Origin of the sequence: Trujillonella endophytica, from assembly GCF_900110555.1 — a bacterium.
Taxonomy (GTDB): domain Bacteria; phylum Actinomycetota; class Actinomycetes; order Mycobacteriales; family Geodermatophilaceae; genus Trujillonella; species Trujillonella endophytica.
Genome location: NZ_FOEE01000001.1, coordinates 54670 through 110924, shown reverse-complemented (window position 1 = coordinate 110924; position 56255 = coordinate 54670). Strand labels below are relative to the sequence as shown.

At 75.2% G+C, this 56255-nt stretch carries 58 protein-coding genes (2 of these 58 only partly in view); 28 read left to right on the top strand and 30 right to left on the bottom strand.

Annotated features, from left to right (window positions below; translation table 11 throughout):
* Positions 1–76, bottom strand: the start of a protein-coding gene (gene hemE, locus BMY88_RS00565; protein ID WP_091939062.1) for a uroporphyrinogen decarboxylase. It extends 1016 nt beyond the left edge of the window; only the first 76 of its 1092 coding nucleotides appear in the window; it begins with the start codon at positions 74–76; the stop codon falls past the left edge of the window.
* Positions 77–148: 72 nt separating this feature from the next.
* Between hemE and BMY88_RS00560 the strand changes: the two genes are divergently transcribed.
* The gene (locus BMY88_RS00560) at positions 149–787 is read left to right on the top strand and encodes a DUF3000 domain-containing protein (protein WP_091939060.1); all 639 of its coding nucleotides are present in this window, start codon (positions 149–151) and stop codon (positions 785–787) included.
* 1 nt (position 788) lies between these two features.
* On the top strand, positions 789–2126 hold the full coding sequence (locus tag BMY88_RS00555) for a ribonuclease D (RefSeq protein WP_428978302.1): 1338 nt from the start codon (positions 789–791) through the stop codon (positions 2124–2126).
* Between the two features lie 40 nt (positions 2127–2166).
* Here BMY88_RS00555 and BMY88_RS00550 read toward each other — a convergent pair whose 3' ends face one another.
* Positions 2167–2538, bottom strand: a complete 372-nt coding sequence (locus tag BMY88_RS00550; protein ID WP_091939056.1) for a cupin domain-containing protein — start codon at positions 2536–2538, stop codon at positions 2167–2169.
* A gap of 72 nt (positions 2539–2610) precedes the next feature.
* Here BMY88_RS00550 and BMY88_RS00545 point away from each other — a divergent pair, with 72 nt between their 5' ends.
* The 3 genes from BMY88_RS00545 (at position 2611) to BMY88_RS00535 (ending at position 6440) form a co-directional block, all read left to right on the top strand.
* Entirely contained in the window at positions 2611–3054 is a 444-nt protein-coding gene (locus tag BMY88_RS00545) for a MarR family winged helix-turn-helix transcriptional regulator (protein WP_211435404.1), read from the top strand.
* A 99-nt stretch (positions 3055–3153) separates the two neighbouring features.
* Positions 3154–4359: a thiolase family protein gene (locus tag BMY88_RS00540; protein WP_091939051.1), complete on the top strand. Its 1206-nt coding sequence runs from the start codon at positions 3154–3156 to the stop codon at positions 4357–4359.
* Positions 4356–6440 (top strand): 3-hydroxyacyl-CoA dehydrogenase NAD-binding domain-containing protein, encoded by a 2085-nt coding sequence (locus BMY88_RS00535; protein ID WP_091939049.1) that lies wholly within the window; start codon positions 4356–4358, stop codon positions 6438–6440. The genes BMY88_RS00540 and BMY88_RS00535 overlap by 4 nt, the downstream gene beginning before the upstream one ends.
* Positions 6441–6601: 161 nt before the next feature.
* On the opposite strand, the gene dxs is transcribed toward BMY88_RS00535, so the two are convergent.
* The 8 genes from dxs to BMY88_RS00495 all read right to left on the bottom strand — a co-directional run bounded on the left by dxs (position 6602) and on the right by BMY88_RS00495 (position 14798).
* On the bottom strand, positions 6602–8521 hold the full coding sequence (gene dxs, locus BMY88_RS00530) for a 1-deoxy-D-xylulose-5-phosphate synthase (protein ID WP_091939047.1): 1920 nt from the start codon (positions 8519–8521) through the stop codon (positions 6602–6604).
* A gap of 149 nt (positions 8522–8670) precedes the next feature.
* Complete coding sequence (locus BMY88_RS00525; protein ID WP_091939046.1) at positions 8671–9036, bottom strand: hypothetical protein; 366 nt, start codon at positions 9034–9036, stop codon at positions 8671–8673.
* 47 nt (positions 9037–9083) lie between these two features.
* Positions 9084–9314 (bottom strand): DUF4177 domain-containing protein, encoded by a 231-nt coding sequence (locus BMY88_RS00520; protein WP_091939044.1) that lies wholly within the window; start codon positions 9312–9314, stop codon positions 9084–9086.
* Between the two features lie 75 nt (positions 9315–9389).
* A complete protein-coding gene (locus BMY88_RS00515) occupies positions 9390–9710 on the bottom strand; it encodes a hypothetical protein (RefSeq protein ID WP_091939042.1) in 321 nt (106 codons plus the stop codon).
* 98 nt (positions 9711–9808) lie between these two features.
* Positions 9809–10753, bottom strand: coding sequence for a metallophosphoesterase family protein (locus BMY88_RS00510; protein WP_091939040.1), 945 nt, complete (start codon positions 10751–10753; stop codon positions 9809–9811).
* On the bottom strand, positions 10753–11349 hold the full coding sequence (locus BMY88_RS00505) for a hypothetical protein (RefSeq protein WP_091939037.1): 597 nt from the start codon (positions 11347–11349) through the stop codon (positions 10753–10755). The genes BMY88_RS00510 and BMY88_RS00505 overlap by 1 nt, the downstream gene beginning before the upstream one ends.
* 109 nt (positions 11350–11458) lie before the next feature.
* Positions 11459–12769 carry a class I SAM-dependent RNA methyltransferase gene (locus BMY88_RS00500; RefSeq protein ID WP_091939035.1) on the bottom strand — a complete coding sequence of 437 codons (1311 nt, stop codon included), beginning with the start codon at positions 12767–12769 and terminating at the stop codon, positions 11459–11461.
* Complete coding sequence (locus BMY88_RS00495; protein WP_091939899.1) at positions 12762–14798, bottom strand: APC family permease; 2037 nt, start codon at positions 14796–14798, stop codon at positions 12762–12764. The genes BMY88_RS00500 and BMY88_RS00495 overlap by 8 nt, the downstream gene beginning before the upstream one ends.
* 174 nt (positions 14799–14972) lie before the next feature.
* Between BMY88_RS00495 and BMY88_RS00490 the strand changes: the two genes are divergently transcribed.
* Together BMY88_RS00490 and BMY88_RS00485 are read left to right on the top strand one after the other, a co-directional pair.
* Positions 14973–15641, top strand: coding sequence for a potassium channel family protein (locus tag BMY88_RS00490; protein WP_091939034.1), 669 nt, complete (start codon positions 14973–14975; stop codon positions 15639–15641).
* Positions 15641–16303 carry a potassium channel family protein gene (locus tag BMY88_RS00485; RefSeq protein WP_091939032.1) on the top strand — a complete coding sequence of 221 codons (663 nt, stop codon included), beginning with the start codon at positions 15641–15643 and terminating at the stop codon, positions 16301–16303. Before BMY88_RS00490 ends, BMY88_RS00485 begins: the two co-directional genes overlap by 1 nt.
* 13 nt (positions 16304–16316) lie before the next feature.
* Here the strand turns inward: BMY88_RS00485 and BMY88_RS00480 are convergent, their stop codons facing one another.
* From BMY88_RS00480 to BMY88_RS00450, 7 genes are read right to left on the bottom strand one after another with little or no spacing between them, the layout of a single operon-like run.
* Positions 16317–17168 carry a DUF3159 domain-containing protein gene (locus BMY88_RS00480; protein WP_244524381.1) on the bottom strand — a complete coding sequence of 284 codons (852 nt, stop codon included), beginning with the start codon at positions 17166–17168 and terminating at the stop codon, positions 16317–16319.
* Positions 17165–17542, bottom strand: a complete 378-nt coding sequence (locus tag BMY88_RS00475) for an OB-fold nucleic acid binding domain-containing protein (RefSeq protein ID WP_091939030.1) — start codon at positions 17540–17542, stop codon at positions 17165–17167. Before BMY88_RS00475 ends, BMY88_RS00480 begins: the two co-directional genes overlap by 4 nt.
* Positions 17539–18324 (bottom strand): alpha/beta hydrolase family protein, encoded by a 786-nt coding sequence (locus tag BMY88_RS00470; RefSeq protein ID WP_091939028.1) that lies wholly within the window; start codon positions 18322–18324, stop codon positions 17539–17541. The genes BMY88_RS00475 and BMY88_RS00470 overlap by 4 nt, the downstream gene beginning before the upstream one ends.
* Complete coding sequence (locus BMY88_RS00465; RefSeq protein WP_091939026.1) at positions 18321–19046, bottom strand: DUF3710 domain-containing protein; 726 nt, start codon at positions 19044–19046, stop codon at positions 18321–18323. Before BMY88_RS00465 ends, BMY88_RS00470 begins: the two co-directional genes overlap by 4 nt.
* Position 19047: 1 nt before the next feature.
* Entirely contained in the window at positions 19048–19527 is a 480-nt protein-coding gene (dut, locus tag BMY88_RS00460) for a dUTP diphosphatase (RefSeq protein WP_244524380.1), read from the bottom strand.
* A gap of 19 nt (positions 19528–19546) precedes the next feature.
* Positions 19547–20446 carry a hypothetical protein gene (locus BMY88_RS00455; RefSeq protein WP_091939023.1) on the bottom strand — a complete coding sequence of 300 codons (900 nt, stop codon included), beginning with the start codon at positions 20444–20446 and terminating at the stop codon, positions 19547–19549.
* A 33-nt stretch (positions 20447–20479) separates the two neighbouring features.
* Positions 20480–20779, bottom strand: coding sequence for a DUF4193 domain-containing protein (locus BMY88_RS00450; RefSeq protein WP_091939021.1), 300 nt, complete (start codon positions 20777–20779; stop codon positions 20480–20482).
* Positions 20780–21055: 276 nt separating this feature from the next.
* On the opposite strand from BMY88_RS00450, the gene BMY88_RS00445 reads away from it, so the two are divergent.
* Both BMY88_RS00445 and BMY88_RS00440 read left to right on the top strand, forming a co-directional pair.
* On the top strand, positions 21056–22099 hold the full coding sequence (locus tag BMY88_RS00445; protein ID WP_091939019.1) for a phosphotransferase family protein: 1044 nt from the start codon (positions 21056–21058) through the stop codon (positions 22097–22099).
* A gap of 47 nt (positions 22100–22146) precedes the next feature.
* A complete protein-coding gene (locus tag BMY88_RS00440; RefSeq protein ID WP_091939018.1) occupies positions 22147–22698 on the top strand; it encodes a LytR C-terminal domain-containing protein in 552 nt (183 codons plus the stop codon).
* Between the two features lie 17 nt (positions 22699–22715).
* Here the strand turns inward: BMY88_RS00440 and BMY88_RS00435 are convergent, their stop codons facing one another.
* Positions 22716–23528, bottom strand: coding sequence for an inositol monophosphatase family protein (locus BMY88_RS00435; RefSeq protein ID WP_091939015.1), 813 nt, complete (start codon positions 23526–23528; stop codon positions 22716–22718).
* Between the two features lie 36 nt (positions 23529–23564).
* Between BMY88_RS00435 and ppgK the strand changes: the two genes are divergently transcribed.
* The 5 genes from ppgK (at position 23565) to BMY88_RS00410 (ending at position 30401) form a co-directional block, all read left to right on the top strand.
* Positions 23565–24308 (top strand): polyphosphate--glucose phosphotransferase, encoded by a 744-nt coding sequence (gene ppgK / locus BMY88_RS00430; RefSeq protein WP_091939013.1) that lies wholly within the window; start codon positions 23565–23567, stop codon positions 24306–24308.
* 283 nt (positions 24309–24591) lie between these two features.
* Complete coding sequence (locus BMY88_RS00425) at positions 24592–25905, top strand: RNA polymerase sigma factor (protein ID WP_091939011.1); 1314 nt, start codon at positions 24592–24594, stop codon at positions 25903–25905.
* 439 nt (positions 25906–26344) lie between these two features.
* Positions 26345–26554 carry a DUF7455 domain-containing protein gene (locus BMY88_RS00420; protein ID WP_211435403.1) on the top strand — a complete coding sequence of 70 codons (210 nt, stop codon included), beginning with the start codon at positions 26345–26347 and terminating at the stop codon, positions 26552–26554.
* Between the two features lie 563 nt (positions 26555–27117).
* The gene (locus BMY88_RS00415; protein ID WP_244524379.1) at positions 27118–29250 is read left to right on the top strand and encodes a VanW family protein; all 2133 of its coding nucleotides are present in this window, start codon (positions 27118–27120) and stop codon (positions 29248–29250) included.
* Positions 29251–29339: 89 nt separating this feature from the next.
* Positions 29340–30401 carry a YhjD/YihY/BrkB family envelope integrity protein gene (locus BMY88_RS00410; RefSeq protein WP_091939891.1) on the top strand — a complete coding sequence of 354 codons (1062 nt, stop codon included), beginning with the start codon at positions 29340–29342 and terminating at the stop codon, positions 30399–30401.
* 36 nt (positions 30402–30437) lie between these two features.
* On the opposite strand, the gene BMY88_RS00405 is transcribed toward BMY88_RS00410, so the two are convergent.
* Positions 30438–30665 carry a DUF3039 domain-containing protein gene (locus BMY88_RS00405; RefSeq protein WP_091939008.1) on the bottom strand — a complete coding sequence of 76 codons (228 nt, stop codon included), beginning with the start codon at positions 30663–30665 and terminating at the stop codon, positions 30438–30440.
* A 67-nt stretch (positions 30666–30732) separates the two neighbouring features.
* Here BMY88_RS00405 and BMY88_RS00400 point away from each other — a divergent pair, with 67 nt between their 5' ends.
* The 6 genes from BMY88_RS00400 to BMY88_RS00375 all read left to right on the top strand — a co-directional run bounded on the left by BMY88_RS00400 (position 30733) and on the right by BMY88_RS00375 (position 36732).
* A complete protein-coding gene (locus tag BMY88_RS00400; protein WP_091939006.1) occupies positions 30733–31662 on the top strand; it encodes a pseudouridine-5'-phosphate glycosidase in 930 nt (309 codons plus the stop codon).
* Positions 31663–31667: 5 nt separating this feature from the next.
* Positions 31668–32543, top strand: a complete 876-nt coding sequence (locus BMY88_RS00395) for a carbohydrate kinase family protein (protein WP_091939004.1) — start codon at positions 31668–31670, stop codon at positions 32541–32543.
* Between the two features lie 167 nt (positions 32544–32710).
* Positions 32711–33736 (top strand): iron-siderophore ABC transporter substrate-binding protein, encoded by a 1026-nt coding sequence (locus BMY88_RS00390; RefSeq protein WP_091939002.1) that lies wholly within the window; start codon positions 32711–32713, stop codon positions 33734–33736.
* Complete coding sequence (locus BMY88_RS00385; protein ID WP_091939001.1) at positions 33733–34776, top strand: FecCD family ABC transporter permease; 1044 nt, start codon at positions 33733–33735, stop codon at positions 34774–34776. Before BMY88_RS00390 ends, BMY88_RS00385 begins: the two co-directional genes overlap by 4 nt.
* The gene (locus BMY88_RS00380; RefSeq protein ID WP_091938999.1) at positions 34773–35825 is read left to right on the top strand and encodes a FecCD family ABC transporter permease; all 1053 of its coding nucleotides are present in this window, start codon (positions 34773–34775) and stop codon (positions 35823–35825) included. Before BMY88_RS00385 ends, BMY88_RS00380 begins: the two co-directional genes overlap by 4 nt.
* A gap of 79 nt (positions 35826–35904) precedes the next feature.
* On the top strand, positions 35905–36732 hold the full coding sequence (locus tag BMY88_RS00375) for an ABC transporter ATP-binding protein (RefSeq protein ID WP_091938997.1): 828 nt from the start codon (positions 35905–35907) through the stop codon (positions 36730–36732).
* A 17-nt stretch (positions 36733–36749) separates the two neighbouring features.
* Here the strand turns inward: BMY88_RS00375 and BMY88_RS00370 are convergent, their stop codons facing one another.
* Positions 36750–37109, bottom strand: coding sequence for a DUF3099 domain-containing protein (locus BMY88_RS00370; RefSeq protein WP_091938995.1), 360 nt, complete (start codon positions 37107–37109; stop codon positions 36750–36752).
* 357 nt (positions 37110–37466) lie between these two features.
* A complete protein-coding gene (locus BMY88_RS00365) occupies positions 37467–39488 on the bottom strand; it encodes an AfsR/SARP family transcriptional regulator (protein WP_170860895.1) in 2022 nt (673 codons plus the stop codon).
* 140 nt (positions 39489–39628) lie between these two features.
* Between BMY88_RS00365 and BMY88_RS00360 the strand changes: the two genes are divergently transcribed.
* A complete protein-coding gene (locus BMY88_RS00360; RefSeq protein ID WP_091938992.1) occupies positions 39629–40435 on the top strand; it encodes an alpha/beta fold hydrolase in 807 nt (268 codons plus the stop codon).
* Between the two features lie 253 nt (positions 40436–40688).
* Here BMY88_RS00360 and BMY88_RS00355 read toward each other — a convergent pair whose 3' ends face one another.
* From BMY88_RS00355 to BMY88_RS23620, 3 genes are all read right to left on the bottom strand, one after another.
* Positions 40689–41276 (bottom strand): HhH-GPD-type base excision DNA repair protein, encoded by a 588-nt coding sequence (locus tag BMY88_RS00355; protein ID WP_091938990.1) that lies wholly within the window; start codon positions 41274–41276, stop codon positions 40689–40691.
* A 67-nt stretch (positions 41277–41343) separates the two neighbouring features.
* Positions 41344–42156, bottom strand: coding sequence for a PAQR family membrane homeostasis protein TrhA (gene trhA / locus BMY88_RS00350; RefSeq protein ID WP_091938988.1), 813 nt, complete (start codon positions 42154–42156; stop codon positions 41344–41346).
* A 69-nt stretch (positions 42157–42225) separates the two neighbouring features.
* Positions 42226–42363, bottom strand: a complete 138-nt coding sequence (locus BMY88_RS23620) for a hypothetical protein (protein WP_170860894.1) — start codon at positions 42361–42363, stop codon at positions 42226–42228.
* A gap of 430 nt (positions 42364–42793) precedes the next feature.
* Here BMY88_RS23620 and BMY88_RS00345 point away from each other — a divergent pair, with 430 nt between their 5' ends.
* Both BMY88_RS00345 and BMY88_RS00340 read left to right on the top strand, forming a co-directional pair.
* On the top strand, positions 42794–43390 hold the full coding sequence (locus BMY88_RS00345; protein WP_091938986.1) for a cysteine dioxygenase: 597 nt from the start codon (positions 42794–42796) through the stop codon (positions 43388–43390).
* Positions 43387–43815 (top strand): rhodanese-like domain-containing protein, encoded by a 429-nt coding sequence (locus BMY88_RS00340; RefSeq protein ID WP_211435402.1) that lies wholly within the window; start codon positions 43387–43389, stop codon positions 43813–43815. Before BMY88_RS00345 ends, BMY88_RS00340 begins: the two co-directional genes overlap by 4 nt.
* Before the next feature lie 21 nt (positions 43816–43836).
* Here BMY88_RS00340 and BMY88_RS00335 read toward each other — a convergent pair whose 3' ends face one another.
* Positions 43837–44424 carry a sugar O-acetyltransferase gene (locus BMY88_RS00335; RefSeq protein ID WP_211435401.1) on the bottom strand — a complete coding sequence of 196 codons (588 nt, stop codon included), beginning with the start codon at positions 44422–44424 and terminating at the stop codon, positions 43837–43839.
* A gap of 105 nt (positions 44425–44529) precedes the next feature.
* Between BMY88_RS00335 and dtd the strand changes: the two genes are divergently transcribed.
* The gene (gene dtd / locus BMY88_RS00330; protein WP_428978300.1) at positions 44530–44919 is read left to right on the top strand and encodes a D-aminoacyl-tRNA deacylase; all 390 of its coding nucleotides are present in this window, start codon (positions 44530–44532) and stop codon (positions 44917–44919) included.
* A gap of 260 nt (positions 44920–45179) precedes the next feature.
* Positions 45180–46163, top strand: a complete 984-nt coding sequence (sigB, locus tag BMY88_RS00325; protein WP_091938981.1) for an RNA polymerase sigma factor SigB — start codon at positions 45180–45182, stop codon at positions 46161–46163.
* Positions 46164–46229: 66 nt separating this feature from the next.
* On the opposite strand, the gene BMY88_RS00320 is transcribed toward sigB, so the two are convergent.
* A complete protein-coding gene (locus BMY88_RS00320; RefSeq protein ID WP_091938980.1) occupies positions 46230–48932 on the bottom strand; it encodes a bifunctional acetate--CoA ligase family protein/GNAT family N-acetyltransferase in 2703 nt (900 codons plus the stop codon).
* A gap of 69 nt (positions 48933–49001) precedes the next feature.
* Complete coding sequence (locus BMY88_RS00315; RefSeq protein WP_091938978.1) at positions 49002–50183, bottom strand: acetoin utilization protein AcuC; 1182 nt, start codon at positions 50181–50183, stop codon at positions 49002–49004.
* 171 nt (positions 50184–50354) lie between these two features.
* Between BMY88_RS00315 and BMY88_RS00310 the strand changes: the two genes are divergently transcribed.
* Both BMY88_RS00310 and BMY88_RS00305 read left to right on the top strand, forming a co-directional pair.
* On the top strand, positions 50355–51089 hold the full coding sequence (locus tag BMY88_RS00310; RefSeq protein WP_170860893.1) for an iron-dependent transcriptional repressor DtxR: 735 nt from the start codon (positions 50355–50357) through the stop codon (positions 51087–51089).
* A 36-nt stretch (positions 51090–51125) separates the two neighbouring features.
* Positions 51126–53213 carry a S9 family peptidase gene (locus BMY88_RS00305; RefSeq protein WP_244524378.1) on the top strand — a complete coding sequence of 696 codons (2088 nt, stop codon included), beginning with the start codon at positions 51126–51128 and terminating at the stop codon, positions 53211–53213.
* A gap of 81 nt (positions 53214–53294) precedes the next feature.
* Here the strand turns inward: BMY88_RS00305 and BMY88_RS00300 are convergent, their stop codons facing one another.
* The 3 genes from BMY88_RS00300 to BMY88_RS00290 all read right to left on the bottom strand — a co-directional run bounded on the left by BMY88_RS00300 (position 53295) and on the right by BMY88_RS00290 (position 55566).
* Positions 53295–53975 (bottom strand): hypothetical protein, encoded by a 681-nt coding sequence (locus BMY88_RS00300; RefSeq protein WP_091938974.1) that lies wholly within the window; start codon positions 53973–53975, stop codon positions 53295–53297.
* A 123-nt stretch (positions 53976–54098) separates the two neighbouring features.
* Positions 54099–55139 carry a DUF4192 domain-containing protein gene (locus tag BMY88_RS00295; RefSeq protein ID WP_091939887.1) on the bottom strand — a complete coding sequence of 347 codons (1041 nt, stop codon included), beginning with the start codon at positions 55137–55139 and terminating at the stop codon, positions 54099–54101.
* Positions 55140–55245: 106 nt separating this feature from the next.
* Positions 55246–55566 carry a Dabb family protein gene (locus BMY88_RS00290; protein ID WP_091938972.1) on the bottom strand — a complete coding sequence of 107 codons (321 nt, stop codon included), beginning with the start codon at positions 55564–55566 and terminating at the stop codon, positions 55246–55248.
* An 85-nt stretch (positions 55567–55651) separates the two neighbouring features.
* Between BMY88_RS00290 and BMY88_RS00285 the strand changes: the two genes are divergently transcribed.
* Positions 55652–56255: the start of a glycosyltransferase family 4 protein gene (locus BMY88_RS00285; RefSeq protein WP_091938971.1), read on the top strand. The gene runs 665 nt beyond the window's last position; 604 of the gene's 1269 nt are visible here — the first part of the coding sequence; it begins with the start codon at positions 55652–55654; the stop codon falls past the right edge of the window.

Sequence of the window (56255 nt, the reverse complement as noted above, 5' to 3'; positions counted from 1 at the left end):
CGCGCACCAGGTCGGAGTCGGCAGGGGTGGCGGCCGACGGGTCAGGAGCACCCGTGGGGCCGGGAGGAACGGTCACGGCCAGCGATCCTCCCAGACGTCGTGCGGCGCGTCGGCGACGCGGGGCCGGGCTCGGACCTACCCTGCGACCGTGGAGCCACGCAGCCTGGCCGCGCGTCCGGCGGACGGCGCGGGCACCGGGGACGAGCCGCCCGAGTCCTTCCGCGCCGCGGTCGCCGCCCTGACCGGTCTGCACGTGCGCCCGGAGATCCTCGTCGAGCGGATCCCGGCACCCCAGCGGCTCGCGCCGTGGGCACACGCGGTGAGCGCGCGCGTCGGCGATCCGGAGGCCGCCGACGACGAGGACCCGGAGGAGATCGCCAGCGGCCGGTTCATCGTGCTGCACGACCCGGCCGGGCACGAGGCCTGGGCCGGCACGACGCGGTGCGTCGGGTTCCTGTCGGCCGAGACCGACGAGCACATGGTCGACGACGCGATGTTCTCCGAGGTCGCGTGGAGCTGGCTCACCGACGCGCTGGCCGAGACCGGCGCCACCTGGCACGCCCTCGGCGGCACGGTCACCCGGACCGCCTCGACCCGGTTCGGCGACCTCGCCGGCCCCGAGCACAGCGTCGACGTGGAGATGCGCGCCTCGTGGACGGCCGAGGACACCGACCTGGACCGGCACCTGGCCGCCTGGCTCGAGGTCCTGGGCAACGCGGCCGGCCTCCCGCCGCCCGGCGTGCACCTGCTGGGTCCCACCGGACCGGCCGGGGGCAGGACTCTCTAACATCGGAGACCGGACAGACTGTCGACACGGGCGAGAAGGTGGATCAGCCCTGAGCACCGAGCCCCTGGACACCGAGCCCGCCCACGCCGCACCCCTGGAGACCGCACCCGGCCCGTCGCCCGAACCGGCGGAGGAGACCGGCCCCCCGGCCACCCCCCTGCTGGCCCCCCGGGACGGGCTGACCCCCGTCGTCGAGACCTCCACCGCGCTGGTCGAGTACGCCGCGGCGCTGCGCAGCGGGAGCGGCCCGGTCGCCGTCGACGCCGAGCGCGCCTCCGGCTACCGCTACGGGCAGCGCGCCTACCTGGTGCAGCTGCGCCGGGCCGGCGCCGGCACCGGGATGATCGACCCCGTCCCCCTGCCCGACCTGTCGGTGGTCCAGGAGGCGATCGGCGACGCCGAGTGGGTCCTGCACGCGGCCAACCAGGACCTGCCCTGCCTCGCCGAGATCGGCCTGGTCCCGAGCCGGCTCTTCGACACCGAGCTCGCCGCCCGCCTCGCCGGGCTCCCGCGGGTCGGCCTGGGCGCCGTCGTGGAGTCCCTGCTGGGGTTCTCGCTGCAGAAGGGCCACTCCGCCGCCGACTGGAGCACCCGCCCGCTGCCCGAGGAGTGGCTGGTCTACGCCGCGCTCGACGTCGAGGTACTCGTCGACCTGCGCGACGCGCTGGCCGCCCTCCTCGAGGAGCAGGGCAAGACCGAGTGGGCGCGGCAGGAGTTCGAGGCGATCCTCGCCGCCGGGCCGCCCGCGCCGAAGCAGGACCCCTGGCGCAAGACGTCGGGGGTGCACGGGCTGCGCAGCCGCCGCCAGCTCGGCATGCTGCGCGCGCTGTGGGAGGCCCGCGACGACCTCGCCCGCAAGCGGGACATCGCACCGGGCCGCGTGCTGCCGGACTCCGCGATGGTCTCCGCCGTGCAGGCCGACCCGCAGACCGAGGGCGCGCTGCTGGAGCTGCCGGTGTTCCGCGGCCGGGCCAACCGCCGGCTCGTCGGCACCTGGTTCGGCGCGCTGGCCCGCGGGCGGGCGCTGCCCGAGGCCGAGCTGCCCCCGCACAGCCGTCCCGGTGAGGGCCCGCCGCCGGTCAACCGCTGGGCCGACCGGGACCCGGCGGCGGCGACTCGGCTGCAGGTGGCCCGGGCCGGGCTGGCCGAGCTGTCGGCCAAGCACGACGTCCCCGTCGAGAACGTGCTCTCCCCCGACCTGGTCCGCCGGTTGATGTGGAGCCCGCCCGAGCCGCGCGACGTCGAGACCGTGTCCACCGCGCTCCGGGCCGGTGGCGCCCGCGAGTGGCAGGTGGAGCTCACCCGCGACCTGCTCACCGACGCCGCCACCCGCGCCTGACACACCCCGCCGGACACACCCCGCCCGTGGCGCCCTCTCCCTAGGCCGCCCAGGGCGGGGCGAGCCGGGTGCCGTCCGGGAGCACCGCCTCCAGGCCCGGCGACGTCGTCACCCAGGCGGTGCACCCCACCGGCCCGGCGTCGACCGCGAACTCCGACCCCGCCGGGACCACGAGCACGTCCCCCGGCCCGAGCGTGGCGGGCGACCCGTCCACCGTGGCGGTGAGCTCGCCCGTCAGCACCAGCAGCACCTCCTCCCGGGTCGGTCGGTGCGGCACGCCGCGCAGTCCGGCGGGGACCTCCAGCCGCCAGGCGCACAGCTGCCGGCTGCCGCGCGAGGGCGCGACGTAGGAGTGGAACCGGCTGCCGTGCGCCTCGAACAGCACGGCCCGATCGGCGCGGACGACGGACATCACTACCTCCAGGTGGTCAGGAATCCTGTCCAGATCGTCAGGTTTCCTGTCCGGATGTGTCAAGCTGCTCGCGTGCGCCCGACCGACTGGACCACCGCCGCAGCCGTCCTCCGCCTGGCCGCGGAGCTGATCGACACCGTCCAGGACGGGGTCGCCGCCCGCGGGTTCCCCGACGTCCGGCCGGCGCACGGCTTCGCCTTCGTCCGGATCGCCGCCGGCCACGCGACGACGTCGGACGTCGCCGCCCACCTCGGCGTCACGAAGCAGTCCGCCGCCGAACTGGTCACGGCCCTCGTGGACCGCGGCTACGTGACCCGGGAGCCCGACCCCCGCGACGCGCGCGCCCGGCTGCTCCGGCTGACCCCGCGGGGGCAGGCCTGCACCGTGGCGGCGGAGGAGGCGGCCGCCGACGCGGTGGCGGACTGGCGCGCGCGACTGGGCGCCGAGGCCTTCGCGGCACTGGAGGCCGCGCTCGCCTCCCTGGCCCTCCCGGGACCGCTCCGCCCGTCGTGGTGAGACGCCCCAGGGCGCGGCTGGCCCCGACGGTTACCGGCGGGTAACTTAGTCGGTGTCCATCCGGATATCGGGTGGATCCCGAACTGCTGCGGAGGTCCCATGTCCCGCTCCCTGCGCGAGGTCGTCTTCGTCGACGGCGTGCGCACCCCCTTCGGCAAGGCCGGCCCGAAGGGCATCTACGCCGAGACGCGCGCCGACGACCTCGTCGTCCGCGTCATCCGTGAGCTGCTCCGGCGCAACCCGGCCCTGCCGCCCGAGCGCATCGACGAGGTCGCCATCGCGGCGACCACCCAGACCGGCGACCAGGGGCTGACCCTCGGCCGCACGGCCGCCATCCTGGCCGGGCTGCCGAAGTCGGTGCCCGGCTACTCCATCGACCGCATGTGCGCCGGCGCGATGACCGCCGTGACCACCACCGCCAGCGGCATCGCCTTCGGCGCCTACGACGTGGCCATCGCCGGTGGCGTCGAGCACATGGGCCGCCACCCCATGGGCGAGGGCGTGGACCCCAACCCGCGGATCGTCAGCGAGAAGCTCGTCGACCCCTCCGCGCTGGTCATGGGCTCCACCGCGGAGAACCTGCACGACCGGTTCCCGCACCTGACCAAGGAGCGCGCCGACGCCTTCGCGCTGGCCAGCCAGCAGAAGTACGCCAAGGCCGTCGCCAACGGGCAGATCGGCCCGGAGCTCGTGCCGGTCGCCACCCGGTCGGCCGAGAGCGGCTGGGGGCTGGCCACGGTCGACGAGCCGCCCCGGCCCGGCACCACCCTGGAGCAGCTGGGCGGCCTGAAGACCCCGTTCCGGCCGCACGGCCACGTGACCGCTGGCAACGCCGCCGGTCTCAACGACGGGGCGACCGGCTGCCTGCTGGCCGCCGAGGACGTCGCCGAGGAGCTCGGCCTGCCCATCGGCATGCGCCTGGTCGGCTACGGCTTCGTCGGCGTCGAGCCCGAGGTCATGGGCATCGGCCCGGTGCCCTCCACCGAGCGGGCGCTGGCCCGCACCGGGCTGTCCATCGACGACATCGGGCTGTTCGAGCTGAACGAGGCCTTCGCCATCCAGGTGCTGGCCTTCCTCGACCACTTCGGCATCGCCGACGACGACGACCGGGTCAACCCGTGGGGCGGCGCCATCGCCGTCGGCCACCCGCTGGCCTCCTCCGGCGTCCGCCTGATGACCCAGCTGTCGCGGCAGTTCGCCGAGCGCCCCGACGTCCGCTACGGCCTGACCGCGATGTGCGTGGGGCTCGGCATGGGCGCCACCGTCATCTGGGAGAACCCGAACTGGGAAGGGGCCGACAAGTGACCGCGGTCTTCGAGAACGAGGTCGTCACCCGGGCCCTGGTCCGGTTCCTGACCTATCCGGGCCTGGCCGGGGAGATCGCGCTGATCACCCTGGACAACGGCCACGACCACACCCGGCCCTCGACCTTCGGCCCGGGTGGGCTGGCCTCCCTGGACGCCGCCCTCGACGAGGTCGCCGCCCGCACGCCGGCCCCGGCGGCCGTCGCCGTCACCGGCAAGCCGTTCATCTTCGCCGTGGGCGCGGACCTCTCCGGCGTCCCGTCGATCACCGACGAGGCGACGGCGCGGGACATCGCCGAGACCGGGCACCGGGTGTTCCGGCGGCTGAAGGACTCGGCGATCCCGACCTTCGCCTTCGTCAACGGCGTCGCGCTGGGCGGTGGCCTGGAGCTGGCGCTGCACTGCCACTACCGGACGATCAGCAGCGGTGCCGCCGTCGCCTTCCCGGAGGTCTTCCTCGGGCTGGTCCCCGGCTGGGGAGGAACGCAGCTGCTGCCCAACCTGATCGGCATCGACCCCGCCGTCACGGTCGTCGTCGAGAACGCGCTCGCGCAGAACAAGGTCACCTCCGGGCCGAAGGCCGCGACGCTGGGCATCGCCGACGCGCTGTTCGAGCCGGCCGACTTCCTGGAGCGCTCGCTGGAGTGGGCCGTGGGCGTGCTCTCCGGGTCCGTGACGGTCGACCGCCCGGAGATCGACCGGTCGGCCTGGGATGCCGCCATCGAGCGGGCCCGCGGGATCGTCGCCGGGCGCACCCGCAACGCCTCCCCCGGCGCCGTCCGATCGGTCGACCTGCTCGACCTGGCTCGCCACGGCGTCGACGGCGAGGCCTTCACCGCGGGCACCGCCGCCGAGGACGACGCGCTCACCGAGCTGCTGATGAGCGACCCGCTGCGGGCCTCGCTGTACTCGTTCGACCTGGTCAACAAGCGGGCCAAGCGGCCGGCCGGCGCGCCGGACAGGTCACTGGCCCGCAAGGTCACCAAGGTCGGCGTCGTCGGCGCCGGGCTCATGGCCAGCCAGCTGGCGATGCTTTTCGTCCGCCAGCTCACGGTGCCGGTCGTGCTCACCGACATCGACCAGGCCCGCGTCGACAAGGGCGTGGCCTACGTGCACGGCGAGCTGGACAAGCTGGCCCAGCGCGGCCGGCTGAGCCCCGACCGGCTCAACCAGCTCAAGGGCCTGGTGACCGGCTCGCTGTCCAAGGACGTCTTCGCCGACGCCGACCTCGTCATCGAGGCCGTCTTCGAGGAGATGTCGGTCAAGCAGCAGGTGTTCGCCGAGCTCGAGGCGATCGTGTCGCCGGAGTGCGTGCTGGCGACCAACACGTCGGCGCTGTCGATCACCGAGATGGCCTCGAAGCTGGAGCACCCGGAGCGGGTCGTCGGCCTGCACTTCTTCAACCCCGTCGCCGTCCTCCCCCTGCTCGAGGTCGTGCGTGCCGAGCGGACCGACGACGCCTCGCTGGCAACCGCCTTCGCCGTCGGCAAGGCTCTGAAGAAGAGCTGCGTGCTCGTGGCCGACGCCCCGGCGTTCGTGGTCAACCGGCTGCTCACCCGGTTCCTCGGCGACGTCATCGCGTCGGTGGAGCAGGGCACCCCGATCGCCGTGGCCGAGCGGGCGCTGGATCCACTGGGCCTGCCGATGACGCCGTTCGAGCTGCTCACGCTCGTCGGCCCGCCCGTGGCGCTGCACGTGGCCGAGCGGATGCACGAGGCCTTCCCCGACCGGTTCCGGGTCGCCGACGGGCTGCGCAGGATGGTCGAGCTGGGCAAGAGCAGCGTGTTCAGCGAGCCCGGCGTCGTCGACCCCGAGCTCGCGGGCATCGATGCCGGCGATTCCCCGCTCACCGAGGAGCAGGTGCGCGAGCGGGCGCTCGACGCGACGGCGCAGGAGATCCGGCTGATGCTGGACGAGGGCGTCGTGCAGGCGGTGCAGGACATCGACCTGGCCATGATCCTCGGCGCCGGCTGGCCGTTCTGGCTGGGCGGCATCTCCGCCTACCTGGACCGCGCCGGGGTGTCCGAGCGGGTCACCGGCTCGCGCTTCCTGCCGGAGGGCGTGGCCAGCCTCCCCGCCTGACGCACGGACCACGGCGGCCCGGACCCCTCAGCGTCGAGGGGGCCGGGCCGTCGTCGTGTCGCGGGCCCCACCCCGCCCAGAAGCGCGGAATTGCACCGTGCAGAAGTGCGGAATTGCCCGGGGGGTCAGGGGGTCCCTCTACCACTCTCCGGTGGGCTCGTTCACTGCTGGGCGCCGTCCAAGCGCTCGCCGACCCGGGAGTCGGCCCGGTCGGCGAGCACCGCCGCCCACTCGACGATCCGGCGGGCGATGTCCTGCTCGGTCAGCCCGACGTCGGCCAGCACCTGACCGCGGCTGCCGTGGTCGAAGAACGCCTGCGGCAGGCCGACGGTGCGCACCGGGACGTCGCACTGGAGGTCCTGAAGTGCCTGGGTGAGCGTCGTCCCGACCCCGCCGGCGCGGCCGCCGTCCTCGACCGTGACGACCAGCTTGAACCCCGAGGCCAGGGTGGTCAGGTCGGCGGCGACGGGCAGCACCCAGCGCGGGTCGACGACCGTGACGTCGATGCCGTGGTCGGCGGCGCGCTCGGCGACGGCCAGGCACATCGGCACCATCGACCCGACGGCGACCAGCAGCACGTCGCGCCGCTCCGCCCGCCGCAGCACGTCGACCGGGCCGCGCCGTTCGAGCGCCGGCAGGTCCGGGGGCAGCACGCCCTTGGGGAAGCGGACGACGGTCGGCCCGTCGGTCACCGCCACCGCCTCGCGCAGCGCCTCCCGCAGGGTCGCCTCGTCGCGCGGGGCCGCGAGCCGCAGCCCCGGCACGACCGAGAGGATCGACATGTCCCACATGCCGTTGTGCGAGGCCCCGTCGTCGCCGGTGACGCCGGCCCGGTCCAGGACGACGGTGACCGGCTGGCGGTGCAGCGCGACGTCCATCAGCAACTGGTCGAACGCCCGGTTGAGGAACGTCGAGTAGACCGCGACCACCGGGTGCAGCCCGGCCATCGCCAGGCCGGCGGCCGAGGTCATGGCGTGCTGCTCGGCGATGCCGACGTCGAAGGTCCGCTCGGGAAAGCGCTCGGCGAACGGCGCGAGCCCGGTCGGGTGCAGCATCGCCGCGGTGATGGCGACGACGTCGGGCCGCTCGCCGCCGATGCGCGCCAGCTCGTCGGCGAAGGCGTCGGTCCAGGCCAGGCCCGTCTTGCGGACGGCCGCGCCGCTGTCGGGATCGAAGATGCCGGTGGCGTGCCAGGCGTCGATCTGGTCGGTCTCGGCCGGCGCGTAGCCGTACCCCTTGGTCGTGACCGCGTGCACGATGACCGGCCCACCGAAGGAGCGCGCCCGCCGCAGCGCGGACTCCAGCACCTCCACGTCGTGGCCGTCGACCGGCCCGACGTACTTGAGGCCGAGGTCTTCGAACATGCCCTGCGGGGACAGGACGTCCTTGAGGCCCTTCTTGATGGCGTGCAGCGCGTCGTACAGAGCCGACCCGAGCACCGGCGCCCGGTGCAGCGCGTGCCGGACCTGCAGCAGCGCCTGCTCGTAGCCCGGGCGCAGCCGCAGGGTGGCCAGGGCGTCGGCGACGCCGCCGATGGTCGGCGAGTAGGAGCGGCCGTTGTCGTTGACGACGATGACCACCGACCGGTCCGGGGCGGCGGCGATGTTGTTCAGCGCCTCCCACGACATCCCGCCGGTCAGCGCGCCGTCGCCCACGACCGCGACCACCGGCCGGGCGTCGCCACGGATGGCGAAGGCCTTGGCCAGGCCGTCGGCGTAGGACAGCGCGGTGGAGGCGTGGCTGTTCTCCACCCAGTCGTGCTCGCTCTCGGCGCGGGACGGGTAGCCGGACAGCCCCCCGCGCTGGCGCAGCCGCTCGAAGTCCTCGACGCGGCCGGTGAGCATCTTGTGCACGTAGGACTGGTGGCCGGTGTCGAAGACGATCGGCTCGCGCGGGGAGTCGAAGACGCGGTGCAGGGCGATGGTCAGCTCGACGGCGCCCAGGTTGGGACCCAGGTGCCCGCCGGTCTTGGCCACGCTGGTCACCAGCGCGTCCCGGATCTCCGCCGCCAGCACCGGGATCTGGTCGGCGGGCAGGGCGCGCACGTCGGCGGGGCCGCGGAGGGAGCGCAGGAGCGACACGAGGCGGTCAGCGTCCTCTCGGTCGGCGGCAGGGGCAGGGCGTGGGACACGGGCAACGCGGACGCCGCCGCGTCAACTGTAAACGCGTACGCCCGGTACTTCCGGTCGAGCGGGACGGTCGGATGCGGGTCACACCTCGCCTCCCGGACTCACAGCCGCGGCACCCACCGCTCGCCGCGCAGGGCCGCCGAGACCACCGCCACCCCCCGGGCGGCGGCCGCCAGGCGCGCCCCCTCCCGTTCGTAGGCGGTCATGGCGGCCGCCATCGCGTCGGCCGGCAGGTGGTCGGCGAGCTCGACACGGACGGTCCGCCAGCCGCTCCGGGCGGCCTCCAGCCCGGCGGCGACGTGGTCGCGGGCGAAGCGGGCGAGCAGCACCGGGTACCGCCGCAGCACCTCGTGCGCGCGGTAGTCCGGGGGCACGAGGTCGAACAGCCACGCGACCGCCGTCCGCTCCCAGTCCGGAGCGCCCGGCGGGCGCACGGCCTCGGGCCAGCCCGGCGGCGTCGCGTCCACCGCACCAGTGTGCCCCGAATCGAACGGATGTTCGACGGGAGGGTGGCTCAGGTGGCCGACGGCCGCTTCAGCCAGAACTGCTCGAAGCCCCACGTGCCGGCACCGCTGGAGTGGTAGCTCACCAGCTCCCACCCGTCGGCGCCGAGCCGGTTGAGCACCGAGCTCGTGTCCCCCGCCTGCCGTTCGAGGGCTCCACCGGGGAGCTTGACGCTCACCCCTGCCCGCTGCGACTGAGCGTCGTTGGCCGTGATGACCGAGGCGTACTCCCAGGAGGTCACCCGACGACCGTAGCCGGAACGGTCACCGGCCCCGGCACGGACCTCGCCCGGCGCCGTGCTCCGCCGGGCCCTGTGCTACCAGCCGAGGTCCATGCAGACCGACAGCGCGTCGTCCAGGCGGGCGGAGAAGTACCGCACGTCCCGGCCGCGCTCCTCGCGCCGGGCGTCGCGGACCACGATCTCGACGTAGGAGCGCAGGTCGCCGGAGAGCGGGGCCACCCCCGCCTCCTCGCCGAACTCGGCGATGATCCGCGCGCGGGCCTCGGCGTCGTCGTCGCGGGCGGCGTAGCGGTTGTCGTAGAGGAAGTCGCACGCCACCTCGTCCGTCGCCGGGATCGAGGCGCAGCCGCTTCCCAGGGCGGCCACGGCCGCCAGTCCCGCGAGTGCTCGCTTCATGCCGCCCCTCGAGTGCCGTCGTCGCCAGCGGAAGCTACCGGGCGGGCGCCGGGAACCCCGGAACCGGTGTCCCCCCGCGCGGCGGCAGGACGCCCCGGTCAGCTGGTGACGAGCCGGTGCAGCCTCCCGACGTCAGGGGCGCCGGTCCAGACCTGCGCTGCATGGTCGCGCCAGCGGACGTCCACGGTTCGGCCGTCGTCCAGGACGGTCACGTAGAAGGTCACGGCCCGGCCCACGCCGACCTCGGGAGGCGCCCCGGTGGGCTGGGTGTACGTGGCCGCCGCGTCGATCCGGGCGATCCGCCGGCCACCGATCGTCATCAACCCGGTCGTGCCCCGATCCCACGGGGTGTGGGTGTGACCGTGCGCCCAGGCGACGACGTGCCGGTGACCGGCGAGGAGCTCCACCAGGTCCGGCGCATGGCGAGAACGCATCGTGGACTGGTTGTCCTGCCAGCCGGAGCCGAACACCGTCGGCTCCGATGCCAGCGGCGCGTGGTTGAGGACGAGAGTCGGCCGGGTGTCCGCGGCGAGGGTCCGGTCCAGCCAGGCGATGTCGGCGGCCGTCAGCGGGCGGACCGGCCAGCCGGGACACGGAGGTTCCCCCAACGGCGACGCGGTGTGCGGGGCGGACGGCCCGAGGACGACCGCGTTCACGTCGCCCAGATCGACCGTGTAAGACGGCGCCGGGTAGCCCCAGACAGCGGCCCACTGCCGCGGGGTGACCGCGTCATAGGGCACGTCGTGATTGCCCATCACCTTGTACACGGCCAGACGGTAGGAGCCGCACCAGGCATCGAACAGGGCGAACCGACGGCGCAGCACCGCGGGATCGCCGCCGGCGTCGCCGTCGGAGATGTCCCCCATCTGGAAGCGGGCCGCAGGCGCGTCGTGAATCAGGTGGTCCCGGACATCCCGGCCGATCGCGTCGTAGGTGGTCCGACCCGACAGCGGCCAGATGCGCTCCCAGTCGGTCTGCACGTCGCCGATGAGCTGCACGGTCGTCCCTCCGGCGGGAGCGGCCCACCGGGCGCGGTAGGGCATCAGGCCCGGGCGTAGCGGAGGGTCGCCAGCGACGGGCCGACGAGCGTCGGCGGTGTGCCGGTCCGGGTGGCGTTGAGGTAGAGCGCGCCGTCGGTGTCGAACACCCGCGCCTCGGCGTCCATCGTCCCGGCCGGGGCCCAGCGGCGGCGCTGCACGATCGGCTCGGCTCCGCCCGACAGGACCGTCCGGGTGGCGTACGTCGAGATCCGACGGGTCGGGCGCGAGTGCGAGGCGTTGAGCAGAGCGAACGTCCAGTAGTCGTCGTCCGACGCCGGGTACCGCTCCACCCCGAGGCCGAGGTCGAACACGAAGTCCACCGACAGCAGCCGCCACGGGAACGGCAGCACCAGCAACGGCGCGTTGACGTTCGACGTTCGGTTGGACAGGTCCCCCGCCGGGCCGGGCTGCACGGACCACAGCAGCGGCACCGACACCGCGGTCTCCTCCAGAGAAGGGACCTCGTCTCGGCGCGCGTAGACCTGCGGGTCAGGCACCGGGGCGGTCACCGGCGCGTCCTCGGCGGACGCGGCGGAGCCGGCCAGCGTCATCAGCAGCGGCGCCGTCGTCGCCGCCGTCAGCAGGGTCCGTCGCTTCATGGGGCACGAGACGGTAGACCACGGGGGCGCCGAGCGGAGCCCCACGGCGCGCCGCCCGCGCCGGGAGTCGCCTACGGCCCGGCCCCGGGTCCTTCCGGTCGCCCAGGAATCACGCGCCGGGGACGAGCAGCGCCACGCACTCGACGTGGGCCGTCATCGGGAAGGCGTCGAACGCGCGCAGGCCGGCGAGCCGCCAGCCCTCGGCGGCGAACGCGCCGACGTCGCGGGCGAGCGCGGCCGGGTCGCAGGCCACGTAGACGACCGCCCGCGCGCCCGAGCCGGCCAGGACGCGACTCACCGCCCCGCCCGCCCCGGCCCGCGGGGGATCCAGGACGACGACCGACGGGGCGCCGCCCAGGTCGTCCAGCAGCCCGGCCAGCCCCTCGGCGTCGACCTCGCCCTGCCACACCTCGGCCTGCGGGAGACCGGCCAGGTTGGCCTCCGCCGCGGCGCACGCCTCCCCGTCGGCCTCCACGCAGACCACGCGACCCTCCGGCCCGGCGGCGGGCGCCAGCGCGCCACCGAAGAGTCCGGCTCCGGCATAGAGGTCGAGGACGGTCTCCCCCGGCGCCACCGCGGCGAACGCCGCCACCGCCGACACCAGCGCGTCGGCGGCGGCCGGGTGGACCTGCCAGAAGCCGGTCCCCTCGACCTCCCAGTCGCGCCCCCCGGCCGTTCGGGCGGCGCGGGCCCCCGGCTCCTCGGGCAGGCCGCCGCCGGGCCGCAGGACGCGCGAGGACGTCGGGTGCCCCCGCCGGTCCAGGCGGGTGGTGGTGACCGCGCCGGTCGAGTCCACCGCGACGTCGACCGCGCCGGCGCCGGGCCAGCGGCGCTGCAGCACCGCGGCCGCCGCCGGCTCCGCGGTGATCGGGCAGTCGTCGAGGACGACGACGTCGTGCGAGCGGTGCCGGCGCAGCCCCGGCGTCCCCGCGCGGTCCACCGCGAACCGGGCGCGGGAGCGCCAGCGCAGCGAGCCGCCGGGCAGCTCCTCGACCACGAGGCCGGCGATCACCGGGTCGGCGGCCGACCCGGCCGACCGCCCCAGCTGCTCGCGGACGACGGCGGCCTTGAGCCGGTGCTGCTCGGCGAAGGAGACGTGCTGCCAGTCGCAGCCACCGCAGCGGCCGGGGCCGCTGTGGGGGCAGGGCCGCTCGACGCGGTGCTCGGAGCCCTCGACCACCTCGACGGCATCGGCCCGGCAGTACCCGGGGTGGCGGTCCTCGGTGACCTGCACGACGACCCGTTCCCCCGGCAGCGCGTGCCGGACGAAGACGACGCGGCCCTCGTGCCGGGCCACGCAGTGCCCGCCGTGGGCGACCGCCCCGACCTCGACCTCGAACCGGCGCCCTGCCCAGCCCAGACCGCGGTCCGCGCGAGCCGGCCGGGGCGCGCGGGGCGGCCGGGCCCGGCGATCAGCCATACGGCGTGTCCTCGGCGTCGTCGGTGATGCCCCGGCGGAGGTCACCCGGGGCCGGGCCGCCGCGGCGGTCGTCGAGGTCCCGGCCGACCGAGCTCTCCAGCTGCCACGGCACGGTGGTGATCATGACGCCGGGCTGGAACTGCAGTCGGGCGCGCAGCCGCAGGGCGCTCTGGTTGTGCAGCAGGTTCTCCCACCAGTGGCCGACCACGTACTGGGGCACGAACACGACGACCAGGTCGCGCGGGCTCTTCCGGCGGATCGCCTTGACGTAGTCGACGACGGGGCGGGTGATCTCCCGGTACGGCGACTCGAGGACCGTGAGCGGCACCGGGATGTCGTAGCGCTCCCAGTCGGCCTGCAGCCCCCGCAGCTCGGTGTCGTCGACGTCGACGGTGAGCGCGGTGAGCGCGTCGGGCCGGGTGGCGCGGGCGAAGGCCAGCGCCCGCAGCGTCGGCTTGTGCACCTTGGAGACCAGGACGATGGCGTTCACCCGGCTCGGCAGCGTCCGGGCGTCGGTGTCGGGCACCAGCTGCGCGGAGACGTGCGAGTAGTGCCGGTTGATCGCGCGCATGAGGAGGAACAGGACCGGCATCACCGCGATGACCAGCCAGGCGCCGTGGGTGAACTTCGTGACGACGATGATCACCAGGACGACGGTGGTGAGCGAGCCGCCGACGGTGTTGATCACCTGCGAGCGGCGCATCCGGCGGCGCGCGGCCGGGTCCCGCTCGAGGCCGAGCTCGCGCCGCCAGTGCCGCACCATCCCCCACTGGCCGATCGTGAAGCTGGTGAAGACCCCGATGATGTAGAGCTGGATGAGCCGGGTGACGTCGGCCTCGAACGCGATGATCATCAGGGCGGCGAAACCGGCGAGCAGCAGGATGCCGTTGCTGAAGACCAGCTTGTCGCCGCGGGTGTGCAGCTGGCGCGGCAGGAAGCGGTCCTGCGCCAGGACCGAGCCCAGCAGCGGGAAGCCGTTGAAGGCGGTGTTGGCCGCGAGGACCAGCACCAGCGCGGTCGCGGCCTGCACGAAGAAGAACCCGACCGACGTGTCGCCGCCGAACGTGACCGCGGCGAGCTGGGCGATGACGGTGCGCTGGGGCTCGGTCTCGCAGTCGGCGAAGCCCTCGAGGTCGCAGGCGTGCTCGACGTACTTCACGTCGGTCAGCAGGGCCAGCGCGGTCACGCCGACGAACATGGTGGCGGCGATGCCGCCCATCAGCGCGAGGGTGCTGGCCGCGTTCCTGCTCTTGGGCGGCCGGAAGGCGGGCACCCCGTTGGCGATCGCCTCCACCCCCGTCAGCGCGGTGCAACCCGACGCGAACGCGCGCAGCGCGAAGAACAGCAGCGCCAGCCCGCCGAGCTGCTCGTAGGCGGGCTCCGGCGTCACCGTGTACCCGGCGGTCTCCGCGGCCAGGGCGCCGTCGGTGGCGAACCAGCGGACGAGGCCGGTCACGATCATGACCGCGATGCCGCTGATGAACAGGTAGGTGGGGACGGCGAACGCCCGGCCCGACTCGCGCAGGCCGCGGAGATTCGCCGCGGCCAGGAGGGCGACGAGGCCGACGGCGATGGCCACGCGGTGCTCGTCGAGGCCCGGGAACGCCGAGATGATGTTGTCGGTGCCCGCCGACACCGACACCGCGACCGTCATGACGTAGTCCACGAGCAGGGCGCTGGCCACCGTGAGCCCGGCGAACTGCCCGTGGTTCTTCATGGCGACCTCGTAGTCGCCGCCGCCCGAGGGGTAGGCGTGGACCACCTGGCGGTAGCTGAGGACCACCGTGATGAGCAGCACCACGACGGCGGCGGCCAGCCAGGGCGCCAGGTAGAGGAACGCCGTGCCGGCCAGCGTCAGGACGATCAGGATCTCCTGGGTGGCGTAGGCCACGGAGGAGAGCGGGTCGCTGGCGAAGATCGGCAGCGCGTACCGCTTGGGCAGCAGCGACTCACCCAGCCGGTCGCTGCGGACCGGGCGGCCGAGGACGAGCCGTTTCGGGAGTTGTCCGAGGTCGGACAGCGATGGCACGGCGGCGATGGTACGGACGACCGGCCGCATCGCGCCGCGGCGCGGCGCGCACCCCGCCCGTGAGAGGGACCTCCCCCCGGCCCCCACCCCGCAGGCCCCGGCGGGTGTAGCTTCGCGCGCGGTGCGGGTGGGACGCACGCCTCCCAGATCCCACCCCCGGATGAGGAGCGACACGTGCACGTGGTCGTCATGGGCTGCGGCCGCGTCGGCTCGGCCATCGCGCGGCGGCTGGAGGAGGTCGGCCACAGCGTCGCGGTCATCGACCAGGACCCCGAGGCCTTCCGCCGGCTCGGTCCGGACTTCACCGGGCGCCAGGTCACCGGCCTGGGGTTCGACCGGCAGACGCTGCTGGACGCCGGCATCGACTCCGCCGGCGCCTTCGCCGCGGTCAGCAGCGGCGACAACTCGAACATCATCAGCGCCCGCGTGGCCCGCGAGACGTTCGGCGTCCAGCACGTCGTCGCCCGCATCTACGACTCCAAGCGGGCGGAGGTCTACGAGCGGATGGGCATCCCGAGCGTGGCCACCGTCCCCTGGACGGTGAACCGCCTGCTGCGCGAGCTGCTGTCGGTCAAGGTCAACGAGCTGTGGCGGGAACCGACCGGCCAGGTGCTGATGCTGCGGGTCACCGTCACCGACGTGTGGGTGGGGCATCCGCTCGCCGAGCTGGAGCAGGCCACTAGCGCGCGGGCGGCCTGGCTGGTCCGGTTCGGCGAGGCGCAGCTGGCCACGCAGACCACCGTGCTCCAGGACGGCGACCAGATCGTGCTCGCCGCCACCGACGCGATCACCGCGCGGGTGCACCAGATCGTCGAGCGCGGCCCCGAGAGAGGGCAGGACTGATGCGGGTCGCCATCGTGGGCGCGGGCGCCGTCGGCCGCTCGATCGCCGGGGAGCTGCTGAGCAACGGGCACACCGTGATGCTCATCGAGAAGGACCCGAGGAAGGTGCGGACCCGTGCCGTCCCGGGGGCCGAGTGGGTGCAGGCCGACGCGTGCGAGGTGTCCTCGCTCGAGGAGGCCCAGCTCGCCACCTGCGACGTCGTGGTCGCCGCCACCGGCGACGACAAGGCCAACCTGGTCGTGTCGCTGCTGGCCAAGACGGAGTTCGCCGTCAACCGCGTGGTCGCCCGCGTCAAGGACCCGCGCAACGAGTGGCTCTACACCGAGGCCTGGGGGGTCGACGTCGCCGTCTCCACCCCGCGCGTCCTGGCCGCGCTGGTCGAGGAGGCCGTGACCGTCGGCGACGTGGTCCGGCTGATGACCTTCCGCAAGGGCGCGGCCAACCTCGTGGAGATCACCCTCGCCGAGGACACCCCGTGGGTCGGCAAGCCGCTGCGCGAGGTGCCCCTGCCCCGCGAGACGGTGCTGACGGCGATCTTGCGCGGCGACCGCGTGATCACCCCCAGCCCGGACGAGCCGCTGGAGGCCGGCGACGAGCTGCTGTTCGTCACCCATGCCGACGTCGAGGAGCAGCTGCAGGAGGTCCTCTCCGCCGCCCGCTGAGCGCGGCGGCCGGTCAGGCGGCGCGCGGGGGGAGCGCCGGGGCGCGGTGGCGGTGCAGCCGCGCGATGACCCACAGCGTCACGGCGAGCTCGACGACCGTCACGGGGATGCCCAGCAGCAGCGAGACGACGCCGAGCGCCGTGGCGTCGTCGTCCTCGCTCAGGAAGTACAGCGGGCCGGTGATCGCCGCCCGCAGGAGGAAGACCGCCCCCCACAGGACGGTCAGCCAGCCGTAGGCGCGCACCAGCCGGCGGTCGTCGCGCCAGTGGCACTCCGCCGCGGGATCGGCGGCGCGGGTGCCGGTGTCGGGGTCGCGCTCCGCCGGCTGCAGGACCGCCGAGGCGCGGTGCAGGCGGCCGCGCATGCCCGGCGGGTGCGCCGTGGTGGTCGCCATCGCCCCCAGGTGGCTCGGCGCGAGGAACTCGGCGATGACCCCGACCAGCGGCCAGCGCACCAGCACCGAGCCGAGCAGCAGCAGGCCGATCCCCACGTTGCGGATGATGCCGACGACGTAGAAGTCGCGGGCCTGGCCCGAGTAGGCCGCGATGGCCACCGCGACGCCGACCGCGAACAGCCCGCTGACGGCCTGCTGGATGCTCTCCCGCCGGGCCATGCGCAGCAGGAACACGAGGAGGGCCGCACCCAGCGCGCTCCAGATGCCGACGCGCAGCCCACCGAGGGAGTTGGCGACGATGAACGCGACGGTCGGCAGCGTGGCGTCGACCATCCCGCGCCAGCCGCCCAGCTGGTCGAGCACGAGGTGGCGGTCGAACACCGGGGTCCGGCTACCGCCGTCGTCGGCGGCGGACCGCTCCTCCTCCGTCGCCCCGCCCGGTGGGCGGTCGTTCCCGGCCTCAGCCGTCACCCGACGCCCAGCTCGTACCAGGGGTTGTAGATGACCTCGCGACCCTCGAACGAGCCGAAGCGGCCGCGCGCGGTGAGCGTGCGCCCGGGCTCGATGCCGGCGATGCGCCGGCGCCCCAGCCAGACCAGCGTGACCGAACCCGAGCCGTCGAACAGCTCGGCCTCGAGGGTGGGCACGGTCTCCCGGGGCGTGTAGACGACCGACTTCAGCCGCCCGGTCACGGTGACCACCGCGCCCCTGCGGCAGGCGCTGACGGCCTCGCAGCCGGCGCTGGCGGCCTCGTCGCGCAACTGCTCGGCGTCACGGGTGTGGTCGTCGGCGGTGAGCCGCTGCAGGGTCCGGGTGAACCAGCCGCTCGGCCGGGTCTCTGTCACGGATCCAGGGTAGCTCCGGCGGCGGCGCGGGCGGCACGGGAGCGCAGCCACTCCCGCACCAGACCCCAGGCAGGCCCCTCCGGATCGACGAGCGACATGTGGTCCCCGGGCACCAGCCGCAGCTCGGCGCGGTCCCCGGCACGCGTGGCCGCCTGCACGTAGCGCTCGCTCTGCTCGGGCGGGACGACGTCGTCCTCCGTGCCGTGCACGCAGAGGACCTCGGCGCCGGTGGGCAGCAGCCGGACCGGGCTGGCCAGTGCGGCGACGTCCGGCGTCGGCGGCCCGCCGAGCAGGTTCCGCACGGCCCCGCGGCCCAGGTCCTGCTCGGCGGCCCGCTCCAGGTCGAGCACCCCGGCCTGCAGGACGGCGGCCGCGACCCGGACGCGGGGGCCGGCGCCCGGCGCACCCGGGGGCAGCAGCGGGCGGGCCGCGGCCCAGGCGGCCAGGTGCCCGCCGGCGGAGTGCCCGACGACCGTCACGTCCGAGAGGTCCAGCCGGCCGGCCTCCTCGAGCCCGGGCAGCGCGTCCAGGGCGTCGGCGAGGTCCTGGACGGTCTCCGGCCAGCCCCCGCCCGCGCCGACCCGGCGGTACTCCACGGCGACGGCGGCGAACCCGGCGGCCGCGAGGTCGGCGGCCAGCGGGCGGGCCGGCTCCACCCCGTACGCGGCACGCCAGAAGCCGCCGTGCACGACCACGACGACGGGCGCCGGGGAGGCGCCGTCGGGCAGGAAGAGCTCCAGGAACTGGTCCGGGTGCGGCCCGTAGGCCACTCCCGGCGTCACGCCTGCTGCGGTGGCGGGGCCGGTCGGGCGGCGCCCCCGGCCTGCTGCCGGGCGGCCTGCTGGGCCGCGACCTGCGCCGCGGCCTGCGGCGGCAGGGCGAGCGGCAGCTGCTCGCGCACGGGCATCGGCGCCGAGCCGCGGACGACGACGATCCCGCGGAAGACCGTCTCCAGCGGGGCGGCGGCCTCGGGGCTCGCTGCCGCGGGCCCGCTGATCATCCCGCGCAGGAACCAGCGCGGGCCGTCGACGCCGAGGAAGCGCGTGGCCCGCCGCTCGGGGGCCGGCGCCGCCTGCCCGGGCTGGGCCGGCGGGGTCACGCGCACGTGCCCGGCGAGCTCCCGGCCGAAGGGACCGTCGACCTCCGTGAGCGAGCCGCCCTGCCCCGAGGCGGAGCGGGCCAGGTCGGCGCGGACGTCGTCCCAGATGCCGCCGGCGCGCGGGGCCGCGAAGGCCGCCACCTGCAGCATCGACTCGCCGTGGCGGACGGTGGCCGACACGACCTTCTGCTGCTGGTTGAGGTCCACCCGCAGCTCCGTGCCGCCCACCGCGGGCAGCCGCAGGGAGCCCAGGTCGATGCGGGGGGCGCCGTCTGCGGGCACGTCGACCTCGTCGTAGGGACCGGTGGTCTCCTCGACCTCGCGCTCGCGGAGCTGCGGCTCGGGCGGGACCCCCTTCTCGCGCAGGCTGCGGTCGATGCGGTTGCGACGCTTTCCGAACGGCATGTCAGGCCTCCCCGCCCAGGCCGGTGGAGCCGTGGCCGCCGGCGCCGCGATCGCTCGCCGGCAGGTCCTCGACCGGCACGAACCGGGCCCGGACCACCGGCTGCACGACGAGCTGGGCGACCCGGTCACCGCGCCGCAGCGTGAGCGGCGTGGTCGGGTCGAGGTTCACGAGATTCACCTTGATCTCCCCCCGGTAGCCGGCGTCGATGGTCCCCGGTGCGTTCACCAGGCTCAGCCCGAGCCGGTGGGCGAGCCCCGACCGGGGGTGGACGAACCCGGCGTACCCCTCCGGGATCGCCACGGCCACCCCCGTGCCGACGAGGGCGCGCTGGAACGGCGCCAGCTCGACGTCCTCCGCGAGGGCCAGGTCGGCGCCGGCGTCGCCGGGCAGGGCGTAGCGGGGCGCGACCGCCTCCGGCGCGGTCAGCCGGACCGGCACCTCCACCTCGGCGCGGCCGGGGGGATCGGAGGGGTGCAGCACGTCGGCGACCCTATAAGGCTCAGGGCCGGGGCCCGCGGAGGTCGGCCCGGAGCCGCCGGGCCAGCGTCTCGGTCGCCTTCCGGTTGCCGCGCCCGCCCAGCGCGGCCCCCAGGAGGAACGGCGCCGCGGCCGGAGCGCTCCGGGCCAGCCGGCGGCCCAGGCGGCGGCGCAGGGCGGAGAAGGCGACGACGCCCAGCACCGAGGCCGGCCCGGTGCCGCCCGTCCGGTCGACCGAGCGCTGGGCCGACCAGCCGGCCAGGTAGGCGGCGGCCCGCCGGCGCGCGTCGCCGTCCGGTGCGCGGCCGTGCAGCTCGTGCAGCTCGCCGAGCAGCACGACCTCCACCGCGGCGGTCAGGACGGTCTCGGCGGCCAGCTCCAGGGGAAGTGCCAGGAGCGACGGCGGCGCGAACCAGTGCGCGGCAGCGAGCCCGCCGGTGGCCGCGCCGACGGCGGCCGTGAGCCGCCCGGCCCTGGCGACCAGCGCGTCGGCGATCTCCTCGTCGGTCGCGCCCGGGTGCGCGGCCCGCAACCGGGCGGCGTCGCGGATGGGCAGTCGCGGGGCTGCGGCGGCCAGCAGGTCGCCCAGCAGCGCCCCCGACCTCGGGTCGCCGGGAGGCGCGACGCCGTCCGTGCGGCCCGGGGCGCCGGCGCGACCGGACCCGACCGCGGCGGCGACGGCGGCCGCCACGTCACGCAGGGCGCCGCCGACGGCGCGGGCGGCCGCACCGGGGCCCGCGGCCGCCTCGTGGCCGGGCTCGCGCAGGAGCCCCGCCACCGCCACGGCGAGCAGCCGGGCAGCGCGGGCCGCGCCGCCGCCCGCTTCCGGCGTGCCGGAGGCGGGCGGAGGTGTCCCGGGCCCGGGCACCGGCCGCGGTGGCGGCACCTCGCGCTCCGGCCCGATGCGCAGCGGCCCGCTCATGGTCCCCCTCGTGGCGTTCCGGTGGCCGCTACCTCAGGCGCAGTCGCGGCAGAGCAGCTGGTCGCCTCGGGTGGCGGCCAGTCGGGTGCGGTGCTGCACCAGGAAGCAGCGCGAGCAGGTGAACTCGTCCTCCTGCTTGGGCAGGACCCGCACGGTGAGCTCCTCGTTGCTCAGGTCCGCGCCGGGCAGTTCGAGGTTCTCGTTGAAGTCCGTCTCGTCGACGTCGACGGACGAGGACTGAGCCTCCGCGCGTCGCGCCTTGAGCTCCTCGAGCGAGTCCTCGCCGAGCTCGTCCGCCTCGTTGCGGCGCGGGGCGTCGTAGTCGGTGGCCATGTGTGTGCCCCTCCTCCGGGGTGCTGTCGGGCTCTCGCCCGGCTGGTCGACGGGGGCGCGGGGCGCCACCGTCCTGGCCGGCCGCAACAAGCGACCGGTTGGTCCGTGCTCGTGTCCCTCGCCGGGCCACCCCGTTCCCGACTCGAGAGCCGGCGCAGCGGACCGGCAGGCCCCCCAACGCCGACCGGCCCCGGTTTGTGCCCGGCTGCCGCCGACCGACACATCCACGCCGATCTGGCCGGGGGGTCGCGGAGCGCCAGAGGTTACCCTGCGGCCGTGTCGACTCCCGTGGGTGCTGATCCGGCCGTCGTCGGGCCCTACCTCGTCGGCGCGCTCGGCGACGAGCGCTGGCGGCGGGTGGACGTCGAGCTGATCGCCGCCGGCATGTCCAACCTCACGTACGTGGTGACGCCCGAGGGCGGCTCCGCGGACGACTCGGTCATCCTGCGCCGGCCCCCGACCGGCGCCGTGCTGGCCACCGCGCACGACATGGAGCGGGAGCACCGGGTCATCTCCGCGCTGGCCGACACCGCCGTCCCCGTGCCGCGGACGCTGCACCTGTGCACCGACACCGGCGTGCTGGGCGCGCCGTTCTACGTGATGGAGAAGGTCACGGGGGTGCACGTCGTCGAGGAGCTGCCCCCGGGCTACGCCGACACCCCGGCGCAGCGCCGGGCGATCGGCGACGGGCTGGTCGACGTCCTGGCCGACCTGCACGCGGTCGACCCCGCCGCGGTCGGGCTGGCCGACTTCGGGCGCCCCGAGGGCTTCGCCGCGCGCCAGGTGCGGCGCTGGACGAAGCAGTGGGACGCCACCCGCGACCGGGACCGCCCCGACATGGACGCCCTCGCCGCGCGGCTGGCGGAGACGGTGCCCGCCGGCCGGCGGTCCGGGATCGTGCACGGCGACTACCGGCTGGACAACTGCCTGCTCGACCCGGAGACCCCGGGCGGCATCCGCGCCGTCCTGGACTGGGAGATGTCCACCCTCGGCGACCCGCTGACCGACATCGGGATGCTCTTCCTGTACTGGCCGGAGGCCGGCGAGGACCGCCCGGTGCTCAGCACCGTGACCACGCTGCCCGGGTTCCCCACCCGGCGGGAGATCGCCGAGCGGTACGCGCAGCGCAGCGGCGCGGACCTGTCCGACCTCTCCTGGTACGTGGGCTTCGCCTTCTTCAAGTTCGCCGCGATCGTGGCGGGGATCGTCGCCCGCTCGGCCGCCGGCGCCATGGCCGGCAAGGACACCACCGGCTTCGCAGAGCGCATCGGCCCGTGCGTGGAGCTGGGACGCGCCGCGCTGGACGACGGTGCCCTCTAGTCCCACTCCGCGCCCATAGACTCCCGCGCCGTGGGACTGGAGCACCGGTGAGCACGACGACGGACCGTCCGGCGGTCCGGCCGCGCAGTGGCCGCCGCCCCCTTCCCCCACTGATCTTCCTGCTGGTCCTCGCCATCGCCGCGTTCGGCGTCTGGTGGAAGGTGCTCGGCGACGCCGCCGAGAAGGAGGAGCAGGCCGAGGCCGCCTGCGAGGAGGCCGAGGAGGCTCCGCCCGCGCTGGACCCGGCGACGATCTCGCTGCGCGTGCTCAACGCCACCGACACCGCGGGCCTGGCCCAGCAGGTCGCCTCGCAGCTGCAGTCGTTCGGCTTCCAGGTCGAGGAGGTCCTCAACGACGACACCGGCCGGGAGGTCGCCGGCACCGGGGAGCTGCGCTACGGCCGCCGCGGCACCGTGGTCGCCTCGTTCGTCGCGGTGTACGTGCCCGGCGCCGGCGACTGGGTCGACACCCGGGCCACCGAGGTGGTCGACGTCGTGCTCGGCCCGGAGTTCGCCGGCCTGGCCTCGGCCGAGGAGGTCGCCGCCGTGCTCGACTCGGCCTCCGAGGCCCAGGACGTCTGCGGCTCCGGCACGGCCTGAGCCGGGAGTTCCCGCCCTCAGGCGTCGTGCAGGCGGCCCAGCAGCTCGACGAACGGACCGGCCACCGACGGCGCCACCGCGATGGCGATCGGCTCGGCGAACCGGCGACCCGGCAGGCCGGTGACGACGACCCCGGCCTCCGCCGCCACCAGCGCGCCGGCCGCGTGGTCCCACGGGCTGAGGCCCTCCTCGTAGTAGGCGTCGACGCGGCCCGCCGCCACGGTGCACAGGTCCAGCGCCGAGGAGCCGTGCCGGCGGATGTCGCGGACCAGCGGGAGCAGCTCGGCGACGATCCGGCCCTGGATGCGCCGCTGCTCCACGCGGTAGCCGAAGCCGGTGAGGACCAGGGTCTGCTCCAGCGACACGGGGCTGCTGCCGGCGAGCCGCACCGGCTCCGGCTCCGCGGGGGACTCCAGGTACGCGCCACCGCCCAGGGTCGCCGTGTATTGCTCCCCCGTGAGCACGTTGTGCACGACGCCGGCCACCACCTGCCCGTCCACCTCCGCCGCGATGGACACGGAGAAGGCCGGCAGGCCGTAGAGCAGGTTCACGGTGCCGTCGACCGGATCGACGATCCAGCGGACGCCGCTGCTGCCGGCCCGCGCGGCCCCCTCCTCGCCCAGCAGGCCGTCGTCGGGCCGGGCGGCGAGCAGCCGGCCGGTGATCAGCTCCTCGGCGGCCCGGTCGACGGCGGTGACGACGTCGGTGGGGCTGGACTTGGTGTCCACGTCGGCGGCCGCGCCCACCCGCTCCCGCGCGATCAGGTCGGCGGCCTCCCCGGCGGTGGCGACGGCCAGGGCGAGCAGGGCGGCGGGGTTCGGATCGGTCACCCCGCGATCCTCCAGCAGCGCCGCTACGGTGGCGCCGTGCAGGGCTTCGGGGTGGACATCGGTGGCAGTGGCATCAAGGGGTGCGTGGTCGACCTCGACCAGGGCACCCTCGTCGGCGAGCGGGTGCGCATCCCGACCCCGCAGCCCGCGCACCCCGACCCGGTGTGCGACACGGTCGCGGAGATCGTCGCCTCCTTCGGCTGGACCGAGCGGATCGGCGTCACCTTCCCCGGCGTCCTGAAGAAGGGCGTGGCGTACACCGCGGCGAACGTCGACCCGAGCTGGCTGGGCACGAACCTGGCCGCCGGCGTCGAGGAGCGGATCCCCGGCACGGTGCAGACGCTCAACGACGCGGACGCCGCCGGGATCGCCGAGATGCGCTACGGCGCCGGTCGCGGGCACGACGGCGTCGTCCTGATGCTCACCTTCGGCACGGGCATCGGCAGCGCGCTGTTCACCGACGGCGTCCTCGTCCCCAACACGGAGTTCGGGCACATCCAGGTCGACGGGGAGGACGGCGAGCGGCGCGCCTCGGCCTCGGCCCGCGAGCGCGAGGACCTGAGCTACCCCGCCTGGGCCAAGCGGGTGGACCGCTACCTCGACGTCCTGGAGGTCGGGGTCTGGCCGGATCTGATCATCGTGGGCGGCGGGGTCAGCAAGAAGGCCGCGAAGTGGGTGCCGCTGCTGTCCACCCGCACGCCGGTCGTGCCGGCGCAGCTGCTCAACGACGCCGGCATCGTCGGCGCGGCGCTCGCCGCGGCCGAGGGGATCGGCCACTAGCCCCTTCCGCGGGCCGACGGCGGCCGCCCCGGGAAACGCGCAGGTCGCCCCTCCGGGCGAGCCGGGACGACGAAGGCGGTGGAACACGGCGGAACCGTCGTTACAATGGTGGAGCCCCGCCCCCGTCGCTCCCAGCCGAGAGGCTTCCCCCAGCCGCGCGTCGGTCAAACGCCGCGCAGGGCCGCGGGGTTCCACCTCGCGCTCGTCGGCGCGGGTCGAGGCCGTCGCCCGGGGACCGATCGGTCACCCGGGGAACGGGACCCAGCACGGGAAGGAACCCTGAGTGCCCGCCGAAACGCCAGCACCGGACACCGCCACCGCGAGCACCCCTCGCGCCAGGACGGCCGCCGGCAAGGCCGCCCCAGCGGCCCGCAAGAAGGCCCCGGCGAAGAGCCCCGCCAAGACCAGCCGCACCAAGCCGAGCATCGCGCCGTCGTCCGGCGGTGAGGGCGGCGCCGTGCTGACCGCCGTCGCCTCCGACGGGACCGCGGTCGCCGTCCTCGAGGGCGGCGAGGGTCTCAAGCTCGACGAGACCGTCGTGGCCGGCCCGGACGGCGTCGCCGTCGCCGATGCCGAGCCCGCCGCCGAGGAGACCACCGAGGGTGGCGACTTCGAGTGGGACGACGAGGAGGAGTCCGAGGCGCTGCGGCAGGCCCGCAAGGACGCCGAGATGACGGCCTCGGCCGACTCGGTCCGCGCGTACCTCAAGCAGATCGGCAAGGTGGCCCTGCTGAACGCCGAGGAGGAGGTCGACCTCGCCAAGCGCATCGAGGCCGGGCTCTACGCGGCCGAGCGCCTGCGCCAGGCCGAGGAGGAGGGGCAGAAGCTCTCCCCGCAGCTGCGCCGCGACCTCAACTGGATCGTCCGCGACGGCGAGCGCGCCAAGAACCACCTGCTGGAGGCCAACCTCCGCCTCGTGGTCTCCCTGGCCAAGCGCTACACCGGCCGCGGCATGGCCTTCCTGGACCTCATCCAGGAGGGCAACCTCGGCCTGATCCGTGCCGTCGAGAAGTTCGACTACACCAAGGGCTACAAGTTCTCCACGTACGCCACGTGGTGGATCCGCCAGGCGATCACCCGCGCCATGGCCGACCAGGCCCGCACCATCCGCATCCCGGTGCACATGGTCGAGGTCATCAACAAGCTCGGCCGCATACAGCGCGAGCTGCTCCAGGACCTCGGCCGCGAGCCGACGCCCGAGGAGCTCGCCAAGGAGATGGACATCACCCCGGACAAGGTGCTGGAGATCCAGCAGTACGCCCGGGAGCCCATCAGCCTCGACCAGACCATCGGTGACGAGGGCGACAGCCAGCTCGGCGACTTCATCGAGGACTCCGAGGCCGTGGTGGCGGTCGACGCGGTGAGCTTCACGCTCATGCAGGACCAGCTCACCAGCGTGCTGCAGACCCTCTCCGAGCGGGAGGCCGGCGTCGTCCGGCTGCGGTTCGGCCTGACCGACGGCCAGCCCCGCACCCTCGACGAGATCGGGCAGGTCTACGGGGTGACCCGCGAGCGGATCCGCCAGATCGAGTCCAAGACCATGTCGAAGCTGCGCCACCCCAGCCGCTCCCAGGTGCTGCGCGACTACCTGGACTGAGCACCGACCCGCTCCAGCGCTCACGACGGCCCCGGTCTCCCCTGTGGAGGCCGGGGCCGTCGGCGTGACGGGGATGTTGCGCCAGGAGTGACCTCTGTTGCGACGAGGTCACGATCTCACCCTCTGGTGCGGGACGTGCCGTGTACGCCCACACCTGTCGGGTATCCGGCGTAGCGTTGGCCACGTAGAGAACAGCAGCGGACCCACTGCCGGAGCACGACCCGGTGCACGGAACCACGACAGCACGACCGACCGACGACAGATCAGCACCATCCAGAGTTGAGTCCCTGCTGGACCCACCGGCACCATCGGTCCCGGGCACCCCGCCGCACGGCGGGTCCCGCCGACCGACCCGCCGGCCCGGGAACAGGAGAGACCATCCTGGCGCTGTGCAGGAGGCCGATCCGCAATCGCGGGTCCGTGCGGTAGAGAGCGAGTGATGACCCAGATGACCCAGACGCTGACGACGACCACGCCCGCCGACGACCTCGTCGTCCCCTTCCACTGCGACCGCTGCGGGGCGCTGGCCAAGGTGCGGGTCGTCCTTCCCAGTGGCAGCGACCTCGTGTTCTGCGGGCACCACGCCCGCGAGTACGAGGGCAAGCTCCGTGACATGGCCGCCGACATCATCGAGACCGACGGCGAGTAGCCCCGGTCTCACCCGTTCGAGGCGCTATCGTCGCGGACAGCGATGAAGCCCTCACCCGACGCCGCCGCCGGTGTCCCCCGTTCGCGTGATGCGGACGAAGGACACCGGCGGCTCCGTCGTTCCCGGGTAGCACCGGTCGACGGCCACCCGAGGAACACCTGATGCCGCAGCACCCCCAGTCCGTTGACGGGACCACCCAGCCGGACGACACGGTCGTGCCGCCGGCGCGCCCGGCTCCCGAGCCATCCCGCCCGCCCGAGGCCGCGCCTCCCACGGAGGCCTCCCCCGGTCCCGCCGCGGAGCCGGCGCCCCCGGTCGCGGCGGTCGAGCCTCCGCCGGCAGCGGTCGCGCCTCCGGCCACCGAGCCGACGCCTCCGGCCGCCGAGCCGACGCCTCCCGCCGCGCAGCCGTCAACCCCGGTCGCGGCGGTCCAGCCCGCCGCCAAGGAGCCGACGCCTGCCACCGCGGAGGTCGCGCCCCCCGCCGCGGAGCCCGCGCCTGCCGCCGCAGAGCCCGCACCGCCGGTCGCGGAGCCGGCGCCCCCGGCAGCCGAGCAGGCGCCGGTGGCACCGCACGCAGCGCAGGCCCCGTTCTCCGACGACACCCGCCCCGTCCCGCGCGACCGCGGCCCCGTGCCCGGCGACCAGTCCCCGCCGCCGCCGGCCGCGACCGAGCCGGGCCCCACGCCTGCGCCCGCGCCGCAGTGGGACAACACCGCCGACATCCGCTTCGCGCCCGGGCAGGCCCCCGGGGACCAGCCGCCGCCCCCGGCCGCGCCGCCCGCACCCGCGTCGCCCGCACCCGCGGCGCCCACCGGCGGCCGCGCCCTCGACGGACCCGACGGGCCCGACGGGCCCGGCGGCTCCGGCCCGTCGGACGCCGCCCGCCGCCCCTGGTGGCGCCGTCCCGCCGTGCTGACCCCGGTGGCCGCGCTCGTCGTCCTGGGCGGCGCCTACGGCGTCGACGTGCTCGTCGCGGGCGACGACGTCCCCCGCAACACGGTCGTGGCCGGCGTGGACATCGGCGGGCTCTCGCCCGACGCGGCCGCAGCCGAGCTCGAGGAGCGGTTCCAGGAGGGGTTCGCGGCCGAGTACACGCTGCGGGCCGGGGAGGCCTCGAGGACGTTCCTGCCCGCCGCGGACGGCGTGGCGCTGGACGGCGCGGAGACCGTGGCGGCCGCCCCCGAGCAGTCGCTCAACCCCTGGACCCGGCTCACCGGCTTCTTCACCGAGCACGAGGTAGACCCGGTCCTCGAGGGCGTGGACGCCATCCCGGCCCTCGACATCCTCGCCAACGAGGTCGATCTCGCCGCGGTCGACGCCACGATCGCGATCGACGGCACCACCCCGAGCGTCGTCCCGCCGGCCACCGGCCGCGCACTGGACCGCGAGGCGGCCGCCGACGCCATCACCGCTGCCCTGCTCACCGGCGACCCGGCCGACCCGATCGACCTGCCCGTCGAGGAGGTCGCCGTCGCGGTCACCGAGGACGAGGCCCAGCAGGTCCTCGACGAGGTGGTCACCCCGGGCCTGGCAGCGCCGGTCGTCGTCACCAGCGCGGACGGCAGCGCGGAGGTCGAGGTCCCCGTCGAGGCCATCGCCGCCTCCCTCACGTTCAGCCCCGGCGAGGACGGTCGGCTCACGGTCGGCGTCGACCCGGTCCGGCTGGCGGAGGCGATGGGCGACGACCTCACCGCGTCCGGCACGCCGGCGCAGGACGCGCGCTTCGAGGTCGTCGGCGGCGCGGTGCGCGTCGTCCCGTCGGTCGAGGGGACGGGGATCGACCCCGCGGCGCTCGCGACGGAACTCGTCGGCGTCCTGCCCGACCCGGCCCCCCGGTCGGTGACCGTCGACCTCGGCCCGGTGCCCGCGGACCTCACCACGGCCGAGGCCGAGGCCCTCGGCATCCGCGAGGAGATCAGCAGCTTCACCACCACGACGACCAACAACGCCAGCGGCACGAACATCCGGGTCGTCGCCGAGGAGGTCGACGGCGCGCTCGTCCTGCCCGGCGAGACGTTCAGCCTGAACACGTTCACCGGGCCGCGCGGCACCGCGCAGGGGTACGTGCCGGCCAACGTCATCAGCGGCGGCCAGCTCTCCACCGCCGTGGGCGGCGGCATCAGCCAGTTCGCCACGACCATGTTCAACGCGGTGTTCTTCGCCGGCCTCGAGGACGTCTACCACAAGACGCACACCTTCTACATCAGCCGCTACCCGGCCGGCCGGGAGGCGACCGTCTACGAGGGTCAGATCGACCTGCAGTGGCGCAACGACACCGACACCGGCGTCTTCGTCGACACGTCGTGGGCACCGGCCGCCGGGGGCGGCGGCTCGGTCACGGTGACCTTCTACGGCACCAAGCGCTACGAGATCGACGCCGTGGAGGGGGCGCGGACCAACTACCGCGAGCCGCGGTCGCTGGAGAAGCCGGACGCCGACGGCTCGTGCATCCCGCAGACCGGCGTGCGCGGCTTCGACGTGACCGTCACGCGGATCTTCCGCGACCTGCAGACCGGGGCGGAGATCCGGCGCGAGACGTTCAGCACGTCGTACTCCGCCGAGGACAGCATCCGCTGCGTGCCGGTGGCACCCCCGGCGGAGCCGGTCGACCCGAACGCGCCGCCGCCGGCCGCGGGACCCGCCCCCGCGGCGGGTCCGGCCGGGCGCCGGCCGGTCGGACGCCGGGCGGGATGAGGCCGGTGTCGGCCGGATCCGGGTCCCCCGAGCCGGCCGACACCCGTCGTCACCTGCAGCCGGGCGTGCCCGGCGTGCACACTGGTCGGGTGAGCGCCGTGCTGCCCGGGGGCTCCCCCGCCCGCGCCGGCGAGCCCCTCGACGTCCCGCCGGACGGCGAACCGTCCGGCGGGAGCACCGCGTCCGGCGCCGGCCGCCCCCGCGCCGTCGCCCGCTGGACCGCGCCGGTCCGCGTCCCGGCGCACGTGCTGGGCCGGACGGTCGCCAAGGCGTGGCAGGACCGCATCCTGGGGCTGTCGGGCGAGGCCGCCTTCTGGCAGGTGCTCTCCATCCCGCCCCTGCTCATCGGTCTGCTCGGCTCGCTGGGCTACCTCGGCGACTGGATCGGCGGGGACGCCGTGGCCCGCATCGAGGAGCAGCTGGTCGACGCCTCGGCCACCGCCCTCACCGCCGACGTCGTCGACGACCTGGTCCGCCCGACGCTGGCCGACATCCTCGGCTCCGGCCGGCTCGACGTGGTCAGCGTCGGCTTCCTCATCACCCTGTGGGCGGGGTCGTCGGCGACGGCCACGTTCATGAACACGATCGTGATCGCCTACGGCCAGCGCGACGTGCGCGGGCCGATCGCGACGCGGCTGATGGCCCTGTGGCTGTTCGTCGTCGGGCTGCTGCTCGCGGTGCTGACCCTGCCGCTGCTGGTCCTCGGCCCCGGCCTGCTCGTGGACCTGTTCGCCCCGGACTGGCAGGGCACGGCCACCGTGCTGATCAGCGCGGTCTACGGGCCGGTGGTGCTGATCGGCCTGCTCGTAGGGCTGACGAGCTTCTACCACGTGATCCTGCCGCGCCGGCTGCCCTGGCGGCGGCACCTGCCCGGGACGCTGCTGGCGATGGTCTTCTTCTGGATCGCGGCGACGATCCTGCGGATCTACATCACCGACATCCTCGTGGCGGCGCTGCCCTACGGCGCGCTGGCCACCCCGATCGCCGTCCTGCTCTTCTGCTTCTTCTTCGGGATGTCCATCCTGCTGGGCGCCGAGCTCAACGCCACGATCCAGGAGCGCTGGCCGGCCCCGCTGCGGCGCCACGAGAAGCGCCGGCAGCAGCGACGGGCCGAGAAGCTCGAGCGCGCCCGCGGACTGGACTCGCTGTGAGGCCCCGCCCCGGCGCGCGTGCGGGGACGGCGACCGTCACTTCTTGAGCTGCTGGTAGATCTCCTTGCAGGCCGGGCACACCGGGCTGCCCGGCTTCGGGGTCTTCGTCACGGGGAACACCTCGCCGCACAGGGCCTCCACCATGGTGCCCATCACCGCGCTCTCGGCGATCTTGTTCTTGCGCACGTAGTGGAAGACCTCGTTGGCGCTGCCGGTGTCGCCCTCGCGGACGTCGGGCTTCTCGAGGACGTCGGTGCTGCTCACGCGCTGCTCCCTGGCTCGGCGACGGGGCTCGTCCGGAGAACCGGACGACGACGTCCATGATGACAGGGTGACCGCTGCACTCCCCCGTCCTCCCGTCCGGCTGTCCGCCGAGGTCGCCGACGCGCTCGCGTCCGGCGGGCCCGTCGTGGCGCTGGAGAGCACGCTCCTGGCACACGGGCTGCCCCGGCCGGACAACCGGAGCGCGGCCGACGACGTCGAGGCCGCGGTCCGGGCCGGCGGGGCGGTGCCGGCCACGATCGCGGTCCTGGACGGCGTCCCCCACGTGGGGCTCACCGCCGCCCAGGTCGACCGGGTGTGCGCCGACCCCGACCTCGCCAAGCTGGGCGTGCGCGACCTGCCCGTCGCCGCGGCCCTGGGCCTGTCCGGGGCCACCACCGTGTCCAGCACCGCGCTGCTGGCCGAGCGGGCCGGCATCGCGGTGTTCGCCACCGGCGGCCTGGGCGGAGTGCACCGCCAGTCGATCGACACGTTCGACGAGTCCGCCGACCTCACCGCGCTGTCGCGGACGTCACTGGCGGTCGTGTGCGCGGGCGTGAAGTCGATCCTCGACGTGCCGGCGACCCTGGAGCGGCTGGAGAGCCTGTCGGTGACGGTCGTCGGCTACCGCACCCGCACGTTCCCCGGCTTCTACGTGGCGGACTCGGGCCACGGCCTGGACTGGTCGGTCGAGGACCCCGGGCAGGCCGCGGCGGTCCTCGCCGCGCGGCGCCGGCTGGCCCCCGGCGCCGTCGTCGTCGCCAACCCGCTGCCGGTCGACGAGCAGCTCGACCCCGACCTGCACGACCGCGTGATCGCCGGCGCGCTGGCCGCCGCGGACGCCGCCGGCGTGCGCGGCAAGGAGGTCACGCCGTTCGTGCTGGACCACCTGCACCGCGCCAGCGACGGCGCCACGCTCGCCGTCAACGTCCGCCTCGTGCTGCGCAACGCCGAGCTCGCCGGCGCGATCGCCGCGGCGCTGGCCGCGCTGCCGGCCTGAGCGCCGTGCGCCCGGTCGTCGTCGTCGGCGACGTCGCGACCGACGTGGTCGCCGTCCTCTCCGGCGAGGCCGCACCCGGCTCCGACCGCCCCGCCACCGTCCGCACCCGCGGCGGCGGTGCCGGCGCCAACGTGGCGGTGCACCTGGGCCGGCTGGGCGTGCCGGTGACGTTCGCCGGCTGCGTGGGGGCCGATCCCGCCGGCGCCACCCTGCTGGCCGAGCTCGCCGCGGCCGGCGTGACGCCGGCCGTCCGATCGGTGGCCGGCGGGGTCACCGGCACCATCGTCAGCCTGGTCGAGCCGGGCGGGCAGCGCAGCATGCTGGCCGACCGCGGGGCGAACCTGGAGCTCGTCCCGGCCGACGTCCCCGCCCCGGCCGCCGGCGGGCACCTGCACCTGTCGGGCTACACGCTGCTCCACCCGCGGCCGCGGGCGGCCGGGCTGGCCGCCCTGGCCGCCGCCGCGGTCGCCGGGGCGACGACGTCGCTGGACCCGGCCTCCACGGGACCGCTCGCCGGCTACGGCGTGGACCGCTGGCTGGCCGACACCACCGGCGTCACGCTCCTGCTGCCCAACGCGGACGAGGCGCGGCTGCTCACCGGGTGCGCGGATCCGGCCGACGCCGCCCGCGCCCTCGCCGGCCGGCACCCGGCCGTTGCCGTGACCCTGGGAGCCGAGGGAGCGCTGTGGTGCGCCGGCGGCCGGCTCGTGCACCGGCCGGCGCCGGCAACGGCGGTGCTCGACACGACCGGCGCGGGCGACGCCTTCACCGCCGGCCTCCTGGCCGCGTGGCTGCCCGACCCCGACGCCGACCCCGCCGGCCTGCTCGACAGCGGCATGGCCCTGGCCGCCACCGTGGTGCGGCAGCCCGGAGCGCGCTGAGGCAACCGTGACGGGATCGTGACCCGAACATAGGCAAGGACACCCTAAGTTCGGTAAGGCAAACCTGACAACGGCGCCCGGTGCTCTCCTCGCTCGGCGGCCGGCCTCAGGGAGCCCTCGACTGCGGCGCCGCTCCTCGGCGCCCATCCCCCGAACGGAAGGTCACCATGCGCCGCGCTCCGCGCCTCGCCGCGCTCTCCACCGCTGCCCTCCTCGTCGGCGGCCTCGCCGCCTGCGGGGACGACTCGTCCGACGACGCGTCCGGCGGCGGCGACGCCATCACCATCGAGCACGCCTTCGGCACCACGACCATCGAGGGCACCCCCGAGCGCATCGCCACGGTGCAGTGGGCCAACCACGAGGTCCCGCTCGCCCTGGGCGTCGTCCCCGTCGGCATGGCCGCGGCGAACTTCGGCGACGACGACGGCGACGGCGTGCTGCCCTGGGTCGCCGAGCGGCTCGAGGAGCTCGGCGCCGAGACCCCGGTGCTCTTCGACGAGACCGACGGCATCGACTTCGAGGCCGTGGCCGACACCGAGCCCGACGTCATCCTCGCCGGTTACTCGGGCCTGACCCAGGAGGACTACGACACCCTCAGCGAGATCGCCCCGGTCGTGGCCTTCCCCGAGGCCCCGTGGGCGACCCCGTGGCGCGAGATGATCGAGATCAACGCCGCCGGCATGGGCATGGCCGAGGAGGGCGAGCAGCTCGTGGCCGACCTCGAGCAGCAGATCGCCGACACGGTCGCGCAGCACCCGCAGCTGGCCGGCCGGGCCACGATGTTCCTGACGCACGTGGACAGCACCGACCTCAGCGAGGTCAGCTACTACACGCCGTTCGACACCCGCAGCGCCTTCTTCGAGGACCTCGGCCTGACGACCCCGGGGAGCGTCGCGGACGCCTCGACCGACCCCGAGCAGTTCTCGGGCACGATCAGCGCCGAGCAGATCGACACGCTGGACGACGTGGAGATCATCGTGACCTACGGCGACCAGGAGCTCGTGGACGCGCTGAGCGGCGACCCGCTGCTGTCGCAGATGCCCGCCGTCGCGAACGGGTCGATCGTGCTCCTGCCCGACACCCCGCTGGGCACCGCGGCCAACCCGACGCCGCTGGCGATCTCGTGGGTGCTCGAGGACTACGTCGCCCTGCTGGCCGAGGCCGCCGACAAGGCCGTGACTCCGGCCCCGTGACCTCGGTCGACTCCGTTCCGACCCCGGGTGCCGCCCTCGTGCGGCGCCCGGGGTCGGTGCGGTTCCTGTGGCTCCTCGCCGTCGTCGCGGCGCTCGGCCTGCTCATGGCCGCCTCGGTCGCGATCGGCTCCCGTGGCGTCGGCTGGTCCGACATCCTCGCCGCCCTCGGTGGTTCCTCGGAGACCATCGAGGAGGCCGCGGTCACCAAGCGCATCCCCCGCACCGTCCTCGCGGTCGTGGTCGGCGGTGCGCTCGGGCTCGCCGGCGCGGTGATGCAGGGCGTCACCCGCAACCCGCTGGCCGACCCCGGCGTCCTCGGCATCAACATGGGCGCCTCGCTCGCCGTCGTCGCGGGGATCGCCTGGTTCGGCCTCTTCAGCGCCACGAGCATCATCGTCACGGCGATCTTCGGCGCCGCGCTGGCAGCGGTCTTCGTCTACGCCGTCGGCTCGCTCGGTCGCGGGGGTCCCACCCCGCTCAAGCTCGCCCTCGCCGGTGCCGCCACGTCCGCGGCGCTGACGTCCTTCATCACCGCGATCGTGCTGCCGCGCGGCGACATCGCGGCCAACGTGCAGTCGTTCCAGGTCGGCGGCGTGGGCGGCGCGACGTTCGCCACCATCACCCCGGTGCTGCCGTTCCTCGCCGTCGGCCTGGTGATCAGCCTGCTGTCCGCGCGCAGCCTGAACTCCCTGGCGCTCGGCGACGAGCTCGCGGCGGGGCTCGGTGAGCGCGTCGCCCTCGCCCGCGGCGTCGCGGCGCTGGGCTCGGTGCTGCTGTGCGGCGCGGCCACCGCGGTCGCCGGCCCCATCTGGTTCGTCGGCCTCGTCGTCCCGCACCTGTGCCGGCTGCTCGTCGGCGTGGACCACCGCTGGCTGCTGCCCTTCTCCGCGCTGACCGGCGCGTGCCTGCTCGTCGCCTCGGACGTGATCGGGCGCATCGTCGCCCGGCCCGGCGAGCTCGACGTCGGCATCGTCACCGCGCTGGTCGGTGCTCCGTTCTTCATCGCCGTCGTCCGGCGGCAGAAGGTGCGGGAGCTGTGACCGCCGTCGTCCCGCCGCCGGCCGCCACGGTCGACGCGGTGGCCCGGAACCGGGTCCGCCGCTCGGTCCGCCGGCGGCTCGTGATCACCGTGCTCGCGGTGCTGGTCGCGGCCGCCTTCGTCGTCACGCTGATGGTGGGGCGGACGTTCTACCCGCTGGACGAGGTCGTCCGGGTGGTCCTCGGCGAGCGCGTGCCCGGGGCCTCCTTCACCGTCGGGCGGCTGCGGCTCCCCCGCGGCGTCCTCGCCCTCGTGGCCGGGCTCGCCTTCGGGCTCGCGGGCGTCACCTTCCAGACGATGCTGCGCAACCCGCTCGCCAGCCCCGACGTCATCGGCATCACCTCGGGCGCCGGTGCCGCGGCCGTCTTCGGCATCGTGATCCTGTCCCTCGGCGGCACGGCGGTGTCCACGGTGGCGGTCGCCGCGGCGCTCGGCGTGGCCCTGGTGATCTACCTGCTCTCCTTCCGGGGCGGGGTCGCGGGCACCCGGCTCATCCTGATCGGCATCGGGGTGGGCGCGATGCTCAACAGCGTCACCTCCTACGTGCTCACCAGGGCCGGGCAGTGGGACTACCAGGAGGCGCTGCGCTGGCTGACCGGCAGTCTCAACGGCGCCACCTGGGAGGCGGTCGCGCCCGCCCTCGTGGCGCTGCTCGTGCTCGGCCCGGTGCTGCTGGGCCAGAGCAGGAACCTGTCGGCGCTGCAGCTGGGCGACGACACCGCCGCCGCGCTGGGCGTCCGCGTCGAGCGCACCCGCCTGATCGCGATCGTGTGCGCGGTGGGCGTGATCGCCTTCGCCACCGCCGCGTGCGGGCCGATCGCCTTCGTCTCGTTCCTCGCCGGCCCGATCGCCGCGCGCATCGTCGGGCCGAACGGCTCCCTGCTCGTGCCGGCCGCGCTGGTGGGTGCGCTGCTCGTGCTCGTCGCCGACCTCGTCGGCCAGTTCGCCCTCGATACGCGCTACCCCGTCGGCGTCATCACCGGGGTGCTCGGGGCGCCCTACCTGATCTACCTGATCATCCGCACCAACCGCGCCGGAGGCTCATTGTGAGCGAACAGCAACGCGAGCATCGCAGCGAGCGCCAGCGAGCGAGGAGCGGAGCGTTGCGCGGAAGCGAACGGGGAACATCGTGACCGCCACCCACTCCCTGGCTGCCGAGGAGCTCACGCTCGCCTACGGCGAGCGCCTCGTCATCGAGGGCCTGGACCTGGTCGTCCCGGCCGGCTCGATCACGGCGATCGTCGGCGCGAACGCCTGCGGCAAGTCCACCCTGCTGCGGTCGATGTCGCGCCTGCTGTCGCCGCGGGCGGGCCGGGTGCTGCTCGACGGCAAGGCGGTGCACCGGATGCCCGCCAAGGAGCTGGCCCGCACGCTCGGGCTGCTCCCGCAGTCGCCGATCGCGCCGGAGGGCATCACCGTCGCCGATCTGGTCGGCCGCGGTCGGCATCCGTACCAGGGCGTCTTCTCCCGGTGGAGCCGGGAGGACGACGCCGCCGTGGCCGCCGCCCTCGAGGCGACGCAGACCACCACGCTGGCCGACCGCGCCGTCGACGAGCTCTCGGGCGGTCAGCGGCAGCGGGTGTGGATCGCGATGGCCCTGGCCCAGCAGACCGATCTGCTGCTGCTCGACGAGCCCACCACGTTCCTCGACGTCGCCCACCAGGTCGAGGTGCTGGACCTGCTCACCGACCTCAACCGGACCCGCGGGACGACGATCGTGATGGTCCTGCACGACCTGAACCTCGCCGCGCGGTACGCCGATCACCTCGTCGCGCTGGCCGCCGGGCAGATCCACGCCGCGGGGACGCCGGCCCAGGTGCTCACCGAGGACTGCGTGCGGGCGGTGTTCGGCCTCGACAGCCGGGTCATCGAGGACCCGACGTCGGGAGCGCCGCTGATGCTGCCGCTCGGGCGCCACCACGTGGACACCCCCGCCGAGGTGTCGCCCCGCGGCTGACGCGGCGGCGGCCCGGCTCAGTGCTCGATGACGCGGGCGGGCTCGATCGCGCGGCGGGCCACGGCCGGGTCGTCGAGGATCCGGTCGGGCGGCGACGGGCGGTACCGGTTGGGGTCGACCCGCTTCTTCGGCGGCGCGTCGTTGGCCATGACGACGGCGATCCAGGGCAGCACCGTGCCGACCACGGCGAAGAAGATCGCCAGCCAGAGCGTCTGGTAGAACGCCGCGGCCAGCACGACGCTGATCAGGCGCACCCCCATGGTCAGCACGTAGCGGCGCTTGCGGGCGGCGTGCTGCTCGGTGAGGCTCGGGGCGGCCTCGGTGATGAGGACCGGCTCTGCTCGCCGGGATCGTGCCGACTGCTCGCTGGAGGCCACGGGCGCCCTTCCACGGACCGGCCGGGGGTGGTGGCGAAGAGTCGGCGAGGAAGATCCGTCGGCCCCGGAGCCCCGGCTCCTGGCGACCATCGTGCCACCCGATCGGGCGCGATGCAGGTGCCTGGAGTGCGCCGTCGGCGCGCCCGGTTCAGGACGCGGCGGCGGCCGTCGCGGCCTGCTCCTTCTCCTGCTCGGTGCGGACCCCCCGCGCCGGGCCGGACGCGTAGCGTTGCGCCGTTCGGTCGCCGATCTCGGCCGGCGACCGACCACGACGCGTCGCTCGTCCAGGAAGGGCTCGTCATGTTGCACGAGACCCCGACCGTCTACTACCGCCCGGGGTGCCCGCACGCAGTCCGGCTACGGGTCGAGCTCGTCCTCGCGCGGGTGCCGCACCGGTCGGTGCGCTTCCGCGACGACGAGGCGGGAGCCGCGGCGGTCCGGGCCCGCCACGAGAGGGGGTACGAGCTCTCCCCGACCGTGGTCATCGGCGACGAGCACCTGACCAACCCCTCGCTGCGGCAGGTCCGCGAGGCCATGGCCCGCCGATGAGCGAGGCACCGGACGACGTGCCGCACGGGAGCCGGCCCGCCCGCGGTGCTGCTCCCGGAGCCAGGGGTTGTCGACCGCCTGCAGCAGGAGGGCGGCCAGTCCGTCCGCGCCCGGCTGACCCAGCTGCGCGCGGTGCATGACGGCGCGGGCGAGCAGCTCCCACAACCCGCGCCGGGAGGCGAAGTCCTCCAGCTCCGCGACCCACTGCGGTGCGGCGTCCAGACCCCGTTCCGCGGCGAAGGCGCACAGGGCGTCGAGGCAGTAGGCCTGCACCCAGTCGTGCGAGGAGCGCGCGCGCCGGCACGCCTCCCGGGCCTGCACGAGGCAGTCCAGGGCCGGCGCGTCCTCACGGCGGGCCGCCGCCACCAGCCCGCGGGCTCTCAGCGAGTAGCCCTGCCAGCACGGGTCGCCCACCTGGCAGGCCAGCGCGTAGGAGTGCTCGAGCGCCTCGGCCGCCTCCTCGAGCTGTCCGTCGAGGAGGTACACCTCGCCCAGCAGGGACTCGGGGAACGCCAGGAAGGACGTGTAGTCCAGGCGGCGAGCGACCTCGCATCCCAGGGTCAGGGCCTCCCGCGCGGCCCCGAGCTCGCGACGCAGGAGGCGCAGCCGTCCGATGCCCGTCCACGCGTACGCGAGCGCGTGGCCGTCCCCGGCCTCCTCGGCCAGGCGGACCGCGTGGTCGAGGGCGTCGACCGCGGCCGGGTAGTCGGCCTGGTCGATGCGGCCGAAGCCGGCGTGGACCTCCGCCCAGACCAGCAACCGGGGATCGCAGTCCGCGAACTCCCGAGCCTGCCTGAGCCAGCTCTCCATGCGCGGATAGCGACCTCGGAGCACCTCGATGTAGCCGAGCTCCACGGCTGCCCGGGACGCCGTCGCCCGGTCACCGGTGCGGCGGGCGAGCACCACGGCCTCGTGGAGGACGGCGATGCCCTCCTCGTCGGCCCCCCGGACGCCCTCGACGAGCGCGCCACCGAGGGCGGCCAGTGCGTGTCCGAGGAGGTCTTCGTGGCCCAGCCGTCGGGCGTCCGACACCCCCGAGCGCAGCAGGTCCACCGCCACCTCGTAGGCGCCGGCACGGGCGGTGGCCCGACCCGTCTCCACCTGGGCCAGGACCGCGCCACGCGTGGTCGCCCGCGGCGACGCGGTCCGGACCCGCAGGGCCGCGGACAGGGCCGGGGAGGGGTCGACACCGAGCTCTCGGCGGAACAGGTCCCGGCACCGGGCCGCCTGCCACTCGGCGGCCCGGCGGTCACCGACGGCGACCAGGCTCCGGACCAGGAGCTCGTGGCCTCCCTCGTCGAGCGGGTCGCCCGCCACCAGCCGGCTGGCGAGGTCCGCTGCAGCCGGGGCCTCCCCTCGCGCGAGCCGTGCGTGCGTGGCCTCGTGGAGCATGGCCCGCGTCGTGCCGGCGATTCGGCGGCGCTCGTTCGACAGCCACAACTCGAACGCCGGTCCCACCCGGAGCGGCACGCCCTCGAGCAACTCCCGACCGAACCCCGGCAGGGCCACCGCGTCCTGCCACGACCCGCGCGCGACGACGTCGGCGTCGACCACCGTCCCGGGTCGGAGGACCCCGGTGAGGGGATCTCCGTCCAGGCGGATCTCCGGCCCGAGGGCCCGCCGCGCCTGGGACAGCGTCCAGCGCAGGGCGCCGGCCGGGTCGTCGGCCCCGTCGAACAACAGCCCGGCCAGCCGCGACCGCGGCACGGGCGCGTGCGTCAGCAGCAGGTAGGCCAGCAGGCACCAGCTCTTGCTGCCCCGCGGCGGCTGCACCGGCCGACCGTCGACCACGACGCAGGGTGGCCCGAGCAGGTGGACGTGGGTGGCCATGGGCCCCTCCATGCGCCAGGCAGCTCCCGTCTCAGCGAGCTCAGTGTGGCACCGCCGCCTCACACGCCGGCGCACACGCCTGCGCCGGATCGTGGTCGCGCGCCGGGTCCCCGGCCACCGACGAGACAGGAGGAACCGCCATGCCCAGCTTCATCGGCTCACGTGGCCGCATCCACCACCACGCCTGGATGCCCGACGGCGACGTCCGGGGAGTCGTCATCCTCCTGCACGGCTACGGCGAGCACCTCGGCCTCTACGACGCGCTCGCCCACCGGCTGACCCGCGACGGCCACGCCGTGCACGCGATCGACGCCGTCGGCCACGGCCGCAGCGACGGCGAACGCGCGCTCATCGCCTCCTGGGACCACTACGTCGACGACGCCCGCATCCTCGCCGCGATCGCCGGCGACCGTCATCCCGGCAGGCCTGTCGTCCTCGTGGGCCACTCCGGCGGTGCTGCCGCCGCGTACCTCCTCGCCCTGCGCTCCCCCGGCATCGCGCGGGCGCTCGTGCTCTCCGGCGCGCCGCTGCGAACGCTGGACTGGGCGGCCGAGGCCGACGCCGAGGTCGACGTCGACCCCGGCGAGATGTTCAGCACCCACCCTGAGTACGTGGACGCGCTGCTCCACGACCCGCTGACCTGGCACGGCGGGTTCCGGCCCGAGACCGTGCACGCCCTCAGCCTCGCCTGGCCGGAGATCGCAGCCGGGATCGCCGCGGGCCTGCCGGACGTGCCCGTCCTCTTCCTGCACGGGGAGGCAGACCCGGTCGTCCCGGTCGCCGACGCGCGGGCGAACGCCGCCGCGCTGCCGCAGGCACGGCTGACGACGTTCCCGGGCGACCTGCACGACGTCCTGAACGAGCACGACCGGGACGTCGTCCACGAGAGCGTCGCCGCCTTCGTCACCGCGTCCGCGGGTCTGGTGCCGGCCGGCGTCCAGGGCTGAGACCGCGGCTGCCGTTCCCGGTCGAGCACCCGCGACCCCGACCACCCACGGAGGGCAGTTCGTCCGAGCCACCCTGCGCCGGTACGCCACCGCCGCCGCGTTCGCCGACGTCGAGGTGCTGGCAGTGGACGACGACTTCGTGCCCTCGTAGGTCTGCGTCATCCTCGCCCGGCGCCGTGGAGCGGCTCATCCGCAGCTCGCCCGGACGGGATACCGGACCGTTCCCGCCGGACCGGTCCCGCGCCTGCTCACGTCACCCGGCGCCTGGAGCCTTCTTCGCGGCCGCCTTCTGCTCCTGCTTGAACTGGCGGACCTCCGCCAACGAGTCCGGCCCGGTGATGTCGGCGACCGAGCGGTGCGAGCCCTCCTCGCCGTACTCGCCGGCGGCCTCGCGCCAGCCGGACGGCGTGACCCCGTACTGCTTGCCGAGCAGCGCGACGAAGATCTTCGCCTTCTGCGCGCCGAAGCCGGGGAGCTCCGCCACCCGCTTCAGCAGCGCCTTCCCGTCGGGTGCGTCGGCCCACAGCTCCTCGGCCCGGCCGTCGTAGCGCTCGACGAGCAGCCGGCACACCCCCTGCGCGCGGGCGGCCATCGAGCCCGGGTAGCGGTGGACGGCGGGCGGGCCCTGGAACCAGGCGACAACCTGCTCCGGGGCGGCGTCGGCGATGTCGGCGGCCGACAGGGTGTCCACGCCCATCCGGTCGGCCAGCAGGCGCGGTCCGGCGAAGGCGCGCTCCATGGGGAACTGCTGGTCGAACAGCATGCCCAGCAGCAGGGCGAGCGGGTCGCGGCCGAGCAACTCGTCGGCGCGCGGGGCCTGGGTCAGCGTCAGGGTCGGCACACCGGCGATGGTGCCGCACGGCCGGCCCGGCGGAAACGACCGCCGGTGGTCCCGCCGGGACCGGGCCTCAGCCGACGAGCAGCGCGATCGCGATGTAGTGGCACGTGGCGGCGGCGCAGACGAAGGCGTGGAAGACCTCGTGGTACCCGAACACGGACGGAACGGGATCGGGACGGCGGCGGTGGTAGGCGAGGGCGCCCACGACGTAGAGCAGCCCGCCGACGATGACGAGGACCGCGGCCGCGACCCCGGCGGTGACCCACAGCGCGGGCAGGGCGAGCGCGTTGGCGACCCCCAGGCCGATGAAGGTGCCGCCGACGAGCCACTCCGGTGCGTCCATCCAGGCCAGGTGCGTGCCGATCCCCACGGCGGTGACCGACCACAGGACGATCAGGCACACCAGCCCGTAGGTCCCGGGAGCGGCGACGAGGAAGATCGGCGTGGCCGTTCCCGCGATCAGCAGGAAGATCATCACGTGGTCGACCCGCTGGAGGACGCCGCTGGCGACCCGACTCCAGCGGCCCCGGTGGTAGAGGGCGCTGACGCCGAGCATCCCGCTCAGGCAGCCGACGTAGACCGCGACGCCGACCACCTGCCGGGAACCCCGGGCGGCGACCACGAGGAGGGTCCCGGCGACGAGCGAGGCCTCGAACCAGACCAGGTGCAGCAGGCCGCGCAGCAGCGGCCGGGTGTAGTGCACGTTCCGGCGGCGGTCGTAGAGGGCCGCGGTCGAGGACGTCGGCTCCCCACCCCCGGCGGGCCTGTCGGCCGCCCGGTCGTCGGGGGGTCCGGGGCCCCGCGCGGGCGTCGGCCGCCCGAGCGAGGACCGCCGGGGAGGTTGCGGGAAGCCCGCAGCGTCGCCGCCACGCACGTCGTCCACACCAGCCGACGGCAAGCGAGCCAGGCAGAGCCCTTCGTCCCGCCTCCTCCGCCCCGGCGGCTCCGACGGTCACCGGCCCGCCCGTGCCACGAGGTCGGCCAGCTCGCGGTCGAAGCGCTCGGCATCCTCGAGGAACGGCATGTGGCCCGCGTCGTCGTACCAGGAGGCCCCGGCCGAGGGGCAGACGCCCAGCACGTGCTCGGCCATCGACGGCAGGACGATCTCTTCAGGGTCCGGGCGAGGCGCGTGCCGTCGGGCGCGGTGCAGAACCGGATCTCGCTGGTCACCTCTCACCCGCCTCGGTCCGCGGGCTCCTCCGCCCGCCCGGCGGCATTCCGGCCAGGAGCAGCATCGCCTCGCACCCACCGCGGGGCAAGGCGCGCGGCGCCGGCCGACCTTCCCGCCAAAGCCGATCGGGATGGTAGACATATGGGCGTGCCTCTCGCCCCGATCGACCGGACCCCCGTCGCCGGACCCGGTCGCCCGGCACCGGCCACCCCCGCGCTGACGCGGCGGTCCACCGTCGATCTGCTGCGGGTCGCCAGCGCGCTCTGTCCGGGTCGCTGACACCGACCCTCCGGATCCACTCCGCCCCGGCCCGCCCCGGCCGGCAGCGCGCCTGCTCGAGGAAGACCCCATGCCCTCCCCTGCCGTCCTGTCCCCCGCGCCCGCCCTCGCCGCGCCGACCGGCACCGCGACGCGGCCCCGCCCGTCGCTGGTCCCGCCGATCCGCCGCGCCGGCGTCCCCGCGCTGGCCGCGGCCCTGGCCGCCGCGGCCGACCGCTGGCTGCACCTGGTCGAGTACCGCCCCGACTCCCGCTGGACCCACCTGCTCCCCTCCGCCGACGCCGCGGCGGTGCTGGATCCGTCGCTGCACCGCGAGCTCGCCGCGGCCGAGGTCTGGCTGCTGTCCTGGCTCCCCGGTCAGGGCACGCCGCTGCACGACCACGGCCGATCCGCGGGCGCCTTCGCCGTCGTCCGTGGATCGCTCACCGAGCGCGTCGTCGCGCCCGGCCGGCCGGGCCGACCCGGGCGGGAGTCCACCGCCGAGCTCACCGGCGGCTCCGTGCGCTCCTTCGGCGCTCACTACGTTCACCAGGTGACCAACTCCGCGCCCGTACCGGCGATCAGCGTGCACGTGTACGCACCCCGCCTGACCGAGATGAACACCTATTCCTTCGCCGGCGACCGGCTGGACCGGACCGGCACCGAGCAGGCCGGGGTGGACTGGTGACGGCCCCGCCCGGCGGGGCCCGCCCGCCCGGCGCCCGGACCGTCGACGAGCTGCTCGCCGAGGCGCGGGCGCGGATCACCCGCGTCTCCCCGGAGGAGGCGGCCGAGCGGGTGGCCGCCGGTGGCGTGCTCGTCGACATCCGCCCCGCGGCCCAGCGCGCCGCCGAGGGGGAGGTCCCCGGCGCCCTCGCCGTCGAGCGCAACGTGCTCGAGTGGCGGTTCGACCCGGCCAGCGACGCCCGGCTCCCGCAGGCGACCGGCTACGACGTGGACGTGATCGTGCTCTGCTCGGAGGGCTACACGTCCAGCCTCGCCGCCGACGCCCTGCGCTCCCTGGGCCTCGAGCGTGCCACCGACGTCATCGGCGGCTTCTCCGCGTGGGCGGCCGCCGGCCTGCCGACGACGGGCGGCCCCGGCGCCCCCTGACCGGCCGCCTGCCGAGCCCGCTCAGGGCTGCAGGGTGCGGACGACGCGCGCCGGATTCCCAACGGCGACCACGTTCGCCGGGAGGTCCCGGGTGACCACGGCGCCGGCGCCGACGACGGTGTTCTCGCCGATGGTGACGCCGGGCAGCACGATCGCCCCGCCGCCCAGCCAGACGTTGTCGCCGATCGTGATCGGCTCGGCCGCCTCCCACTTGTCCCGCCGCGGCCGCGGCTCGACCGGGTGCGTCGGGGTCAGCAGCTGCACGCTGGGCCCGATCTGCACGTCGTCGCCGATGGTGATGGCGCCGACGTCGAGCGCCACCAGGCCGAAGTTGGCGAAGCACCGGGCGCCGATGCGGATGTTGCTGCCGTAGTCGACGTACAGCGGCGGGCGGAGCTCGGTGCCCTCACCGACCGCGCCGAGGAGCTCCTCCAGCAACCGGCGGCGCAGCGCTCCCTGGCGCACCGACGTCGCGTTGTAGACCTCGGTCAGGTCCAGCGCCCGGGAGCTCTCCTCGGCGAGCTCGGGGTCGTCGGCGATGTACGGGTCGCCCGCGAGCATCCGCTCGCGCATCGTGCGGGGATCGCCGGGGTCGGGCGGAGCGGCCATGCGACGACCGTACGCACCGGGCACCGCGCGGGCCGGGCGCCCGCGGTCGGCGAGGATGGCCCGGTGCGCGCGGTCGTGAGCAGGGTGGCTACAGCGGCTGTAACGGTGGACGACGCCGTGGTCGGCGAGATCGGCCGCGGGCTGCTGGCGCTGGTCGGGGTGGGCCGGACCGACGCCGGCCCGGCCGCCCGTGCGCTCGCCCGCAAGCTGCACGAGCTGCGGATCTTCCCCACCGACGACGGCGCGAGCTCCGCTGCCGATCTCGGGCTGCCGGTGCTGGTCGTGAGCCAGTTCACCCTCTACGGCGACACGAGGAAGGGCCGCCGTCCCTCCTGGACCGAGGCGGCGCCCGGCGAGGTCGCCGAGCCCCTGGTCGAGGAGGTGGTGGCCGAGCTGCGGCGGCGCGGCGCCACGGTGGCCACCGGCGTGTTCGGTGCCCGGATGGCCGTCTCCTCGGTCAACGACGGGCCGATGACGCTGCTGCTCGAGGTCTGAGTTCCGCCCCTGTAGTTCGACCCGCGCCCGCCGGGGTAGGTACGGGTGACGCAACACACGTCCTGTGGGTTGGCTGTGAAGGGGCCACCCGTGGAACACCGGGCCCCTCCGCGGCCGTTGGACAGGGCGTACCACACAGACGAGAAGCAACGAGGGCCGCCGGCCGGCACCGGGACCCTCGCATTCGACACCCGGGTCGCTCCGCCGACATCGCCGTCCGGCGAGAGCATCCGAACCAGAGGCAAGGACGAAGACACATCGTGACGCTGCTGCAGTCTTCCCCCGACGACGCCCTCGAGGTCCGCTCGCCCCGGCGCGAGCCCGACACCAGCGGCCTGGTGTCGACCGACCTCGTGCGCGTCTACCTGAACACCATCGGCAAGACCGCCCTGCTGACCGCCGAGCAGGAGGTGGAGCTGTCCAAGCGGATCGAGGCGGGCCTGTACGCCGAGCGGCTGCTGTCCGAGCGGCAGCTGACCCCCTCGCTGCAGCGGGACTACAAGACGCTCGCCGTCGACGGCAAGGCCGCCAAGCGGCACCTGCTCGAGGCCAACCTGCGCCTGGTGGTCTCCGTGGCCAAGCGCTACACCGGCCACGGCATGACGTTCCTGGACCTCATCCAGGAGGGCAACGTCGGCCTGATCCGCGCCGTCGAGAAGTTCGACTACACCAAGGGCTTCAAGTTCTCCACGTACGCGACGTGGTGGATCCGCCAGGCGATCACCCGCGCCATGGCCGACTCCGGGCGCACCATCCGCCTGCCCGTCCACCTGGCCGAGCAGGTCAACAAGGTGGTGCGCACCCGGCGCCGGATCCACCAGGAGCTGGAGCGCGAGCCCACCGCCGAGGAGCTGGGGCTCGAGCTGGACCTGACGCCCGAGCGCATCACCGAGCTGCTCGAGTACAGCCGCGACCTCGTCAGCCTCGACCAGACGGTCGGCGCCGACGAGGAGTCCCGGCTCGGCGACTTCATCGAGGACGCCGACGCCGCGGTCGCCGAGGATGCCGTCGCCTTCCAGATGATGAAGGGTGACGTGCGGACCGTGCTGCAGACCCTCGAGGAGCGCGAGCGCGACGTCGTCGTGCTCCGCTTCGGCCTGGACGGCGGCCAGCCCCGCACGCTGGAGCAGATCGGCAAGCAGTTCGGGCTGTCCCGCGAGCGGGTCCGCCAGATCGAGCGGGAGACGATGGCCAAGCTGCGCGACCCGCAGCGCGCCGACGCCCTCCGCGACTACCTCGGCTGACGCGACCGGCTCTGCCCAACCGACCCGAGAAGGCCCGTCCCTGCGGGGGCGGGCCTTCTCGCGTCCCTAGACCCCGGGGGAGCGCATCTTGCGGGGGCCGGGGTCGACGCGGGCGGTCGGGCGGCCCACCGACGCGGTCGCGCCGGCGATGACCAGCGAGCGGCCGCCGTGCCAGGGCTGCGCCGGGCCGACGATGACCGGGTCGAGGGTCAGGGACAGCACCTCCGGCAGGTCGTCGGCCAGCCGCGCCACCCGCAGCAGGGTGTCCTCCAGCGCTGCGACGTCGACCTCCTCGGAGCCGCGCCAGCCGTTCAGCAGCGGCCAGGCCCGCGGCGCCCGCACCAGCTCGGCGGCGTCCAGGTCGGTCAGCGGCAGCGTGCGGTAGGCGCGGTCGCCCAGCAGGTCGGTGGCCACGCCCCCGACGCCGAAGCTGACCAGCGCGCCGAACGAGGGGTCGTCGACGATCTCCACGACGGTCGCCACCCCCGGCGCCGCCATCTCCTGCACGATCACCGGGTCGCCGGCCGGGATCGCGCCGAAGGCCGCCCGCACCGCGCCGGCGTCGGCCAGGTCCATCCGCACCCCGCCGAGGTCGGTGCGGTGCCGCAGCCACGGCGCCGTCGACTTCAGCACGACGGGGTAGCCGATCGTGTCCGCCGCCGCGACCGCCTCGTCCTCGTCGGTCGCGGTGTGCGTCCGCAGCAGCGGCAGCCCGTAGGCGGCGAGCAGCCGGATGAGCTCGTCGTCGGTGAGGGCGCGCCCGTCCGGGGCCTCGGCCAGCACGGCCTCCACGACCGCGCGCGCGGCGGACTCGTCGACGTCGGCCAGCTCCGGCAGCTCACCGACCGGGCGGCGCCGCCAGCGGGCGTACTCGGCCACCTTGGCCAGCGCGATCACCGCCCGCTCGGGCGTCGAGTAGGACGGGACCGAGCCGCGCGCCGGCGTCCCGTCCTCGCCGGGGACGGTCAGCTCCGGCGGGATCCCCTCCGTGGAGAGGAAGGTCGCCACGACCGGCTTGGGCGAGTTGCGCGCCACCTCCAGCAGCGCCCGCCCGAACTGCTCCACCTGCTGGGCCAGGGGCGGCAGGAACACGGCCACCACGGCGTCCACCGCGTCGTCGTCGATCACCCGCTGCAGCGCCGCGCCGAACTCCTCGGGCGCGGCGGCCGTGCCGATGTCCACCGGCGCCTCGGAGGCGAGGGTCAGGCCCTCCTCGAGGACGGCGTCCGCGACCAGCACCCCCAGCGCGGTCGAGTTGCCCACGATCGCGACCCGGTCGCCGGCCGGCAGCGGCTGGTGGGCCAGCAGCGTGCCGACGTCGAAGAGCTGGGCCAGCGTCTCGACGCGGATCACGCCCGCGGAGGAGAACAGCGCGGCCACCGACTCCTCCGGGACCGCCACCGACGTGCCGGCCAGCCCCGCCGTCATCCGCACGTGCCGGCCGCTCTTCACCGCGACCACCGGCTTGGTGCGCCCGACGGAGCGCGCCAGCCGGGCGAACTTGCGCGGGTTGCCGAAGCTCTCCAGGTGCAGCAGCACGACCTCGGTGCCGGGGTCGGTGGCCCAGAACTGCAGGAGGTCGTTGCCGCTGACGTCGGCGCGGTTGCCCGCCGACACGAAGCTCGACAGCCCGATGTTGCGGGCCCGCGCCCGCTCCAGCAGCGCGACGCCGAGGGCGCCGGACTGCGCGAAGAAGCCCACCCGCCCCCGGCCGGGGACCTGCGGGGCGAGGCTGGCGTTGAGCCGCACGGCGGGGTCGGTGCTCACGATGCCCAGGCAGTTGGGCCCCACCACCCGCATCCCCGACGCCCGCGCGGCGAGCACCAGCGCCCGCTCCCGGGCCCGCCCCTCGGCCCCGGACTCGCCGAAGCCGCCGGAGATGACCACCAGGCCGTGCACCTTCTTGCGCCGCGCGGCCTCGACCACGCCCGCGACCTCGTCGGCCGGGACGGCGACCACGGCCAGGTCCACGTCGCCCGGGATGTCCTCGAGCCCCGCGTACGCCGGCACCCCGCGCACGTGGCGGGCACCCGGGTTGACCGGGTAGATCGGGCCGTCGAAGCCGTAGCCGAGCAGGTGCCGCAGGACGGCGTTGCCGATCTTCTCCTCGTCGTTGCTGGCGCCGACGACGGCCACCGACGAGGGCGTCAGCAGCCGGGCGATCGACCGCGACTCGCTGCGCTGCTCCCGCTCGGCCGCCACCGCCAGCGCCGCCTCGGTCGGCGCGATCGGGAAGGCCAGGTGGACGACGCCCTCCTCGTAGGTGCGGGTCGGCGTGTACCCGGCGTCGAGGAAGACCCGCACCATCCGGTTGTTCTGCGCCAGCACCTCGGCCACGAAGCGCTTGATGCCCCGCTCCAGCGCCGCCGCGGCCAGGTGCTCGAGCAGGACCGAGCCCAGCCCGCGTCCCTGGTGGGCGTCCTCGATGAGGAAGGCCACCTCGGCGTCGTCGGTGTCGGGGTAGCGGTCGTAGCGGCCGACGCCGATCAACTGGTCGCCCAGCCGCAGCACGAACGCCACCCGGTTGTCGTGGTCGACGTGGGTGAAGCGGCGCAGGTCCCGCTCGCTCAACCGCTTCATCGGCCCGAAGAACCGGTAGTAGCGGGTCTGGTCGGAGCTGCGCTCCATCAGCCCGACGAGGCCCTCGGCGTCGTCGGGCCGGATCGGGCGCAGGTGCACCGTGCCGCCGTCGGCGGCCACGATGTCGGCCTCCCAGTGCGCGGGCGGCTGCGGCTCGGGCTCGGGGACGGTGGGCTGCTCGTCTGACATTCGATTCACCTTCGGCCGCCGGGCAGGGGCCCGCCGCGAGCCTGCGAGTGGTGGGGGGCTCGGTGGTCCCTAATCACGGGGGTCGTCCGGGTCCAGGCCGAAGTAGGGATAGGAGGCGCGCCGCGACCGCAGGATGGCCCGGTCCACGCGGGACTCGGTGAACGGGTCCCAGTGCGCGAAGCCGGTGTAGCCGCCCTCGGTCGTGTGGGTCGGCGGCCGCGCCCGCAGGCCCCGGCGGACGACGTCCTCCCGCCAGGACTCCGGGATCTCGGTCGCCGGGTCCAGCCGGTCGCCGCTGGCCTCGGCGATGAGGTGCGTCCAGGCGCGGGGCACGCAGCGCACGAGGCCGTACCCGCCGCCGCCGAGGGCGATCCACCGGCCGTCGCACAGCTCGTGGGCGAGGTCGTGCAGGGCGCGGTAGCTGGCCCGCTGGCCGTCGACGGTGAGCGCCAGATCGGCCATCGGGTCCTCGTGGTGGGCGTCGCAGCCGCACTGGGTGACCAGGATCTGCGGCTGGAACGCCTTCAGCGCGCCGGGCACCACCGCGGCGAACGCCCGCAGCCAGGCGGAGTCGTCGGTGCCGTTGGGCAGCGCCAGGTTCACCGCGCTGCCCAGCGCCTTGTCGGGATCGCCGGTCTCCTCGGGGAAGCCGGTGCCGGGATAGAGGGTGAGCGGGGTCTGGTGGACGCTGATCGTCAGCACCCGCGGGTCCTCGTAGAAGGCGGACTGGACGCCGTCGCCGTGGTGGACGTCGACGTCCACGTAGGCGATCCGCTCGTAGCCCTGGGCCAGCAGCCAGGCGATCGCGACGGCGGCGTCGTTGAACACGCAGAACCCCGCGGCGCGGTCGCGCTGGGCGTGGTGCAGGCCGCCGGCGATGTTCACCGCGTGCTGCGCCCGGCCCTCGTGGACCAGGCGCGCCGCCTCCACGCTGCCCCCGGTGATCAGCGCGGCCGCGTCGTACATGCCGGGGAAGATCGGGTTGTCGTCGGTGCCCAGGCCGTGCCCGATGCCCGGCTCGGCCGGCGCGCGTCGCACGGCCTCCAGGTAGGCCGGGTCGTGGACGAGCGTCAGTAGGGCCTCGTCGGCCGGCGTCGGCTTGACCACCGTGATCCGGTCGTTGGCGAGGACGCCGAGGCTCTCGGCCAGCCGCATGGTCAGGTCCAGCCGCACCGGGTGCATCGGGTGCTCCCCGCCCATGGTGTAGCCGAGGAGGGCGTCGTCCCACACCACGGCGACCGAGTCACTCATGCGTCCTCCTCGCCGGTCGGGCCGCTCGCGCGCCCCGGCGTCGGGTCACCCGTTCCGGGCGTTCCGAACCTACCGTCGGGAATCGCCGTCCGCGGCACGCCGTTGCCCAGGTTCGGCGAGCCCGGGAAGTCGCCGCCCGCCCGTACCATGGCGGTGACACGGAGGAGAGCTGTGAACGATCTGATCGACACCACGGAGATGTACCTCCGCACCATCTTCGAGCTCGAGGAAGAGGGCGTCGTCCCCCTCCGGGCTCGCATCGCCGAGCGCCTGCACCAGAGCGGGCCCACGGTGAGCCAGACGGTGGCGCGCATGGAGCGCGACGGGCTGCTCACCGTCGAGGGCGACCGGCACCTGCAGCTGTCCGACGAGGGCCGCCGCCTCGCCACCGCCGTGATGCGCAAGCACCGGCTGGCCGAGTGCCTGCTCGTCGACGTCATCGGGCTGGAGTACGCCGACGTCCACGAGGAGGCGTGCCGCTGGGAGCACGTCATGAGCGCCGCCGTGGAGAAGAAGCTCATGGCCCTCCTGGGCAACCCCACGGTCTCCCCCTTCGGCAACCCCATCCCCGGCCTGGACGAGCTCGGCGGGCAGTCCTCCGCCGCGACCCTGGGCGGGGAGACCTCCGCGGTGCTCGACGCGCTGACGCTGCTGTCCACCACCGCGACCGCGCAGGGCCGGCGGGTGGAGATCCGCCGGATCAGCGAGCAGCTGCAGGAGGACACCGACCTCATCCGCTCCCTCGCCGACCAGGGCCTGCGTCCCGGCGCGACGGTGCTGGCCCGCGTGGAGCGCGACACGGTCAGCGTCGACGGCGAGCTGCTGCCCGCCGGCGTCGCCCAGCACGTCTTCGTGAACGCGGTCGACGAGGAGCTCACCCCGGCCCAGGCGGCCGGCCGCCTCTAGGGAGAGCGGCGACACGGGGTCGTTACCGTGGCGCGGGTGAGCCAGCCCGACGCCGCGCCCGCCCCGCCCGACGCCCCCGCCGGGAGCCCCTTCGCGAGCCTCGCCGAGTTCGTGGCCCTGCCCCGGGTCACCGGGCTGGCGCTGTCCCCGGACGCCCGGCGGCTCGCGGTCTCGGTGCAGACCCTGGACGCCGACCGGAAGAAGTGGGTCTCGGCGCTGTGGGAGATCGACCCGGCGGGCGAGCGCGCGCCCCGGCGGCTGACCCGCAGCGCGCCGGGTGAGTCGGCGCCGGTCTTCGCGCCCGACGGATCGCTGCTGTTCACCTCGGCCCGGCCCGATCCCGGCGCCGGCGGGGGCGACGGGGCGGGCGATCCGCGGCCGGCGCTGTGGAGCCTGCCCGCCGACGGCGGCGAGGCCCGCCTGGTCGTCGGTCACCCGGGCGGGATCGGCGGGGTCACGGTGGCCGCCGACAGCGGGGACGTCGTCGTGGTCGCGTCGGCCGTGCCGGGCGCGACCGACGCCGAGGACGACGCGGCTCGCCGCAAGGCGCGCAAGGACGCCGGCGTCTCCGCCGTGCTGCACGAGTCCTATCCGGTGCGCCACTGGGACAGCGACCTGGGGCCGGACACGTCGCACCTGTTCTGGGCCGGTCGGCTGCCCGCCGAGGACCCGTCCGGGGCGCCGGGCGAGCCCGTCGCGCTGCGCGACCTCACGCCGGACGCCCGCCCGCCCTCCGGCGGCGGGGACGACCCGTCCCTGTCCCCGGACGGGACCCTGCTGCTGCTCGCCGAGTCGGTGCCCGACGGCCCGGCCGGCCGGCGCAACCGGGTGGCCCTGCTCGAGACCGCGACCGGCGACTCCCGGCCGCTGGTCGACGACCCGCTCGCCGACGTCTACGCGGCCCGCTTCTCCCCCGACGGCTCCGCGGTGGTGTGCGTCCGCGAGGCGCTGTCCAGCTACGCCGAGCCGCCGGACTACACGCTGCTGCACGTCGACGTCGCCACCGGGGAGATCCGCGACCTGACCCGAGGCTTCGACCGGTGGCCCAGCGCGCCCCAGTTCAGCGCGGACGGCTCCGCCGTCTACTTCCTGGCCGACGACGACGGGCGGCACGCGCTGTTCCGGGTACCGGTGGCCGGCGGCGAGCCGGTGCGGCTGACCGGCGACGGCGCCTACAGCGACCTGCGGGTGGCCCGCGACGGCAGCGCCCTGTACGCCCTCCGCTCGGCCTACGACGAGCCGCCGGCGCCGGTCCGGCTGGACCCGGAGGCGCCGCTGCAGCGACCCGACCCCCTCCCCTCCCCCGGCGCCCTGGGCCCGCTGCCCGGGACCCTGCACGAGGTGACCGCCACCGCCGCCGACGGCGCCCGCGTGCAGTCCTGGCTGGTGCTCCCCGAGGGCGCCTCCGCCGACTCGCCGGCCCCGCTGCTGCTGTGGGTCCACGGCGGCCCGTTGATGAGCTGGAACTCGTGGTCCTGGCGCTGGTGCCCGTGGGTGATGGCGGCCCGCGGCTACGCCGTCCTGCTGCCCAATCCCGCCCTGTCGCAGGGCTTCGGGCAGGACTTCGTCCGGCGCGGCTGGGGGTCCTGGGGCGAGGCGCCCTACACCGACCTCATGGCCGCCGTCGACGCCGCGCTGGAGCGCCCCGACCTGGACGCCGCCCGCACCGCGGCCATGGGCGGCTCCTTCGGCGGCTACATGGCGAACTGGATCGCCACCCGGACCGACCGCTTCGCGGCGATCGTCACCCACGCCAGCCTGTGGCACCTCGACTCGTTCCTCGGGACCACCGACGCCGCCTACTACTGGGAGAAGGAGTGGGGCGACCCGCTCACCGACCCGCGCCGCTACGAGCAGAACTCCCCGCACCGGTTCGCCGACGCCATCCGCACGCCGATGCTGGTGATCCACGGCGACCACGACTACCGGGTGCCGATCGGCGAGGCGTTGCAGCTCTGGTACGGCCTGCAGAAGCGCGGGGTGCCGTCGAAGTTCCTCTACTTCCCGGACGAGAACCACTGGGTGCTGACCCCGGGCAACTCCACGGTCTGGTACGAGACGGTGCTCGCCTTCCTGGCCGAGCACGTCCTGGGCGACCAGTGGCGCCGGCCCGAGCTGCTCTGACTCCGCGGGCCGGCGCCCCGTGGCCCCGGCCCGCCACCGGCGACGGCGTCCACCGCGACCCGGCGCGGGGCGGGCCGGGCCTCAGCTCGACCGCTCGACCGCCCGGGCCGCCTCCGGCGCCTCCCGCGGCGTGGGCACCCCGGCGCCGGTCGCCGGCGGCGCGTACAGCAGGGGCTGCCGCAGGTCGATGAACTCCGGCGGCTCCGGGGTGAGGGCCATCAGCTCCTCCATGACCCCCTGGACCTCGGGCGGCGCCTCCGTGCGCTCGCCCTCGCGGGCCTCGGCCTCGGAGGTGAAGTAGATGACCTGGGACCACCGGTCCGTCCCGTGGTTGATCATGACGGTGCCGAGGATGTCGGGGCGGAAATCCGCCATCTCCTTCGTCGACAGCCGGGCGATGAGCTCCCTGGCCCGCTCCCGGTCGGTGACCCGGCCCTGCATCACCTGGACGAAGCCCGCGCTGTCCGGGTCCCCCGGCAGGTCGACGTCGACGTCCTCGCTGTCGGCGAAGGTCACCTCGCCGTCGAAGAACCGCTGCGTCTCCTCCCACCACCGGGACTGCTCGGGGCGCTCCGAGTTGCGGCCCGCGGCCTCGGCCGACTCGAAGCGGGCCACCGCGACGAACCGGCCGTCGTCGGACACCCCGACCGTGCTGCCCAGCCAGCCGGTCGCGCCGGGCTGCAGCTCCTCCATCCACCTGTCCAGCGCCGTCCGCACCGCCTCGGCGTCCGACGTCCTGCCCTGGATGATCTGAGCGAACATGGCGAGCCTCCCGCCGCCGTCGTCGGCCCCCGTGGGGGGACCGACGCTAGGCCTGCACGGCGGTCGGGGGAACCGGTCCGGCGCCGTCCGTGCGAACTCCGGCGCCCCCCGTTCCTCCGGGCCTCAGCCGCCCGCCTCGCCCACCACCTGGCCGATCAGCCCCCGCAGCTCCGACGGCGGCAGGCAGGCGTCCAGCGCCCGGCCGAGCAGACGGGCCAGCCCGTAGTCGGGGACGCTGGTCAGCGCGCGCTCCAGCGCGACGTTCGCCATCGCGCCGTCCCCGCGCAGCCACGCGCTGACGGCCAGCAGCGTGGCGGGCGCGGCGTCCAGCGGGGCCGGCGCCCGCCGGGTGCACTCGGTCCACAGCGTCTCGGCGGCCGCCGCGTCGGCCCCGAGCGCCAGGCCCAGCGCGCGGTCGCGCACCGCGAGGTCGGTCAGCGCCCACACGACCGCGGCCACCTCCCGGTCGGGGAGGCGCACGGTGCCGCCGGGCCGACACGACAGCAGCGCCTGCCCGATGGCCGCGTCGGGCCCCGCCGCCTCCCCGGTGGCCGGGTCCGCGCCACGCCGCCCGAACCGCCGGACCGCCGCCGCGCACGTGTCGGCGGCGAGGCCCCGCACCGGGGCGATCCGTGCGACGAGCGCCGCCCGGTCGGGCTCCACGACCGAGCCGGCCGCGACGGCCGCGACCGTCACCGGGGAGATCCCGCCCGGGAGCGGGGTGCCCGCGTCGGGCGCGCAGCAGGCGTGCGGGCAGTCGTAGGACCACCACCGGTCCGCGCGGACCAGCAGGGTCTCGCGGACCGGGATGTCGCGCTCCGCCAGCGCGACCACGACGTCGTGCACGACGCCGCGGTGCGGGAGGGCCCGCACCTCGTCGTCGGGGAACCGGCCGAGGAGGAGCTCCCGGTCGTCCGGCGCCTCCGACACCACCACGAGGAGGACGGCGTCGGGATCGCTGCCGGCGACCCGGTCGGCCACGTGCGCCGCGAACGCCGCCGACGCGGCCCGGGGCGGGAGGTCGGCGCGTGCGGTCAGCCCGAGCCGCCCGCTGGGACCGCGGAGCGCGACCAGCACCAGCGACTCGCGTGGCCGGAAGCCCATCAGTGCCGGCAGCGCGGCGGCGATCTCACCCGGGTCGGACAGGCGCAGCGTGTCGTCCATGCCCCGACCGTCGCCGGGCACGGGCCCCCGCGGAGCCGCCGGGCCGCACCTGTGGACGAGGGCGGACCCTGTGGACGGCGGCCCGTCCGGAGACTCGCCCCGAGCGTCAGCGAGGGGTGAGAGGGACGGGGTCCGTCACGTCGTACTGGACCGCCGTGCGGGTGGCCAGGATCGGCGTCACGTACTCGGCGATGACCTGCAGGTGCACCGGGTCCTCGGCGTAGCGGCGCCACGCCTCGACGTCGGGGAAGTCGGCGACCAGCGCCGCGTGCGCGTTGCCCGCGCGCAGCCCGGCATCCGGGCCGACGGCGAAGGCGGTCATCCCGCCGACGGTCTCCGGCAGGCGCGCCAGCTCGGCGAGGGTGGCGGCCCGCCGCTCCTCGTCGGCGTCGTCGGACCAGGTGAACACGACCACGTGGCGCAGCATGGAGCCAGCCTCTCAGCCGTCCGCGCGGGGCCGCACCCGACCGGGCGATCTCGGCGCGCAACAGCGAGTCGTTAGAGTCCCGGTCATGGGACGGCCGCTGCGCATCGCACTGCTGTCCTACCGCAGCAAGCCGCACAGCGGTGGTCAGGGCATCTACGTCCGCGCACTGTCCCGCGAGCTGATCGAACTCGGGCACGACGTGCAGGTCCTCAGCGGCCAGCCCTACCCCGAACTCGACGCGGGCGTGCCGCTGGTCCACGTGCCCAGCCTCGACCTGTACCGGGAGCCCGACCCCTTCCGCGTCGTCCGGCCCTCGGAGATCCGCGACTGGGTCGACGTCGCGGAGTGGGGCACCATGGCGGTCGCCGGCTTCCCCGAGCCGCTGACCTTCAGCCTGCGGGCCGCGCGCCTGCTGCTCGCCCGCCGCGCCGAGTCCGGGCTCGCCCCGTTCGACATCGTCCACGACAACCAGAGCCTGGGATACGGGCTGCTGCGCCTGGTCAGGGCCGGCGTGCCGACGGTGGCGACCGTGCACCACCCCGTCGCCATCGACCGCGAGCTCGACCTGGCCGCGGCGCCGTCGGCCTACCGCCGGCTGACCCTGCGCCGCTGGTACGCCTTCACCCGCATGCAGGCCCGGGTGGCCCCGCGGTTGGACGCCGTCACCACCGTCTCGGAGAGCTCGCGCA

Bases quoted from the DNA above. Each gene is read 5' to 3' on its own strand.
- BMY88_RS00550 (WP_091939056.1), bottom strand. From the start codon at position 2,538: ATGTCCGTCGTCCGCGCCGATCGGGCCGTGCTGTTCGAGGCGCACGGC.
- BMY88_RS00540 (WP_091939051.1), top strand. From the start codon at position 3,154: ATGTCCCGCTCCCTGCGCGAGGTCGTCTTCGTCGACGGCGTGCGCACC.
- BMY88_RS00515 (WP_091939042.1), bottom strand. From the start codon at position 9,710: ATGAAGCGAGCACTCGCGGGACTGGCGGCCGTGGCCGCCCTGGGAAGC.
- BMY88_RS00510 (WP_091939040.1), bottom strand. From the start codon at position 10,753: ATGCCCTACCGCGCCCGGTGGGCCGCTCCCGCCGGAGGGACGACCGTG.
- BMY88_RS00505 (WP_091939037.1), bottom strand. From the start codon at position 11,349: ATGAAGCGACGGACCCTGCTGACGGCGGCGACGACGGCGCCGCTGCTG.
- BMY88_RS00500 (WP_091939035.1), bottom strand. From the start codon at position 12,769: ATGGCTGATCGCCGGGCCCGGCCGCCCCGCGCGCCCCGGCCGGCTCGC.
- BMY88_RS00485 (WP_091939032.1), top strand. From the start codon at position 15,641: ATGCGGGTCGCCATCGTGGGCGCGGGCGCCGTCGGCCGCTCGATCGCC.
- BMY88_RS00465 (WP_091939026.1), bottom strand. From the start codon at position 19,046: ATGCCGTTCGGAAAGCGTCGCAACCGCATCGACCGCAGCCTGCGCGAG.
- BMY88_RS00455 (WP_091939023.1), bottom strand. From the start codon at position 20,446: ATGAGCGGGCCGCTGCGCATCGGGCCGGAGCGCGAGGTGCCGCCACCG.
- BMY88_RS00450 (WP_091939021.1), bottom strand. From the start codon at position 20,779: ATGGCCACCGACTACGACGCCCCGCGCCGCAACGAGGCGGACGAGCTC.
- BMY88_RS00420 (WP_211435403.1), top strand. From the start codon at position 26,345: ATGACCCAGATGACCCAGACGCTGACGACGACCACGCCCGCCGACGAC.
- BMY88_RS00390 (WP_091939002.1), top strand. From the start codon at position 32,711: ATGCGCCGCGCTCCGCGCCTCGCCGCGCTCTCCACCGCTGCCCTCCTC.
- BMY88_RS00365 (WP_170860895.1), bottom strand. From the start codon at position 39,488: ATGGCCACCCACGTCCACCTGCTCGGGCCACCCTGCGTCGTGGTCGAC.
- BMY88_RS00360 (WP_091938992.1), top strand. From the start codon at position 39,629: ATGCCCAGCTTCATCGGCTCACGTGGCCGCATCCACCACCACGCCTGG.
- BMY88_RS23620 (WP_170860894.1), bottom strand. From the start codon at position 42,363: ATGGCCGAGCACGTGCTGGGCGTCTGCCCCTCGGCCGGGGCCTCCTGG.
- BMY88_RS00345 (WP_091938986.1), top strand. From the start codon at position 42,794: ATGCCCTCCCCTGCCGTCCTGTCCCCCGCGCCCGCCCTCGCCGCGCCG.
- BMY88_RS00335 (WP_211435401.1), bottom strand. From the start codon at position 44,424: ATGGCCGCTCCGCCCGACCCCGGCGATCCCCGCACGATGCGCGAGCGG.
- BMY88_RS00320 (WP_091938980.1), bottom strand. From the start codon at position 48,932: ATGTCAGACGAGCAGCCCACCGTCCCCGAGCCCGAGCCGCAGCCGCCC.
- BMY88_RS00315 (WP_091938978.1), bottom strand. From the start codon at position 50,183: ATGAGTGACTCGGTCGCCGTGGTGTGGGACGACGCCCTCCTCGGCTAC.
- BMY88_RS00300 (WP_091938974.1), bottom strand. From the start codon at position 53,975: ATGTTCGCTCAGATCATCCAGGGCAGGACGTCGGACGCCGAGGCGGTG.
- BMY88_RS00295 (WP_091939887.1), bottom strand. From the start codon at position 55,139: ATGGACGACACGCTGCGCCTGTCCGACCCGGGTGAGATCGCCGCCGCG.
- BMY88_RS00290 (WP_091938972.1), bottom strand. From the start codon at position 55,566: ATGCTGCGCCACGTGGTCGTGTTCACCTGGTCCGACGACGCCGACGAG.